Source organism: Cytobacillus horneckiae (genome assembly GCF_002835735.1).
Lineage (GTDB): Bacteria > Bacillota > Bacilli > Bacillales > Cytobacillaceae > Cytobacillus > Cytobacillus horneckiae.
On sequence record NZ_PISD01000030.1, the window covers coordinates 1 to 57,671 of the forward strand.

Below are 57,671 nucleotides of genomic sequence, written 5' to 3' on the forward strand. Positions count from 1 at the left end.
ATTCTTTTCAATATAACAATTATTAGATAATAAAATATTACTATCAATCAACAATAATGATTATACTATTGTTTCTATTGGATTTCCATTACTTTAATAGCCCAAGTAATGGAAATCCAATAGAAACAATGGTTAAGAAGATGTTTATCAAAATTTTATTTTTATGTAAATTTCTAAAAAAATTACTACGGTAGCAAAAGAATTAACACGATTTTAGACTCCTCATGACTTTCCCTTATCTTGTTTAATTTAAACATAATACAGTAAAATATAAAAACCCCAACTTAACGATTATTATGACTATTCTTTGACATTTAAATAGCCAAGGGCGAAATATGCCCTTAGCCATTGCCTTGCAAAAACAATCTGGTCAAATCCTCTTTATTTTTTTAATTGTTTTTTATGCCATTCCCAGGCACTCGCAATAATACTTTGTAAATCCAGTTCTGCCTTCCAGCCCAATTCTTGATAGATTTTATTAGAAGATGCAACGAGACGTGCTGGATCGCCAGCTCTTCGATCAGTATGAATAATATTGGCATTTACTCCAGTAATTTCTTCACATGTTTCAATTACTTCTTTTACAGAATAGCCTGTACCATTGCCAAGATTAAATACAGAAGTATTTATTTTTCCTGTTAAGAGAGCTTGTAGCGCCAAAATATGTGCTGAAGCTAAGTCTGTAACATGTATATAATCTCTAATGCACGTTCCATCAGGTGTATTATAATCAGTTCCGAATACAGAAATTGCATCCCTTTCCCCCAATAAATGTTGAAGAATGATTGGAATTAAATGAGTTTCAGGGTTGTGACTTTCTCCTATTTGGGCAGAGCTATGAGCACCTGCAGCATTAAAATACCTTAATACAATATAATTTAATGAATAAGCATTTGAAAAATCCTCTAATATATGTTCAATCATTAACTTTGAACGTCCATAAGGATTAATTGGATGAGTATTTGTCTCTTCAGTAATAATATCTACGTCAGGAATGCCATACGTTGCTGCTGTTGAAGAGAAAATAAAGTTCTGAACATCATGTTTTAACATCGTATTTAAAAGAGTCAAAGTAGCTGATACATTATTTTGATAATATTTATATGGATCTTGTACTGATTCACCTACTAGGCTATTCGCAGCAAAGTGCATAACAGCATCAATCTTATACTGTGAGAAAATTTTATTAAGAATATTTGGATCGCCTAAATCTCCACGAATAAAAATGGCTTTTTTATCTATTAAGGTTTCAAACCCTGTAGAAAGGTTGTCAAGCACCACTACTTCCTTTGTCTTTACTAGTTCTTTTACTAAGTGGCTTCCTATATACCCTGCACCACCAACAACCAATATCATGTAATCCATCCTTTTCTTCATTTATGTTTTATTTTCTAATAGTTGTCTTGTTTATATACTATTGCCTGTTACTTTCATTCATTTCCAATTCGTCAAATAGCTCAACCCATTTTGACTGTGTTCTTTCTTTGGTGTATTTTTCCATGACTTTCTCATGAGCGTTTATTCCCATTTTTACTGCTTTATCTGGATTTGCTAACAACTGCTCCATTTTTTTCTGCTAGCTCTTTTTCAGAATTAGAATGTACCAGCAGACCATTTTCTCCATCATCGATTATATCCTTTGGTCCAAATGGTGCATCATAACTTATAACTGGCGTAGACTGAAACATTGATTCAAGTATGACCAAACCAAATCCCTCATACTTTGACGTTAATACAGTAAATAAAGACTCTCCATATACCTTTGCCAGGTCAGTTGTATATGAGTTTATAATAACTTTATTATCTAGATTAAGTTTTTTAACTAGATTAATTAGATTCTCTTCCTCAGGGCCAGTTCCATATAACTGAAATTTCACATTAGGGTATTTCAAATGTATGCGATTGAATGCCTGAATTGCTTCATGCATTAATTTATCCTTATGATACCTGCCAACCATTGAGACGGTGTTAAAATCCTTATTACCTTTAAATTTCTTTACATCATCTGTTTCAGTTGAATTCGAAATTACATACGTATTATTTGCATCACCAAATTGCTTCACTACCATACTTCTCTGATTTTCTGTTAACAAAACAAGAGCGTCTAGTTGGTGAAAATTTTCCAAAAGATGGATATGGCTCTTTCTTAACGGAGAACCGTATTTGAAAGGTGTATCAAAATGATTTGTATGAATAGTACATATTCTAAATGCCTTTTCTTTATCTACCTTCATAACCGTATGTGTTAAGAAAATCCCATCATTCACAAGAAAAGGTTTTTGCTCATGTTTTCCACATAATTCATTTAGCCAATGTGCATGGAAAAGCAAATTTGGATTTGAAGTACCAAAAGAAATAACATTTTGTTTTTCTCGGTCAAATAAGAAAATTAAGTAAGGTTTGTTTGTTTCTACATTAATTTGAATGTTAATATAACAGAAACCATCTTCTGTATAATAGAGTTCTTGTTTAGGCACGCCTTTTGCTCTATCAAAATAAGTCACTTTTTGTACATAGCCTTTTTGATGATAAATCTCTCTTTTCACTTTAGCTCTTGTTTCATCAAAAAAGTCAATAAAACTTAAGGTTCCTTCTTTTGTCCATTTCTTATATTTTACATACATGCCTTTTTCATTAAAATATCTTGCTTCTCTGCTGATATAAAACCTATCTTCAATTAAATATGCTGCTTCATGTAATTTATTAGATATTGTATATTGATTTATTTGATCTAAAGTAATATTGCCTGCTGTATTCTTTTGTTTATAATAGTCGAATATGTTTATAATATTTACTTTTTTTGATAATCTACCAGTATCATGCAGTTCTTTCTCTATTTCTTGATACCTTGTAGAATAATCAATCGTTAATAATTTTGAATCAAAACCTTTTTCAGCTAAGAACGAAGACCTTTCAAACATTACTCTTGTCAATCCGCCACGTTTTACATCAATGCTATTTAGGAGATTGTAAATTGTTCTCATTTTGTTAACTCCTTAATTTTTCATTAAAATTATTATCATTCAATACGAAGCCAACTTAAATTTACAGGACCATGCTACTAGTTTGATTTAGCAAGATGATTATTTCATAAAAAGTGTAATTAAGTCAAAAAAAAACACCTGATCAATTGTAAAATTTACCCTCATTCAAAGCATTTATTGCTGTATGGAAAATACTAAAGAAAAACAGCAGGAAAAATCAGATTTTCCTGCTATCTACTATACTCACCTTATCCAACTTTATTTGTTATTTATACCCAAAAAATCTCTCGCAGTTTTTTCTGATGCATGACCATCATCATATTCACAAAATTTATTTCTGAATAGCTGAATTTGCGCATCATAGTCTTTATGATAGTTATGAACTTTTTTGATCGCGTCCAAAAGCTCATCTGTATTTCTAGTCAAAGGTCCCGGTGCATATTCTGTTATATCCAAATACATTCCTCTTAGCTTATCTCTGTAATTTTCCAGGTCATAGGTGAATAGTATTTGAGGTTTATTCAAAATTGCATAGTCAAACATTACGGAAGAGTAATCCGTAATTAAGATATCAGAAATTAAATACAGGTCACGAATATCATCATATCTTGATACATTATGAACAAAATCATTATTTGGTAAATTAATTGAGTTTGAAACAAAATGATGGAATTTGAATAAAATAATGTATTCATCACTCAATTCCCTTTGTAGTTTATCAATATCCATTTCAATATTAAATTTATTTTTTATCCTCCAAGTTGGCGCATACAATATAATCTTTTTGCCCAATGGAATATTTAATTCTCTTTTTATTTTTTCTTTATAAACGTCATTATTATTATGGAAGAGTTTATCATTTCTTGGATATCCAACTCTTAAGATATCTCTATCAAATTCAAAGGCACTTTTTGCAACATCCGCAACATAATTGCTAGGTACTGTTAAGTAATCCCATCTTGAACAACGATTTAAAAACTTTGATTTTTTTGGTTCAGTATCAACATCTCCAGGTACATCTAGCCCTAATGTTTTTAAAGGAGTACCATGCATAGTTTGAAGTTCTTTTGAATTGTTTCTTTTTTTGTAAAAATCAGGGAAGTTTACGTTGTTAACAAAATATTTAGCAGTAGCTAGATAATAATAATACTTAAAAGAATTAATCCTAACCTTTTTACCTGAACCATTTATTTTCGTTCCAGTATTTTTCAAGAACCATACCGTTTCGAAATCTTTATGATTTTCATCAATATATTCATATAATGCTCTTGGATTACAATCAAATGATTTTCCCCAATAGCTTTCAAAAACAACCGTCTTCTTTTTTTGAGGAAGTAATCTCATTAAAGGATATAATAATTTTTTTATTACCTCTTGTCTTCTTGGTCCTCTTTCAATCCAATCCCACTCTTTTTTAACTTTAAGAAATGCCTTATTATTATGTTTCCCTCTATATGAAGTAAATTTGTTTTTACCGTAAGTTTTGGACTGTTTATCGATATTTTCTAGATCATAATAGACCCTATCTTTTCTATCCGCATGATTATTTAATAGATAGACTTCCCACGTACCTTCTTCAATACCGACTTCTTTATCATCTAACGGGTCAATGACACATTCCAAAATTACCTTTTCGTTTTCTTTTTCAATTATCTTAGTATCGTATGAAATCACTTTATTTAACTTGTTATTCTCTAATAATAACTTACATACAGAATCACCGTTCAAATAACCTTTAGCAACCAATAATTCAATTTTTATTTTCTTTTCTTCATAGCTAACTTTGTTAACATTGACAGAAAAATCTCCTACTTTAAGTAACAAATTTCCTGCAGGACTATGTGATACCTTTAACTCATTTTGGCCAAAAGTCCATCTTTCGCCAAATAATTCAATATCTGTTGTCAAAGGAGTATATTCACTGTTGTAGAGTACATGTCCAAACCAATCACCCCTAAGATCGATTTCATTTAAACTTTCCATAGGGATTTTGGCAATGAAGTTCGAGTCATCTTTATTTTCAGGCTCAATAGGGTCCATTTCAACCATTACTTCTTCAGATGCCTTATAGTTTATTAGGCAAAGTTTACCCTCTCTAATTGGTAGCTTTGTCTTGCCTAAAACATGCAATCCTTCTGATATTAACTTTACGTGGTTCACTTTCGTTAATAACTCATCTTTTTGAACAATTAAATCCCAAGAAGCATTATATTTTAAGAAGATAATATTATCCTCTAGGATTCTGTATTTTGGCTTTGACACCCGCCCTTTTACTGGTGCTCCTATAGGAAACTCTCTTTTAATTCCATTAGCATCTATAGATAAAAGAATTTTCATTTTCCCATTGGTCATCTTTAATATTTTTGGATCGGTAAAATCAATATCGATCTCCCAACCAGACCAATCATAATTGTATAACCTCTTTAATGGTAATTTATCAGAAATATCAATACCAAATCTATAGGTTATATCCTTCCTCTTACACTGCTTCAACCCGGATAGAATGTATTTCTCTCCTGAATCCTCATTAACTAATACAGCATTAACTTTCATATTCTTTTGATTTTTAATATCGATATCTTTAACATAGGCATACCCTTTTACATTCAGTGTGCTACCTGTCCATTTCATTGATTCGATTTTTTTCTTAACTACTAATTCATTATTCAATTTTAATAAATCACTAGGGACCTCATTGCTGTATGGATAATTACCAAAATAATCATTACCTTTTCTTTCTATTTTGGAATATCTCAACTCTTGTTTCTGAAATTTAATAATATCCAATACTTTTTCTTTATCTTTTTGTTCTACAAAATGATATTTTAACCTATCAATCGCTTTCAATTTATTAAAGGCTTCTGTTTCAACTGTACTTAAATACAAAGAAACCTCATCTAAATAGGTTTTAATATAAGTTTCGTCCGCATTATCCAATTGGTTTAAATATACTAATAAATCAGTATCTAACGCTTTATAATCCTTCGCTATTTTTAACTGAGAATCATGGACATTATTTTGAAAGTATTGATCGACCATTTTAACTGCTTTTAAACGATCTACTAAATTCCTTAAATCAGTCCTTTGTTGAGTTATTGACTGATCCCCCTCATCTCTAGCCCTCCAGTAATAAATAACGTCAGTAATTACATCAACCGACTTCGCTAGGAAATGAGCAGGGATAGTTACAGGCAAATCTTCATAAAGCATTCCCTCTGGGAAATTCAAATTATGGTTTTCCCAGAACTTCCGTTTAAAAATCTTGTTCCATGCAGTCGTGTCATACATCAACTCAGGGTTTTTACTAATATGTGCATTGAGCTTATCTTCACTAAAAACCTTCTGATGCAATACTGAAGGATATATTTTTGTGGAATTGAAACGCACAACATTCCCTATAGCAATGTCAGAATCCGATTCAACAATCGTATTGTACAGCTTGGAATATGCATCATGGGTTAAGTAGTCATCAGAATCAACAAAGGCAATATAATCACCTGATGCATATTTTGTTCCATAGTTACGGGCTTGTCCTAATCCGCCATTAACTTTATGATAAACTGAGACGTTCTCATAATTATTAGCATATCGATCAGCTATTACACCGCTTGAATCAGTAGAACCATCATTTACTAGTATAATTTCTACGTTATTTAAAGTTTGATTTACTAAAGAATCAATACATTCTTCTAAATATTTCTCAACATTATATATTGGAACTATTATACTTAGAACTGGATTATTCAAAATTACTTCACCTCTGTACTGGCATTAGAAAGTAAATCTTCCATTATTTTCATTACATCTTTTCTTAACTCCTCATGTTGAAGAGCAAATTCTAATGTAGTTTTAACAAATCCCAGTTTTTCACCTACATCATATCTTCTACCTTCAAAATCATAAGCAAACACGCTTTGATTTTCATTTAACTTCTGTATTGCATCAGTTAATTGAATTTCACCGCCAGCTCCTGTTTCAGTTTTCTCTAAAAGGTCAAAAATATCTGCAGTTAATACATACCTACCCATAATCGCTAGGTTTGATGGTGCAGTGCCTTGAACTGGTTTTTCTACAAAATTATTCACTTTATATAAGCGCCCATCTTTTTCAAGAGGATCAATAATACCATATCTATGCGTTTCATTTTCTGGTACTTGCTGAACACCAATAATCGCTGACTTTGTTTCTTCATATTGATTAATCAACTGTTGCACACAAGGCATATCGCTTTGAACTATGTCATCTCCAAGCAAAACTGCAAATGGCTCATTACCAATAAAATTCCTTGCACACCAAACTGCATGTCCTAAACCTTTTGGCTCCTTTTGACGAATATAGTGTATATTGGCAAGGTTAGATGAGTGGCGAACTTTATCTAGGATGTCAAATTTCTCTTTCTCTTCCAACGATCTTTCTAATTCTGGTGCATTATCGAAGTGATCTTCAATCGCCCTTTTACCTTTTCCAGTAACAATAATGATATCTTCTATACCAGAAGCAACTGCTTCTTCAATTATATATTGAATCGTAGGCTTATCTACGATAGGTAGCATCTCCTTAGGCATAGCTTTTGTAGCAGGTAAAAATCTAGTTCCCAATCCAGCTGCGGGAATTATTGCTTTTCTAACTTTATTCATTGTAAATCCTCCTCAAGTACATCAATTAAAACCAACGACCATATAATATTTTTATAATTTGTGTAATTAGCTATTTTAATCCTGTTATTTTTTTGTTTGAATTTTCAGCGCTTAAATAATGACTACTTCTTTTATCCATCAACGAATAATATATTATCACAGATTACATCTTTTTTATATGTTAATATCTTGTACTATTTTTGGGTAAACTTTACTATCAGCTTCTTTTATGAAAGTTTATTTGACGTTTATTTTGGGCTCAAAAATAAGCTGGCTTAACAAGTTCTAAGAAGAAAGAACTGGTAAGACAGCTTATAATTGTATGTTTATTTGTATCTCGGTATATCAAGAATAATCGTATAAGTTTCTAGCATCTCGTATATTTCATACATTTTTGAAGTTTGTTTAAATGCCCAGCCGATATCTGTAGCATATTGATGAGACGCATAATTATATTTTGCTGCAAAATCTGGGTTCCATCTCATTTTGTACAGCGTATCTTGCCCATTATTTACATATCCATTTCCAATAAATGCAGCACCACCTATAATAGCCGACTCAGGGGTAAACCAACCCGAATCATATGCATATGCAGCACCACATTCTAAAGGACATGCATCTCTGGCTCCAATTCCATACATATTATACGTCATTTTTATATTTTTCAAGCTACTTCTATTAGATGCTGTGACCAAGGTAGTTTTTCCATTATTATCAACACCAACCTCGACTCCAGTAGCCAATACAGATTTGCCGTTTCCAGTTTCAAGCAACGCATGTGAAATTAAATAGATCTCATTTACTCCATACTGCTTTCCTGCATCAACAAAAGATTTAGCTTTACCTGATAGAACGCCTTTATCTTTTAATACTTTTGTATTTACTTCAGCTATATCTACATTAGCACTGCTTGAAAGTTTTAAAAATTGAAGGGAGTTCTTAAGGTTTCCAGTAAAATTAGATGCATTGAGGTAATAATTCAAGTCCGCTACATCTGGTGTCACCCATCCCGTCGTATTTCTAACATGATACCATGTAAAACCATCATTTGCCTTGAAGCTTGAGTATAGTGTCAATACGACTCCATTATTTACTGTTCCACCTGAAAGATAAGAAGTACCAGGTCCTCTTCGTAAGTTCCAACCATTCCCTTCTATGGTACCTTTACCATTAGAGATGCTTCCTTTTTTAAATGCATCCTCTCTAATCCATAATTTATAGCTTTTGTCAGTCATTGGCGACACTGCCATTTGAATTTCTGACATTCTGTTTAAACTTAAATCATAATTTGAATAAGTAGAAATTACTTCCTTTAAGGGACGTTCATTGAGATAAGCTTCATGAATCCAAACCGTTTTCCCTGCTAGCACACCTCTATACCAAAGGTTGGTTCCAACTTTTTCAGTCTTGTTTACATTAAACTCATTTCCTTTATACGCAGCCAAGCTTGAATAAACAAGATCCTTAGATCCACCCCATGTTTTGCTGTAGGCACTTCCTGTTCCTTTTACATAAAACTTTTTAGATAGGCTGTCCAATCCTACATGTGGATGACTAACTAAGTCTGCAGATCTTACCCAGCCTATCACTCCGGTCTCACTACTTGGCTGTGTGCTTATTAAATAATACGTTTGCCCATTATATTCTGCCTGTTTCTTCATATAATACACAGCATTTATATATTTATCTCCTGCAGTGAAATACTTGTTATTGACAATGTCAGTGAAGATTCTTACATTTTTATTCGAAATCTGCCCAAGTCTGCTTATTACACTCTCTTTTGTATCGCTGACATAGCTTGAATGAACCCAAACTGTTTTTCCTTCCAGCACCCCTTGATACCATAAATTGCTTCCTACCTTCTCTGTCTTCCTTACAGTAAATTCTTTCCCAATATGTGAGGATAAACTTGTGAAGGTGATATCTTTAGTACCGCCCCATACTTTGCTATACGCACTTCCTGTTCCTTTAATAAAGACAGTTTTTGTTTGAGTGTTGACTTCCTCGTGCGGATGACTCACCATATCTGTCGATTTTACCCAGCCTATTGCACCTGTTGTACTACTCGGAGACGTGCTTATCATATAATAGAGCGAACCGTTAAAATTTGCCTGTTTTTTAATATAGTAGACTGTTTTCGAATAGGTTTCCCCAGCCGTTATATATTCACTTTCGACTAGGTTAGTATAGATTCTAGTATTATTGTTTGTAATTTGTGCCAGTCTACTAACTTCCGTTTCATATTTATCTGTTACATAGCTTGAATGAACCCAAACCGTTTTCCCAGCTAAAACTCCTCTATACCAAAGGTTATTTCCTACTTTTTCAGTCTTGTTTACATTAAACTCGTTTCCTTTATACGTAGCCAAGCTTGAATAAACAAGATCCTTAGATCCACCCCATGTTTTACTGTAGGCACTTCCTGTTCCTTTTATATAAAACTTTTTAGACAGGCTGTCCAATCCTACATGTGGATGACTAACTAAGTCTGCAGATCTTACCCAGCCTATTACTCCGTTCTCACTACTTGGCTGTGTGCTTATCAAATAATACGTTTGCCCATTATATTCTGCCTGTTTCTTCATATAATATACTGCATTTATATATTTATCTCCTGCAGTGAAATACTTGTTATTGACAATGTCAGTGAAGATTCTCACATCTTTATTCGATATCTGCCCAAGCCTGCTTATTACACTTTCATTTGTATCACTAACATAGCTTGAATGCACCCAAACTGTTTTTCCTTCTAGCACTCCTTGATACCATAAATTGCTTCCTACCTTCTCTGTCTTCCTTACAGTAAATTCCTTCCCTTTATGAGAGGATAAACTTGTAAAGACGGCATCTTTGGAGCCCCCCCAAGGTTTGCTATAAGCACTCCCCGTTCCTTTAATAAAGGAAGTCTTCGTTTGATTACTGACTTCTTCATGCGGATGGCTTACCATTTCGGTTGATTTTACCCAGCCTATGACACCTGTCGTGTTACTAGGCGATGTGCTAACCAAATAATAGAGTGAACCATTGTAATTTGCTTGTTTTTTAATATAGTAGACTGTATTTATATAAGTCTCTCCAGCAGTTTTGTAAGTATTTCCAACTAAATTAGTATATATTTTCGTGTTTTTATTTGTAATTTGCCCCAGTCGGCTAGTATTACTTTCTTGTAGCGATTCCAAGAAGTTTGAGTGAATCCAAACTGTTTTTCCAGACAATACCCCTTGATACCAAATGTTATTTCCAATTTTATCCGTTTTAGTTACAGTGATTTTCTCACCCGAAAAGGAGGACAAATTTGAATAAACCAATTCTCTTGATCCACCCCAAGGTTTGCTATAAGCACTTCCCGTTCCTTTAATAACAAAGGTTTTACTTTGAGTGTCGACCTGTTCATGCGGATGGCTCACCAAATCCGTCGATTTAACCCATCCTATTACCCCTTCTGTACTGCTAGGTGATGTACTTATCAAATAATAGATTGAATTATTGTAACTTACCTGTTTTTTAATATAGTAAACAGAGTTTGTATATTTATCACCAGAAAATGTATATACATTTTCTGCTAAATTTGTATATATTTTCGTGTTATTATTTATAATTTGACCAAGCCGACTTGCGTCACTTTCTTGAAGTGGTACTACAAAATTGGAATGAATCCAAATTGTTTTTCCAGACAATTCACCTTGATACCAAGTGTTATTCCCGACCTTATCAGTTTTATTTACAGTAATTTTTTCCCCAGTGTATGAAGCTAAATTAGGATAAATCAATTCCTTAGCTCCACCCCATGCTTTACTATAAGCACTTCCTGTTCCTTTAATAAAGAAAGTCTTCGTTTGATTATCAATTTCCTCATGTGGATGGCTTATCATATCTGTTGACTTGACCCATCCTATTGTACCCTCAGTACCACTTGGTAAAGTGCTTATTAAATAGTAGATTGCCCCATCATAATTTGCCTGTTTTTTAATATAAAAGACTGTATTTGTATAGTCTTTTCCTGATGTGATATGTATGTTGTCTGCTAGATTAGTATAGATTTTTACATTTACATCAGTAATTTGACCTAATCTATTTATTGATTTTTCTTGAATAACTTCTTTAGAGTTAGTTAATATTCTTTCAGTTTTATTTTGTATAGTAGGTTCTGATGAAGTTGTTTTAGAAGTAGATCTCATAGGTTCCTCATTAGGAACAACCTCATCATCTATCGTGTTAATATTTCCATCAGTTCCCGAACTATCCTTATCTTCGGGATTATTTTCTCCCGTTTCTTTTATATCAGTTTGTGAACTTGAGTTTTCTTCATGTAATTCTTTTGAGTTTACGGGATTGATAGATTCCTCATCAGTATTAAGTGATTCCTCTACTATTTCACCGTCCATACTTTCCGCAAAAGAAAAAATGGGTGTTATTGTACTGAACAATAATGTTAAACATAATAATAATGAAACTTTTTTCATTTTTCGACCTCCAAATGAACATCTTAAGTAAGTATTTTGTGCTTTAATTTTAAATTAATAATCCTGCTAATAACAATCACTTGATAAATATTTAGTAGTAGGTCAAAATACACATTTTATATCCAGAGGTTCAAACAGGGTACTAATTAAAATTCAAATATCTCTAAATATCAATTTTACAAATTTTTCAAAAATAAAAATAGCATAAACGCCCCCCTACTTTTTATCGTCATTATTATAAGAATTTATAATAAAAAACTAAATAAAAATGCATCTTCCTCAAATATCAAAAACGATTATTAAAATAAATTACCTCCAAAACTTTCTTTTTTCTTCACCTTGTCTTTCAAAAATCTATTATACTACAAGAAAGTTTATTTGATTTTTATTCTTAAAAACTTCTTTTAATTGAAATGATAGAATTTAGATTATATATATAATTAATATTTTAAAATATTTTTTGTTTAAATATTCTTTATTTTCGGTTAAATACTACTCTTCCTACCTCCTAAATCTGTTGGAGATATGAAGATAACAGCTGTTGAGGATTACTTAACAAGCATAAGAGCAGAAAATGGCGGACAGGAAATACCTATCAATCTCCCTAAGTCGAATGTACTTAAATATTTCTTCGAAGATGGGTCATGGATTTGCTTACGTCCTTCAGGTACTGAACCGAAAATTAAATTTTACTTTGGAGTCAATGGAACATCATTAAATGAAAGTAAAGAAAAGCTTAACAATATAGCTGAAAGCTTTATGCAGCTAGTTGAACAAATACTCTAGCATCTTTAATATAGGAAAAAGAATTAATTTACAAATAATTAATGTTTTATAGGTAACTTTTCCTAAAAAACTTATATTCTTTTTCCTAAATCTTTGGTATTCTAATTTCAGATAGGATTATTTTGTAAACACTTGGAGGATACCATTGATGAGTCGTCATAATAGAAAGAAAAAGGGGAAATGGTTGAAAATAACCGGTATAGTTGTACTTCTATTATTTTTAGGTGCAGGTATATACGCATTTACTGTTTACAAATCTTTAACAAATGCCGTTGAAACAATGCATCAGCCTATTAATAGAGAAAAGTCAGAAAAGCGTCAGGAACAAATAGCCTTGAAAAACAAAGAGCCTTTCTCTGTTCTTATGTTGGGCGTGGATGAACGAGAAGGGGATAAAGGCCGTTCGGATACGATGATTGTCCTTACAGTAAATCCGAATGAGAAATCTATTAAAATGGTAAGTATTCCAAGGGATACTAGAACCGAAATTATAGGCCGCGGTGTTCAAGATAAAATAAATCATGCTTATGCCTTCGGCAATGAAGAGATGTCTATGGCAACGGTAGAAAACTTTTTAGATATTCCCCTTGATTATTATATAAAAGTGAATATGGAAGGTTTTAAAGATATTGTAGATGCCGTTGGCGGCATTACTGTCAATAGCTCGTTGGAATTTTCACAAAACAAGCATCAGTTCGTAAAAGGGCAAAACTCACTTGACGGTGATGCAGCACTTGCATATATAAGAATGAGAAAAGAAGATCCTAATGGGGATTTTGGACGCCAAGATAGACAGAGACAAGTGATACAAGGAATTATTAAAAAAGGCGTGAGCTTTAATTCATTAACCAACTTCGATGATATTTTTGTAGCGCTTGGACAAAACGTCCGTACAAATTTAAGTTATAAAGAGATGGTAGACATCCAAAAGAACTATCGAGATGCAGCAGGAAATATTGAACAAATGACTATTTCCGGAAGCGGTCAAACGATTAATAATGTTTGGTATTTAGTAGTAGATGAAGCAGAACAAGTACGGATTCAAAATCTATTAAAATCTCATTTAGAACTTAAGTAGCTGATGCTATTCTTTATATAACCGACTATAACGTCACAAAAAAGATGATTTCTGGTCCTTAAACAGAAATCATCTTTTTTATTTTATTTGTATTATTAATCATTTTTATGTGCTTTCCATACTTATATCGACAATATACAACCGAAACACGGACCCATCTATTAATCCCCTTCAACTTCCCCCATTTGCCCGCACCCCATCCCCCATATTAAAGTAATCTCACCCGGGAATACAATGGATGGCGCGCTTTCCGAAAGGGAGCAAAGGATGGAAGGTTTTGAGCAGTTGGCAAAACAGTATGAACGAATGATTTATAAGATTATGCGCACGCTTCACATTTATCAACAGGAAGAGGAGTTTTTTCAAATTGGCTTAATTGCGCTTTGGGAGGCTTGGTGCAAATTTGACGGGGACAGAGGCAAGCCTTTTATTAGCTATGCGTATGCATATGTTCGGGGAACGCTGTTAAATGAGCTTACGAGAATGAGTAAGTATGAACAAAGGAATGTTTGTCTGAAGGAGGAATTCTGGAAACAGATTGAAGAAGTTGCTTGTATTTCTTATGATGAAGTCGGTGCTCTCGCCTACTGGCAATCATTCTTAACTGACAAACAGAAAAAGTGGATGCTGTATACTTGTTTATACGGTTTTTCTATTAGAGAAATTTCCGCCTTAGAGAATGTTTCCGTTTCTGCAGTCAAACAATGGCGGGAGGGAGCGCGAAGAAGGCTGAGGGGCAAATTGAATATAATAGACGGTTAAGCAGAAAGAGACGTTCATTCATTACGTGAGTGAACGTCTCTATTTTTTGATTAGATGGGATTCTATTCTTTCCATTGCTTCTTCAACAGTGAGTTTTTCATATGTTTCCGGGTCCATGTAGCGAGGATACAAAATGTAAGCTGCTGCAAACAGTGCTTCGATAGTCAGTTTTCTTTTTCTTCTTGTAATCTTTTGGCGATCATCTGTTAAGCCCCAGTTAGAGTAGAATGGTGCGCCTACTGTTGTGACAGGGATACTCCTGATTAGCGCTTCGAAACCTGATAGCGAAGTGATTGTATATACATGGTCAATGGTTTGTAGCGCATCGTGGAGGCTTAATGGCTGTTCAATGATTTCCGCTAAGTGCGCAACCTCTTTTGGATTGGATTGCTTTGGCCTTCTTCCTGTTAAAACATCCGGATGGGGTTTATAAATAATTTGCGCGTCCCGGTTTTCTTTCCGTGCCAACCTGACAAGATCATTATTTGTCCATTGCTGATTACTGCCGCGTTTTATTGAAGCATCATTTTCGACTTGGCCAATGACCAGTATTCTTTTCTGATTTTTCTCCCCATATATATGAGAGGCTGCTTTGTTTGGCAGGTGATTATATTTACTTAAGCCTGTGTCGATTATTTTTCTCATGATCTTACCTGCACGTATTAATAGCTCCTGATTATTTTGAAAATCATAATGATTTAATAGATTTTCCAAGTCGCTTGGGCGTGTGGAATCAAAGTATATGCCCGTTTTATCTAAGCAAAGAGAGTAAGGCGGCGTATGCATAGCACCCAAACCTACAGACCGAAGAAAGCCGTCCTCTACCCGATGCAGCGGGACTTTATATTGTGCTGCATATTCTCCAATCGCCATTTCTTCGCTGCATCCCCATACAAGGAAAATATAATTGGATTGATTGCGCAGCAATCGATTCAGCCGCTTCAATGAATATTGATTTGGAACAAAAATCATCTGATATTCATCAAAGAAATGAGCAACATAAGGCTGTTTCCATTTAGAAAATTTAAATGCGTATGCAATTGGTTTATCCGTCTTCTTATGATGAACTTTATATTGATTTCTAATAAGAAAGAGTGACGCTGTTATATGTTTATATAGTTTTTTCAAATGCTTTTTTATCATGCTTAATGAAGCACTTTCTCAAAGGTGAATGAATTGATTAAGCCATATTCTCTTTCATCCTGTATAGAATCTATTCCTATAATGTTTTCACTCTGAACAGGTCCTTGAATTTTATAAATCCAATAGATGAGCAGCATTTCATCAGAAGGCTGACGTCCTAAAATTTTTATGAGCTCATGATAATAAGGGTGCGGATAAGATTGAATGCTTGTGCCCCGTTCAATCAGTGAACGTATATAATCAACGCCTTGGCTGTAGCAATGTTCTACATTCGGTACATTCATGACTAAAAGGTCTAGGTCTCTAATATTAGTCTGCTCATGCAGCTGTGGATGCAGCGGGCCAAACAGCACATTCGTCTTCTTGTTTGTGTTTATATCAACCTGTGACCTAGTAAATCCGACAATAAGCTTTTCCTGTTCTGCCATTTCTTTGTCGAATAAGTCAGCCGCAATAACAACACTGAACTTTCCGCGAGCAGATTTGATTAATTCCTCAAACCTTTTTTCCGTTTTAATCATATGATCATAAACAAATTTCTCACTAACTGTGGAGGCGTTCATCCTGTAATAATCGTAGTTTACCGCCAATGATAAATAGGGAATTTCCCGCGGCTTTACTTTCGCCTCACGCAGCATGGCTTGCGCTTTTTTTGTATAGCCTGCCTGATTGTATATGGCCGCTAGCATTATCAAATCTTCTTTAGTCATAGTGATTGCTTCATTTGTTTGCATTTGGTCCACATACTTGAGCAGTCTGCTTGAAGGTCCTTCTATTTTCCAAAGAAGGCTGATCATTGCTGTTAAATTGCTATATCTCTTCTCTTCCTTCAAACTCATTAAGAAAACCTGAACAGCCTCTTCATATTCGCGCAACCCTGTTAATGCTCTCCCTTTTTCAATTAAATACTCAAGATTGCTTTCATTTTTAAGCGTAGCATTAGACAATTCCAGTGCCTCTTCGTAGCGGCGTGTCTCATTTAGTAATTTAATTAATTCAAGCTCACATTCTTTATAGAGCCAATCTTTGTTATCTCCCAATTGCTCCATTGCTTTATGAATCCATTCTTCAGCTTGATCATTATCATTTTCATTTCTGCTTTCAAGCGCTTGTGATAAGGTATTCTTGGCCATCATGTGAATTAATAATTCAATCGCTTCCTCAAGATTGATTCTTGTCCCGGTTTCAGGATTGATATATCTTGGATAGACGAGATATGAAATAGCAAATAATTCCTTAATCGTACGTTTTCTCGTTCTACGCGGACAAGCCTGTCTATCTTGTGTTAAGCCCCAACCAGCATAAAATGGCGCACCATAGCAGGTCACTTCAATACCCCTTATTAAAGCTTCAAATCCGACTAATGAGGTCATTGTATATACGTGATCAATTGTTTGCAATGCGTCAACTATACTTAGCGGCTCAACAACTACCTTGGATATCTGGGCAACATCCTGTGGATTTGAATAGGCTTTTCGGTATCCACCCAGTACGTCAGGGTGCGGCTTATAAATAATTTCACACTCTGGATTTTCATTATACGCCTTCCAGACAAGCTCATTATTGGTCATGCGTTGTGAGCACCCATATTGTATGGACGCATCATCCTCCACCTGGCCAATCACTAATATTCTCTTCTTCGTTTTTTGTCCATATAAATCGTTAATATTCATTCTTGTTGTATGGTTATATTTACTTACACCCATATTTACTAATAAATCGATGCAGCGATCAGCTTGAGCGAGCAATTCCTCACTGACATCGTAGGTTTCCAGCAAAACTTCTAAATCGGATGCTTCGCGGGCATTAAAGTATAGCGTTCTCGAGTCAACAGCAATCGAAATAGGCAAGGTATGTGCTGCCCCGAGTCCAACCGATCTTACAAAGCCATCTTCCACACGGTATATATTAATCTTTTTCTTCGCGGCATATTGCACCAAACCATCTGGCTCCTTAAAGCCCCAAATGATAAAGACCTTGTTTTGATACTTTTTGAAAAACGTTTGTAACCGCTGCATATCTACTTGACCAAATACATAGGCCGTTCGATACTCTTTAAAAAAATGACTCATATGCTCCCGCTTCCACGGGTTAAAACCAAACATGAAAGCAATTGGCAAGTCGTCACTTTCCCAATTTTCTCCCATTTCAATATATGGCTTTTGATGGTTCTTTTCCTTTCCCCCCACTATGCTTCTTATCACTCTTTTCGCACGTTTTTTTATTCCCATCGCCATCAAATACACCACTTTCCATTAAATCAATTGCTTACTAGAAGAATAGATTGTGCATCATGCTTTTGTCATATATAGCGTCAATTGTTGTATCAATTGATTAACAGCTTCTGTATTACTATCTGTTGTTCTCTCTTGTGGGTTCAATGCCCTTTCAATTAAAGGCAGACCCTTCACATTTCCACCTTCTTCACGGGGGATAAGGTGGAGGTGCAAATGCCTAACTGCTTCACTAATCGTCACAACGTATAAACGGTCGATATTTAAGCGATCCTTAAGCATCGCTTCCACTTGTTTGATAATTGGCCCCATGGCAGTTAGTTCAACATCATTTAATTCAGTCCAGTACTCAACATGCCGTTTAGGCTCCAGGTATAGATAGCCTGCAATTTGTGAATTTATAGGCCCGTAAGATAAAATCCAGTTTTCATTTTCAAAAATTATTCGCATTTTACGATTGCTATGTTTCACGCAAATGGAGCAATCCTTCATATCTACTCACCTATTGATTTATTGTTATTTTCATATTTAAGTAATCTTCAAACAAAGACTGGTGATCATAGGCAGCGGATAGTATTTGATCAATGATGTCCCTGACTGCACCTTCGCCGCCTTTATGAGCAGAGACGATATGCGCCTGCTCCTTCACTTGCGGTACCGCATTGTGAGGACAGGCCGGATAGCCTACTATATTTAATAGCGGAAGATCATTAATATCATCACCTATATAGCAGACTTGATTTAAATCAATATTCAAGGCTGATACGATCTGATAAAGCACTTCTGTCTTATTGTTTACACCCTGATAAACATGCTTAATCTTCAGCTCAGCCGCTCTTTTTTCAACAGCCGGTGATTTGCGGCCGGTAATAAGAGCGATTTCGATACCGACATATTGAGCAAGGCTGATTCCCATGCCGTCATGGGTATGAAATGTTTTATATTCCACTCCATTACTGCCAATATATAGTTTTCCATCTGTCAAAACACCATCTACATCCAAGGCAATAAGCTTTATATTTTTCATATCATTCACCTAAAGTCCTAAGTTCATTAAATCATGAATATGAAGCATGCCAATTGGCTGATTTTCACTATTAATTACGGGTAGCACATTAATTTTATGTTTTTCCATTAGACCCATCGCTTCAGCAGCTAATTCCTCCGCCTGGATACATACAGGCTGTTTGTTGCATAATTCATCAACGGCATAGCTCAGCATATCTACAGACATAGCGAAAGCTCTTCTAATGTCTCCATCTGTTAATACGCCAACTAGCCGCTGCCTTTCATCTACAACGCTTATTGCTCCCATCCCCTGGGTGGTCATGAGGAATAAAGCTTCCTTTACAGAGTCGGAATGGAGGACAATAGGGTTTTTCCTCGTTGTTTGCGTTACATCGGCGGCCTTTAATAATAATCTTCTGCCAAGTGACCCAGCAGGATGAAAGACAGCAAAATCCTCTGGTTGAAAATTCCTCGCCTGCAAAAGCGCGATAGCAACAGCATCTCCAAGTGCCAAAGTGACGGTCGTACTTGTGGTGGGTGCCAGGCCTAATGGACAAGCCTCCTCAGCATTGCCGATGCAAAGAACAATATCCGATTTTATCGCTAACGTAGATAGTGGATTTTTAACGATCGCAATCATTTTTGCGCCAATTTTTTTTATCGAAGGGATTAGATTTAACACTTCTTCAGATTCCCCGCTATTTGAAATCGCGATAATCACATCATTTGCCGTTACCATCCCTAAATCTCCATGCAAACCTTCAGAAGGATGAAGAAAAAAAGATGGTGTACCTGTACTTGCCATTGTGGCATTGATTTTCCTGCCGATAATACCGGATTTTCCTATCCCTGTAATGACTACTCTGCCGTGGCATTCTAATATCATTTGAATGGCATCATTCACGGCATGGCCGATTGCACCTTTAAGATCTAAAATGGCCTGGGCTTCTTTTTCTAGAACGGCAATTACATTATTTGTGTAATCCTGTGAGTAAGTTTTCGTGTTCAACAATATGATCTCCCCCTATGGATGATGCTTGTTTAACTAAACGATCAATCTCAACCACTGGCTTCAACACTTCTTCTAATTCGCTTAACTTCACCATATTTGGACCATCTGATAAGGCTTCATCCGGATTTGGATGCACCTCCATAAAGATTGAGTCCACTCCAACCCCCGCTGCTGCTCTTGACAAGTAAGGAACAAATTCCCTGTTTCCTCCTGTACTTGTCCCGTTCCCTCCTGGAATTTGCACACTATGGGTGGCATCGAAAACGACAGGAGCAAACTCCTTCATGATTGCCAAAGACCGCATATCTACAACTAAATTGTTATAGCCAAAAGTGGATCCGCGCTCGGTCAGCAAAATTCGCTCATTTCCTGCCTCCCGTATTTTTGTGACAACATTGCTCATATCATTCGGCGCAAGAAACTGCCCCTTCTTTACATTGATTACCTTTCCCGTTTTTGCTGCTGCAACGAGAAGGTCAGTCTGTCTGCAAAGGAATGCAGGAATTTGAATAATATCTAATACTTGGCCGGCAATCGGCGCCTGTGATGATTCATGAATATCTGATAATACTGGGACATGAAAGGATTCCTTAACCTTGGCTAAAAGATTGATGCCGCTCACCAATCCAGGTCCCCTTTGAGAATGAATAGACGAACGATTCGCTTTATCGAAAGACCCCTTAAAAACGAAGGGGATATTCAGCTTCGTCGTCACCTCTTTTAGCCTTGCAGCTGTTTCCATGACAATTGTTTCATCCTCCAGCATACAAGGGCCTGCTATTAATACGAAGGGGCGATTTTCACCAAATACGATTTTTTCATTTAGAATCACGCTATTAGACATATTGTTTTCCTCCAATTATGCTTTCGACTTTTTCAATATCCTCAGGGGTGTCTACTCCAACTGCATCGTAATCTGTCTTAATCATCTTTATGCGATAGCCATTTTCCAACAGCCTCAGCTGCTCAAGCATTTCTATTTTTTCATATTGGGACGGTGGCAGATCGACAAATCCATGTAAAACCGCTCTTGGAAATCCATATAAGCCAATATGCTTATAATAAGCGGCATCCTTTTCAGTGCGGTTGTATGGAATCCCTTTGCGTGAAAAAAATAAAGCATAGCCAAGCTGATCTGTCACGACTTTTACTATATTTGGATCATCTACTTCTTCCTTATTTACAATTTCAGTCATTGCAGTAATCGCAATGTCATTATTTGTCATCCTCGCCTCTCTCACCAGTTCATCAATGAGCAGCGGACTAATTAATGGCTCGTCCCCTTGGATATTGACAAAAAAATCACCTTCCACTATTTTGGACACTTCCGAGATGCGGTCAGAACCGCTCATATGATCAGATCTCGTCATCACAGCCATTGCCCCAAATTTCTCTGCTGCTTTTTTAATACGCTCATCATCTGTAGCAATCACAACTTGTTCAAGTTCTTCACTCTGCATCACTCTCCTGTACACATGCTCAATCATCGGCTTTCCATTTATCAAAGCCAGCGGCTTTCCTGGAAACCGGGTTGAACCGTATCGAGCTGGTATCACGCCAATCGCTTTCACCTAAATCACCTCTTAATTTTATATATTGAGACAATCTATCTGCTATATTTCTCGCCGTATGTTCATTCGGGCTATTTAAAATACCTTCAATTTGATATTCGAACCTTAAGTAATAGAGAAAGCGTGCGACTTTATCAGTTAATAACGGGGAAGCTAATACTTTTTGTAAACTATTAAATAATCGATTGGGATCATGGCACCTCTCTACGATTCCATCGATATTGTAAAGTGCATCCCCTAGCGTAATTACTTTTTTATGATGAGCAAGCGCCTCTAGCCCAACAGTTGAATTAATCGTAATAACAGCTAAACAGTGCTTTAACAGCTTATCCATCCGGTATTTTTTAATAAAAGTCACTTCATCCTTATATTTTTGTTTTAACTGCTTATAACTATTTCTCGACATATCCTCTGGATGCTCTTTAACAATAATTTTAATATTCCGTTTATTCTCTTCGTTATATCTTTTTACAGCTTCAACGACTTTATCGAGAAGCTCCTCCATCGTTTTTATACGAGGTGAATGGTAAAAAATTTGCGTATCTCTTGATACTTGGAACGGTACAAAGATATATTCCTCATTTATTTTTATCTCATCTTCTTTTTTATAACGATATAGCTTCTTAAAGATAAAATATTTTACTGCCTGCCAAAAGGTAATATGAGCATAATATTTAGGGTGAATGTGTAAAAGTGCGCCTATAAATGAGGCAAGCTTCATGAGAGCGACTTTCACTAGACTTTCCCGCTTTGCCTGCAACAGCGCTTTCTCTTCAGGCTTGAACAAATATTTGCGCAATCTTTTTTTATTGACTGATACTTGATCATAAAAACGGCTATCTGTTGATACCGAGGAACGGGCATTAATCCCTTTCGGATCACAGGTTATCGTGTATGGTCGGAATAGTCCATCTTCGAAATAGAAGACTTTCAATCCTTTTTCTTCAGCCAATCGCTTTGAAATCTGATCAATCCAATGATAGCCATTAAACAAGCAAATCGTATCTATTTTGTATGCATCTATTAATTTATCGATTGCAGACATATAGCGCTTATATGTCCTTAATTCACTCTTATTCACATTTTTATTCAACACATTTTTTGTAAACGTTACGTTATATATTGGCAGACTCATTAGCTCTTCATCAGTAATTGGATATTCCTCTTTCGTTATTTTAAATGGGGCAAAAATAGAAGTGATTGAGCTTTTCATGAATAGCTCACCGAGTTCCAGCTTAATTAGGTATGAGCGATGGCCCCTTTTTTCCAACTGTGCCCCAATATCATGGAAAAGTTTTTTATTTCTATTTCCTCTTATAAACAAGAAGTTAGCCATTGCATCCCTCCATTTTGAGTAAATGCTGATGTACAAGCACGAAATTGTATCAATATGCTAATTTATCCTACCTTGGTTCGTATTTTAGCATGACAAACGTAAAATGAATGCACTATTTACTATTATTTACATAACGTTTAAATATAGTTAATATTGTTTGAATGTTTGAATATTTATTAACAAAAAATTTATAAACTAGCTATTTACATAATAATTCTTAACAAAAACAATAAAAAAAGCGTTCAATCAAACATTTGATTGAACGCTTTTACTTTAATTTGATTGGGCCTCCCACTTGCCGTTTCTTCGTGAATCAGCTCCGCCATCAATAGATAATGTTTCTTTATTATAGGATAGTGCATGTACACTTCCAAAGAAGGACGTGTTGTTATTAATAATAACTTCATAGCCGCGATCCTGCAGTTCAGAATAAGTTTTCCTATCAAATCCTGGTTCCATTTGTATCTCGTCGTTTTCCATATAAAAACGAGGACGTTCTATCGCATCCTGAAGGGAGTCGCCAAATACGGTGTGATACAGAATAGACTGTGCAATCGCTGAAGGTATTCTTCTGCCGCCGGGAGATCCTATACCAATGACTTCTTTATTATTGATTAGTATAGTAGGGGCTATAAAACTGCGCGGACGTTTTCCAGGCTCGAATGTATTTGGACTTTTTTCATTTTGGCTGTAGTTTGTTAAGGCATTGTTTAAGAAAAATCCCTCTTCTACATATTCACCCGTCCCAAAAAAGTTTCCTAATGTATTCGTGGCCGACACCATCATTCCATCCTGATCAACAACTACAAAGTGAGTTGTATGAGCTAAATCTTTTCGTTCTGCTTCAGTATCATTTAACTGATTACTTTTGAATATTTTTTCCCTTCCCTCTAGCAATTCATCGGTATATTCCGTGCTCGTGACCTCATCCATATCAAGATAGGAATAGTCCAAATCGCCGATATTATATAGCCTTTCCTCGTAAGCGATTTTGCTGATTTCTCCTACTGCTTGAACAAAGGCTGGCTCATTTTCAAATTCAGTTTCTTCAAGTACCTTTTCCGCCATTTGCAATGTTTGAACGACAGTCAATCCAGAGAACGGGGGCGCTGCAGACCAGACATCATACCCCATGAATTCACCCTTTACTGCCTCCATTCTCTGTGATGTATACTTACCAAAATCGCTGCGCTTGAAACCGTCGTGCTGATCGGCAAGCGAATCGGTTAGCTCACCATGATAAAACGCCGCCTCGCCTTCATCTCGAATCGCCCTCAATGTATCTGCTAGCTCTTTTTGAACTAAAGTATCGCCTTCCTCAATCGGGCGGCCATCAATGAAAAAAGGCTTCGCTTTATCTTCATCAATTCTGCTTTTCAATGCCGTTTTAAAACGGTATTCCAATTGATCATCTACTTTAAAGCCCTCTTCTGCTAATGGAATCACCTGGTTCATAATCGATTCAAACGATAATTTGCCTTCCTCCTCATGAATATCCGCCATGCCTTTAACGAATCCTGGCACACCTGAATCGGTTTTGCGGCTGTTCGAGGAAAGCGGCGCCATCTCTCTATATTGCTGGATAAAAGGTGCTTTGCCATCCTTATAAACGAGCATTTCACCACCTCCCCCTACCCCTGATGCATAGGGCTCAACGACAGCAAGCGCATAGGAAACAGCTATAGCAGCATCAACTGCATTACCCCCATCCTTCAACACTTTCATGCCAACTTCAACAGCAAGCGGATGGCTTGCACTTACACCGTATTCTCCATTTTCCTTCGCAGGTTTTTTTTGCACGCTTTGATTCCCTTCTTCTTTTAAAAACCAATTTATACAAACACCCAAGACAACAACCAATGATATTAAAATAAGTATTAAATTCCTTTTTTTCATTGGCACTCCTTTACGCTGGAAAAACTCAGTATTAGCCAAGTTCTATCTGCGATACTATCGTTTTTCTTTTGCGATTTTTTACTGGAACCCACATCAATGATGAGTGAACAAGTTATCAATCAATCAGCTTTCTTATTCTTGAACCTTTTCAATATCTACTTTTAAAAGCTGGGTATCAATTTTTTTCTTTTCATCCTCGCTTAGCGTTTCTGTCTGGCCCGCACCAAGGATGATGAAAAAAATTGCTACTACAAACAAATACGGTGCTGCACTTTTAATAAAGTTTTTCATCGTTTCATATCCCCTTCTTCAAAATTAACATTCTGATTTATCGTAAAAGTTAGTTTCTCATTTTCATATTCCCAATCCGCATTTAAGTCTCTCGTCAACTGGCGAATGATGGACCATTCTGCTAGCTTGTCCCAATTATTTATCGGGGCTGGGGTTGCTTCACGAATTTTCATTGGTGTCACTTCAAATCTTGTATCGCCTGAATCCAGTACATGGAACTGAACAAGTGCTGTTTCTCTAGTTCGCGTCCAGCCTTGGTCAAATATAAAATTGCCGAGACTGTAAAAAATGACGGTATCATTATAAACTTCGATTGATTCCAATACATGCGGATGGTGGCCGATGATTATATCAGCACCCGCATCTGATAAGGCACGCGCCAATTCTTTTTGGCGATCGCTCGCACGGCTGTTATACTCATTTCCCCAATGTGCATGGACGAGTACGAGGTCAGCTTTTTTTGCTGCCTCTGCTGTTAAAGGAATAAAAGTTTCTGGTGTAAAGTCAAGAATGCCGCCGCTTTGTTCATCTGCTCGGACATCTCTGTCTGTTAAATCTGAAAAACTTAAGGTTGCGATGGTCATTCCATTTATTTCTTGATAGGAGATGCGATCATGGGCATCTTTCATATTTTTACCTGCACCAACTGCATCAATTTGTTTTTCATCCATTAACGCCAACGTATCATGAAGCGCCGGTTCGCCGTAATCCATCATATGATTATTCGCAACGGCCACCGTATTGAAGCCAGCATTGGCTAATCCTGCTACAGAATGACTATCCGTTTTCAATGCAATCGATTTTCCTTCTTTCTGCTCAACATTCCTGTCAGTTGCCGGATTTTCGAAATTCCCTGTAACATAATCCGATGTATCAAAAAGCGGCTGCGCATATCTGAATAAATATTCATAGCCATGCCTGTCAGTTATGTATTCCACATATCGCCCTGTCATGATATCTCCAACGATTGAACCTGTCAGTACCGCATCTGTTGCAGGTTCCGCCTCCGCTACCTTTCTCGTATCCATCGTATATAAAAGAATAAAGGCAACAAGTAGAATCGGAAATAGAATCAATAGGTGGATATGTATTTTCTTCTTTTGGTTTTTTAAAAATTTGAGGAGTTTTTCATGAAATGTTAACGGACGATCCTCTCTATTTTGATCCATTATTGATCCTCCTCCTTAAAACAGGTAGTACACATACATGATTCCAAAGGTTGCTCCGCTTAATAGAAGCGTGCTTCCTAGTGTCAAAGTAACGCCTTGCTTTTGAATGGTATTAGCTATAAGCCCTGGCACAATAACGCCTAGCCCTCTAAACTCATTGATTTCAAATGGCAAGACAGGATAGAAATAATCCAACACCAGCTTCAAACAAATGCCGGTAATCAGCATCGCAGCAAACTTTCGTCTTCCATATAATATAACTAATTTGGAAATGCCATATTTAACAATGACATAGGTAAGTAAACTCACAAGCAAAATAAGTAAAATAAAAATAGGCTGGTTAAATACAAGTGCGAGATAGCCCGGTACAACAAGACCGGCCGGCATAATGCCGAATTTCTCTGCAAATAATAAACTTAATAACACGCCCAAAATTAATGAAATATATAAATCATCACCAAACATTCACAAACGCTCCCCCTGATTAGCTTACTAATTGCCTGATTTTCATCGTTTTTAATTCTTCGATTAAAGGCTCTGCCGCGCCGTGGATATTGCCGACACCATAAATCGTCGAACCATCCATTTCAGCTTTTAATTCTTTAATGATTTCCTTCGTTGTCCAACCCTCAAAATTTTTGATGTTATTTGCAGGAATGACTTCACTTGCCCGCATAATCGGCTCGGTTGATTCACCGATAAGCACAAGCGTCTCCATTGGAATATACGGCAGAACGTCACGAGCAAACTGCTCTGTACGATCGACGCGGTCAGCTCGGCAATTCATAATCACCACTGGCTGCTCAGTTGGATAGCCCACCTCCTGCACTCGCTTCCAAATATTCAATGTCGATGAAGCATCATTAGCAGCAAATCCATTCACAAAGTAAGATGGATTTGCTGAACTGCCAATCGGTGAAATCCTCATTGCACCTGGATCTGGCGGTGCATTCAACATCCCTTGTCGAGCTGTCTTATCATCGATGCCAATCGCTTCTGCCACACCAAGTGCAAGTGAAGCGTTATCAGGAAAAACCATATAATCAAATTGTTTTAAGTAAGCCTCTGATATTTGGCTATTGTCAGCCACAATCACTTTCGTATTTCTTTCCGCTGCAATTTTTTCATAATAAGGGCGGAACTGATCATTTGTAATAATTAAATGTCCATTATGAGGAATCGTGGCTGTAAAGGCTTCTGCTACCTCATTCAATGTCGGCCCCATCACATCCATATGATCTTCTAGGACGTTGACAATCACGCCAATATTCGCTTGCAGCAGCTCCTCTTGAAACGTGATCTGATAATCAGGATTGACCGCCATACATTCACTTACGAGCGCTTCAGCCCCAAGATCAACCGTCTCAGTAATAACATCCTTCTGTTCGCCAATATTAGGACCTTGAGGCTTTCTTACAATCGGCTTTTCATCGGGCGTATTCCAATAAATCATCCTCGCATCCGTCCCTGTTGTTTTTCCGACGGTCTTGTACCCAGCTTCGAATAAGATGCCCGTTATCAGCCTCGTCACTGTTGACTTCCCGCGAATGCCATTAATATTTACACGTATCTTCAACGAATCCAGTCTTTTTCTATGCTTTCGCTTTTCAAACATACCCGCCGCTAATAATATGAGGCAGGCCCCCACAATGAGCCACATTTGCTCTCCTCCTATTTTTCCAATATTTATCCACTGTCAAAAAGGCACGATTAATATACTAATATATTTATATTTCACCGATATAACATGCGAATGAACTTTCTTTACTAATAAGTAACAGCGGAAATAAATGAGCGGAAGAGATTTTTGGTGACTTTAGGTCCATGTTTAAACATTATTTTCAATATGATTAATCGGTTTCACATAGATTTTCTATGTATTGAATGATTTGTGGAATTGGAGGATTGCTCCCTTCCCGGTATGAGTGTAAAAAATGTATTGGAATTGAAAATGAGGTAATAGGGTAAACAAGAATATTTAATATCATTTCAGTCATATTAAAAAGCAGCCTCTTTATAGAGACTGCTTAATTAGGATTATTTTCTATTTAAAAGGATAAATATTCTTAGTTTATCGAGACGTGTAACCAGCATCTGCATGAATGGTCGTTCCAGTTACATACGAAGATGCATCTGATGCTAGCCAAAGGCTCGCTTGTGCAATTTCCCTTGGCTGGCCAAAACGGTTAAGCAAGCTTAATTGCGGTGCATACTCTTCCTCTGTGAATCCAAATTGATCTAAAGCACCACGAAGCATCGGGGTATCAATTGCACCTGGAGCTACGGAATTCACACGAATATTTTTAGGACCGTACTCCATAGCCGCTACTTTGGTCATGCCGACAACGCCATGTTTTGCTGCAACATAGGCAATATTATTCGGCTGCGGGCGATAGCCGCTTACTGATGAAATATTAATTATCGATCCGCCTTTTCCTTGCTTTTCCATCTGCTGCAATTCATATTTCATGCAAAGTGCAGTTCCAGTCAAGTCAACAGATATTAAGCGATTCCAATAGTCTTCATCAAATTCTGCTGCAGGTTTATCATCCGGTGTTAGCGCCGCATTATTAACCGCAACGTCCAATTGACCATAAGTATCAACTGCGAATTTGACCATTTTTTGTACATCAGCTGATTTTGAAATATCTACTTTAACAAACGCCGCTTCACCGCCAGCAGCATTAATTTCTTCTGTGACAGCTTTCCCTTTTTCTTCATTAAAATCTGCTACAACCACTTTCGCCTTTGCTTCAGCAAATAGCTTTGCAGTTGCTTCCCCCATACCCATTGCAGCACCTGTAATAATTGCTATCTTTCCATCTAATACTGGAAATGTCATGATGATTCCTCCCTATCCTTTTTCAACTCTAAATATAAAGAAAATTCGTAACTGCTTTCAATAAACAAACTTCATCAATCTGTTCAGTAATAGTCATCTTTATTTATTTTGTACAGTAAAATTGCAAATTATCTCAGGATTCAACATAATAAAAATGGGGTGATAATATGGAGCAAGATTACCTAGATAAGAGGGTTCAGCGTTCAAGGTCAGCGATGAAGCAAAAGTTTATTGAACTATTACAGGACAAGCCTTTTGAACAGATCACAATTTCACAAATTGCCCGTGAAACGAACTATAACCGTGGCACCTTCTATGCCAACTTTCATTCAACTGAAGATCTGCTGAAGGAAATAATTACCGAAACGCTCAATGAAATGATTATCCAGATTAAATATCCTTATAAATCCATTAAAAAGGTTAATATAAGGAAATTACCGACTGCAGATATTACATTATTTAAATACTTTAAAGATAATAGCAGTTTATATAAACTGCTATTAAGCGATCATATCCGAGTGGATTTTCGCCACCAAATGTCTAAAGCGATTGAAGACTTGTTTCTAGCCGAATATGAATATGAGTTGCCAGAAGATAGTGAGCTAGAACCTAAATGGCTTTATATTTATCGTGCCAACGGAATTGCCGGTTTCATTATCCGCTGGATTGAGGAGGATTTTCCTACATCCCCTGAATATATGGCCAAGCAAATTGTTGAATTAATGCTCGTCTCAACGGAAACCTTCTTTTTAAAAGAATGATTAGATGTAATGATGACCTATTTGATTGATATACTAAATATGTAAAAAATAGAAAAAGGAGACTGTTAAATGATTAATGTTTTATTCGTTTGCCTTGGAAACATTTGCCGTTCACCGATGGCAGAAGCATTGTTCAGACATCTCGTTCAAGCTGAGAGCTTAAGCGGTCAAATGACTGTCGATTCAGCCGCCACCAGCTCTTGGCATATCGGTGCACCACCGCACAAAGGAACACTTGCCATATTAAAGGAAAACGGGATCTCTGCCGACAGCTTAAAAGGCCGGCAATTGCAAAAAGAGGATTTTGAAGCTTTTGATTATATCGTAGGAATGGACGAAAGCAATATCAGCAACATCTATCAAATTCTCGGACAGCCTGAACATCCGAAAATCTTACGCCTTCTTGATTTAACAGACAACCAAAAGGATGTGCCTGACCCGTATTATACAGGGGATTTTCAGGAAACCTATGATTTGTTGACTGAAGGGTGCAAATTGCTTTTGAAGAAGATTCGTGAGGAGAACGGGATTTAATGCAAAAAAGTGCTTTTTTTAAGCTCAGGCTGTAGAGAAACTCAGCTAAGGAAGGGCTTGGGATTCTCCGAGGCTTTCCGCGAATCGAGCCGCTTCGTCTTTACCCGTGAACTGCACCCCAATTGTTGGACACGTCTATCAATTGGAGGTGCAGTTTCTCTATGGAGAAATTTACTCTAGAAGAGAAAATATTAGCGGTTCAGCTCTATTTATCCGGAGTTTTCTTATCATGAGGTCGCCGCATTTGTGGATATAGACAGAAAATAGGTAATGAAATGGGGAGGATTATACGAAAGGACCATTTTTTGTGGACTTACTCACAATTTCGTTTCCAGTTACGTGGCTTAATAGAGTTTCATTATTTTGAGAGTGACGTGAATCATGCGATTCGCACACAAACTATGACGATTTTCTGTTTGTCTATTGCTAATTTTGTTCCAATTACACAAATAAGGAAGTATATAAAATAAAAGGAATGAGCCCGGTACAATTCCGGACTCATTCTACGGTTGTGTCAAACTTTTTGGGGTCACATCACGCTTCTCCCGCAGGAGTCGAGCGAACACCTCTCCAAATCCAACTAAATTATCTTATTTTCAATATCTACGGCACACTGTTTAAGGCTATTTTTTATTCTAATCATTTATGATACTTTTTTCACTTCTTGCCCTGCCATATTAATAATGGAGACAGGTTCATTTCTCGTTTTAGCGATGAATAAACTGATGGCGAATCCAATGATGCCAGTTGTAATCCAGCCGGCTCCATTTTCAAACAAAGGAATAAAGCCAAATAAATTGTTCAATGCTTCCTGACCGATGCCTGCATCCTTAAGCGCATCGAGTATAGCTACAATGCCGACGCCTATCATTGTTCCAATATATACAGACTGACGGCCTTTGAAAAGGTTGTTTGTAAATATTAATACAATTAATGCGATTGCTAATGGATATAACAATAATAATACGGGCGAGGCCATATTTAAAACCGCATTTAATCCAAAGTTAGTAAAAACAATACTAAAAGCTGAAAAAATTAATAACCATTTTTTATAAGATACAGATGGAACAATTCGTTCAAAATATTCCGATACTGCAGCTAGACAAGCGACATTCGTCGTGATTCCTGTCAAAAAGATGATAAAACCTATTAAGTATATCCCAATGTCACCAAATAAAGCCTTTGCACTTTGGGCAAGCACCGCACCGCCATTCTCCTGATAGCCAATGGCATCTACACTGGATGCCCCAATCCAAGCCATAGATAGCTGCAAAGCGACAAGTCCAATAATTGTAATGACTCCAGCTTTGATAAACAACTTGGACACTTCTTTTTCAGAAGTGACACCCAAAGTGCTGATCGATTTTATAAAGATGCCCCCAAATACAAATGCGGCTAGAACATCCATTGTATAGTATCCTTGTGTAAACCCTTTCATGAACACATCTGATAAATAATTATCTTGAGGCTCGCGAATTGCACCCATAGGTGTAAAGATTGACTTTACCACCAAAACAATTAATAATATTCCGAATATAGGCGTAATGATTTTCCCTAAATGATCAATAAATTTTGTTGTATTCCATGAGAGCCAAACGGTTAATGCAATAAAGGAAATAGAAAACACCAATAGGAACCACTGTATATTTGAACCATTTGTAATAAGCGGGTTTATGCCAATCTCAAAAACAACTGAAGTTGTTCTGGGAATCACATAGATTGGACCTAATGTTAAGAATAGGAGAATAGAAAAGACGACTGCAAAAGTCGGATGAACTCTTCCTGCAAGCTTTTCTACTGTCCCTCCCCCACGGGTCAAAGCGATAATTGCTAATAGCACAAGCCCAACACCGGTTATTAAAAAGCCACCCATAGCAATCCATACATTTGTACCAGCTTCCTGACCGACCATTGGTGCAAAAATGACATTTCCAGCACCTAAAAACATGGCAAACAACATCAAACCAATTGCAAATACCTGTGAAAAAGGCAGTGTCTTACTCATCTTTTTTCTCCCCTTCTATTTTGTTAATCCACTCGTTTTTTAGTTAGCCTTCCTAAAATAAATGCACCCGCTCCAATACCAATAAGTGTATTTGTTTTTTTATTGAACACCTGCTTGCTCACCAGCTGTAAATTTTGCGGACGCTCTGCCAATCTACGCATAAAATAACCATACCAATCATGTCCAAAAGGAACATATGTACAAAAATTAAATCCTTCCTTCGCCAGTTCTAACTGCATTTCTTTTCTAAAACCGTATAGCATTTGAAACTCAAATTTATTTGATGGAATATTATTTTGCTTTACAAACTTTTTTACATGATTGATTACATGATGATCATGTGTCGCTATAGATGTGAATTTGCCATGAAGCAAATGATATTCTATTAGCTTCAAATAATTTTTATCAATATCAGATTTACCCTGCATCGCTAAATGATCGGGTTCTTTATATGCTCCCTTTACAATTCTAAGACGGAAATCCTTATATTTTTTAATATTTTCATCCGACTCAAAAAAGTATGCTTGAATAACCGTTCCGATATTATCGTATTCTTTTGAAAGTTCATCTATCAAATCAAATGATGGATGGAGATGACCGTAATCTTCCATATCAAAGTTAATAAATATATCATATTGATATGCGGCATGAACAATTTCACGAAGATTTTCTAAGCAAAATTGATAGCTTATATCTAAGCCAAGCTGAGTAGGCTTTAATGAAATATGTGCATCAACCTGCTCCTTATGAATTGCCTCAATCACTTCGAGAATTTGCTCCTTTGCTTCAATGGCTTCTTTTTCTTCAAACACAAATTCTCCTAAATTATCGATTGTTGCAGAGATGCCTAATTGATTTAAATCTTTTACACTATTAATCATTTCATCAATATTTGTTCCTGCTACAACGGATTGGGCGCCGAGCTTCAGTCCCCAGCGTTTCGCGCCTTTGTTAAGTAATTTATTTTGTGATAATGCAATAAAAAAATCTTTTGTCATATTCATCTGTTTATATCCTCCTATGCTAATAAAAATCCTTCTTTGTATGGGTCTGTTTCATCTAACAAAAATTTATGAATGCCTGTTATCCATGCTGATCCCGTAATCTTAGGCACAATAGCCTCGTATTCACCAACTGTAGTAAATTCTGCAACTGTCCCTGTAAACTGCGAACCAATAATACTTTCTTGTATAATTGATTCACCTCTATCCAAATTCAATGTAGACAATTTTGCACATGTGCCCGTACCGCATGGTGAACGATCAATTTGGCCGTTCCCAAATACAACAACATTCTTATAATGATACTTGTCCTTCTTTAAACTAAACTCGACTAAATCAACCGTCTTAATTTCTGAGATGGATGGGTGCTGTATTTGTAATTGGCTGTTAGCTGCTTCACGAATTTTCATCCCTAATTCAGTTAATTTATCCTTTTCTTCAATTGATAGCTGAAGATCAAACTGCTCTGCATGAACAATTGCGAAGAAACTGCCACCAAAAGCAATATCGACCTTGACAGTGCCCCATTTCTCTAATTGAAGAGATGCCTCTCTTTTATAAATGAAAGCCGGGACATTTATAAATGAAACATCCTTCACTTTACCTTCCTCGAAAGTCACATGACATTCAACAATGCCAGATGGAGTATCTAACAACACTTTTTCTTTCTTATCAATGATTCCTTGATTAATAGCTATTGTCACTGAAGCAATGGTTCCGTGTCCACACATATTTAAATAACCGCCGCTATCCATAAATAGTAAACCTAAATCACATTCACGATTGCACGGTTCAGTAAAAATGGCGCCAAACATATTCAGATGGCCTCTTGGTTCATGAATAAGAAGCTTTCTAATTGAATCCATATTCGCTTGCAAATATTGCTTCTTTTCCATCATCGTTCTGCCTTTGATTTCTGGAAGACCGTCAACGACGATTCTTGCGGCTTCTCCCATCGTATGAGAATCAATTGTTGATATAAATTGATTACGAGCAATCATTGTATTCCCTCCACTTCCTTCTTCCTTGCCTTTATAAATGCAAGCTTTGTGCCAACCTTTGAAAAGCAGGGATATAAGCGAGTTATTAAACTTTAGTAATCTACCAACTGTTCAAAAGGTTTACAATAGTGTAAATTCTGTATATACAACTTTTTTATTGGAGGCCAATCATGAATTTACCGACAGGAAAAAATGCACTGCTCTATTTAAAAACATTAATAGAAACGAGTTCAGATGGCATTTCAATCATCGACTCCACAGGAAAAGTTCAGTTCTGGAATTCAACAGCCGAAAAAATTTATGGAATTCCTTATTCAGATATTAAAGATCAGCATATAAGTCATTTTTTTAAAGAAGAGGATTTAAAACTATTAGAGATCCTTGAAACAAAGGCGCCTGTTTTCAATGTATATCATCAGCCAAGACCAGATAAACATGTACTAATCAGCTCTTCTCCTATTCTGGATGATGACGATGCGATTATTGGAGCTATTTCAATTGACCAGGATATTACGAATATTGTTAAACTGAACGAAAAACTTACTTTAACATCTGCTCAGCTGCAAAAGCTTAAACAGAACAGTCATGTCACGGAATATACGGGGCCTTTTGCTGAAATCAAAGGGAGTAGTTCCGCCATTCAAAAAGCAAAAGAACTGGCTTTAAAAGTAGCCTCCACGGAAGCAACTGTACTCATTCAAGGAGAAAGCGGCGTCGGAAAAGAGCTATTCTCCCAAGGCATTCATGACGGTAGCACCCGCAATAATAAGCCATTTATTCCTGTTAATTGTGGCGCCATTCCTGAAGCTTTATTTGAAAGCGAGTTTTTCGGTTATGAGAAAGGCTCATTTACAGGAGCTCATAAAGAAGGCAAGCCGGGAAAAATTGAATTAGCTCACCAAGGAACATTATTTTTAGACGAAATTGGCATCCTGCCGCTCGATATGCAGGCAAAATTATTAAGGGTTCTTCAAGAAAGAGAAGTGTATCGAATTGGGGGCAGTTCAGCGAAAAACGTAGATATACGGATTATTGCAGCGACAAATGCAGATTTAAAGAAGATGGTACAAGATGGACAATTTAGGGAGGATTTATATTACCGCTTAAATGTTGTTACATTAAATATCCCTCCTCTCAGAGAGCGAAAAGAAGATATTCCAGTTCTCATTAGTACTTTCATTGACGAATTTGCCGTAAAGTATAAAAAACTTTCGCCATCACTTAACAAAACGGCACTTAATTTATTTATCAGTTATGAATGGCCAGGAAACATAAGAGAATTAAGAAATGTAGTTGAAAGATTAATTATCTTTAATGATAAAAAGGCGATTGAAGCAATCCATTTAGCTGATGTATTTCCAGTAGAAGCAAGGACAGTTATACCAGAAGGGCTAGCGTACGATAAAGCGAAATTAGAGAAAGACAGGATAACAGAAGTGCTCAAAACAACTCATGGAAACAAAAGCGCTGCGGCAAAAAAACTTGGCATTTCACGTGTAAGCCTTTACAAAAAATTAAAAGACTATCAGATTAATCTAGATTTTGTACAAGAGTAATGTTCAAAATAACAAAGGGATATCAATTAGCTGATATCCCCCCTTCTAAATTCCTATCTACATCCCAGCTGTTTGATCCATTTTTGACTCATAGGTTGAGATCTTCCTTGTATCGGGAACAAATATAGATAATACAAATGAAAGAGTTAGAAAGACCATCATAAATCCGCCAAACACGAGCGGGGAAGGCCCATAAGATTCAGCCATAGTTGTCCAAAGCATCGGACCAAACCCAACAATGGCAGCAGCCAATTGGTAGCCAACAGAAAGCCCTGTGTATCGAACATTTGCTGGAAATAGTTCTGAAAATAGCGTTCCTTGTGTGGAAAAAATCGCGCCCCACAAAACACCCAGCATGACCGCCTGCATAACAAATAGCCAAGTTTCTCCATTACCAACGAGTGTGAAGTAAGGAATAGCTAAAATAAACATAAGTGCAAGACCAGTCATATAAATAACTTTTCTCCCAATAAAATCAGACAGATAACCTATTAGCGGTATAGTAATGATCATTGTTGCACATCCAATTGTTAATGCTGTCAATGCCCTTTCATTTCCATAGCCCAAATAACTCGTTGCATATACTAATATGAAGGACATCAGAAAAACATTAAAGAAACCATCGCCAAGCTTAAGACCAATCACATGAAAGACATTCCTGCCGTTATTGCGGAATGTTTCCACAATCGGTACATTAACGATTTCTCCACTTTCCTTCTGTTCTTGGAAAGCAGGTGTTTCATCAATACCGCTTCTAATCCAGAGGGCAAGAACAATGAGTACTGCACTAAAGAGGAAAGGAATTCTCCAGCCCCAAGCCATAAACTGCGCTTCAGTCGTTAAAAAGCTGATGATCGTCAAACTAAATGAACCCGCGACCAACCCGAGGGGAACGCCTAATTGCGGAACTGATCCATATAATCCACGCAATCCTTTTGGCGCATATTCAGTCGCCAAAAGAACAGCTCCGCCCCATTCCCCGCCTAATGCGATTCCTTGAATGAGTCTTAACAACACAAGTAAAATAGGGGCAATGAGACCAACCGCCTCATACGTAGGAAGAAGCCCAATTAAAAACGAGCTCCCCCCCATCCCAACCAGGGTCAGCATTAATGCAGCTTTTCTTCCAATCCTATCTCCGTAATGGCCAAAGATGATGCTTCCGATTGGCCTTGCCGCATACCCTACACCAAAAGTAGCAAAGGCTAGTAGCAAGCCAATTGCAGGATTTTCATTTGGAAAAAATAATGTAGAGAAGACAAGCCCGGTTGCGGTACCGTATAAATAAAAATCATACCATTCAATCACTGACCCTGATAAACTGGCAAACAGCACACGGCCTTTTTTCTTCTTCATATCGCGCCTCTCCCCACTAATTCTAGTATGCTAAATGATTTTTTTCATAGCTCTGTTTTAGCAGATGCTTTTGTATCTTTCCGACAGAGGTCCTCGGAAACTCTTTTAAGAATAGGATTCTATTAGGTACTTTAAAGTTGGCCATTCTTTCCTTACAATAACTGATCAGCTCCTTTTCAGTTACAGCTGCCTCTTGATGACAAATAATAAACGCAATAATCGCTTCATCACGAATGTCATCTGAAACACCTATCACAGCTGACTCATAGACAGAAGGATGACGGTTAAGGACGGATTCGACTTCACTTGCGGCAACATTTTCTCCAGACCTCTTAATCATATCCTTGATGCGGTCAACGAAATAAAAATAGCCTGCTTCATCCACCCTTGCGTTATCACCTGTATAAAGCCACCCGTTTTTTAAAGTTTCCGCTGTCGCTTCATTATTTTTAAAATAACCCTTCATTACTGTTCTGCCAGGCACACCTTTAACAATAATTTGACCTGCTTCTCCTAACGGAGCTTCATGCCCATTCTTATCTATTATCTTCACTTCATATCCAATTGTCGGTTTTCCCATACTGCGGTTCCTGCGGATCCCATCAATTGGATTCATTAATGGGACACCAATCGTTTCTGTCATTCCGTATAATTGCAATAAGGGGACATTAAATCTTTGTTCAAATGTTGATAACTGATCATCTGTTAAACTTTGTGCAAACCATATGACTCTCATCTCATTGTTACGGTCCTCTCTATCATAAGCCTGAGCCAAAATCATCCTCATTGGCGCCGCAAACAAAGAACCGACTGTCGCTCCTAATCGTTTAGCCTGCTTAAAATAGCGGGAGGCACTAAATTTCTCTGTCATCGCAATGCTAGCCCCGGCCGTCAAGGCAGACATTGTAGAATAATATTGCGCATTCCCATGAAAAAGGGGCAAAACGATTATTTGCCTGTCTTCCGGTGATAATCGAATCGATTTTGACATTACCTCACCAGCGAATAAATAATTGGCATGAGTAACTTGAACACCCTTTGGCTTAGATGTCGTTCCCGATGTATAAAGCATTGCGGCAATATCATCTGCTTCAATTAAGCTAGCGGGAAAAGATGTGTTTTCATGTGCCATTAAAAAGGACAGGCTGCGCTCTTTATGCTCACTACCCTCATATCGTGCCAGCCAAATATCATTTAAGTGTGGTAGATGTTGTTTCACTGCTTGAAACTTCTCCAAATACTCCAATTCTGTGATAAGAAGAACCGATTCTGAATGCTCCAATATATATTTCATCTCATCACTAGTTGATAATATATTCGTAGGCACCATCACTGCACCGATGCGTGCCAATGCAAACCAGGCAATCATAAAATCGATACTATTGGGTAAATGCAAAGTCACATGCTGTCCTTTTGTTATTCCATTCGTTAGTAGCGCACGCCCCAGCCGGTTCGTTTGTTCTTGAAATTTTTTATAAGTGAGCTCATACCGTTTCGCCTCTTTATCCTCAAAGATAAGGAAGGTTTTCTCTCCATACATTTTCACCTTTTCATCCAATAAATCTGTTAACGTCCGATTGCCAACAATGTCCATCTATCACTCCCCCTATGAAAGAAAACGCTTGCAATAAAATACAGAAAATTTAAATAATTTTGTATTCATTTTAGTTAAATGTTCGATTTCAGTCAATTTCATTTTAGATAAAGGCTAGAAATTCCTTCAAATGAATGATAAATACAAAATAAAAAGAAGCAAAGTTAGTCCTATTGGCACCCTTGCTTCAAGTTGTTCTATTGTTTATCGCCTAAGTTTAACCGCTAACGGAAACACCGAAAACACAATCTCGCCTCTTACCTGTGCAGATGAAACAAGACCTACTTCTGAGCTTCGGCTATCCAGGCTTTCGCCAGGAGTTCTATTGTCGCCCATGACAAAATAATGATCGTCCACTACTGTAATTTTTTCCATATCATTAGAAACTCCTGTAATATATTCTTCCTCCAGTGGAGTATCATTAATGAGGACAATGCCATCTTTGATTTCAACGGTTTCGTTTGGTGATGCGATAATTCTTTTAATGACGTCATAGCCATGAGGGTCATGGAAAACGATGATATCATCATTCTCCAAGTGATAATAGATTTGATTGAAAAGGAGGATTTGATTGTCCTTAATGGTTGGGTTCATTGAGCTTCCACTTACAATCGTAAAACTGATGGCATAATGGAAAATGCAAAAGAGAATAAGCATGGAGATGATAAAACCTATCCAGCTTTTCCATGAGGAAGTGTCGTTTGATTTTATTCTGGTTTCTTCTATCTTTTCACTGGCTGCTGCCATCTGCCTTCACCCTTACTTCGTTTGTTCGGACTGACCGACTGCTTCCATTTGCTCTTTTGCCGATTGCATAATCGCGTTTAGCTCTGCAATTGTTTCATCAACGTCTTCTCGTTCAGGGTCAAAGCTCTGAATAAGCTCATCTGTATAACTTTGAAGCTCATTTACTCTTTTTTCAATTTCTGATTGTGTCGTTGCTTGTATCTGTTTGTCAGCTTCCGCAATTTTCACTCGCATTTCTTCTTTCAGCCTGGCTGTTTGCTTTTCTTGTTCAGCTGCAACGGCATTCTCAATGGAGGCAATCGAATCGGCCTTTTTGTGTGCAAACCAGCTTGTTAGCATAGACTCCATATCTTCATTGGCAAATACAATACTGAAGCTGCTTCCGACCATTAGTACAACAAAAAGCATCCCTGCTACTAGCTTAATTTGCTTCTTTCCTTTCGACCTATGATTTCGCTCCATTGTCAATCCCCTTTCTTTTGATTAAAATCCTGAGACCTAATAAATATAGGCCCCAGGCAAATTAAACCCCCTTTACTCGTTGCCGATTCCTGCAACTACATCATCCAAGCTCTGTTTTGCATCAGCTTCAAGCTCAGCCGCTTTTGCAGTAATGATTGCTTGCTGCTCAGCAACCATACCAGCTAAAATTCTATCAAGTTCCTCACGAATTTCTTCACCTTTCCAAACCGCTTGATTATTCAAATTGCGAGATACGATTTCAGTATAATCATCCACATCAGCTGTCAGCTCTTCTTTTGCACGGATAATGGCACTTTCTAATTCAGATACTGCGTTTTCTTTAACAGTATTTAGCTGATTAGTCACCTCAGTTACAGCTTCCTGTCCCTTTGCACCAGTATGATTGCCAAAGTCCGCAACTGCTGTACCCTGCATTTCGTTACCTTTAGCTAAGATTTCTAATGAGCCACTAAGGAATAGATTGTAAAATTGATATTCCATTCCCAGCTCAATCGCAGCTTTTTCTGCATCTAATGATTGAATATGGCTTTCCTTAGCGCTGTTTATAGCTAATGTGGAATTTGCGATGGCACTGTCACGCGTTCCATTGATTTGTGATGTTGCCAACTCTTTTAACACTTCATTTTCTGCTCTTAACTGTGCTAGAATTCGTTCAAAATTTGCATTAGACTCTGCTAAAACTTCCTCACTAGTCTGATTGAATAAATTATCATACCAGCTTCTAAGTGCCCCGCCTGCATCTGTATTAGCTAAAGAAAACCCTGCGCCTGAAATAATCCCCACTGCTACTACACCTGCTACCATTTTCTTTTTCAACTTCATCTTCTCTACCCCTTTTTTATAGATTATTGGCCTAGTATTTCTGCTAAATAACGCGCCGCTTCAGCGTCCATCTTTGCGTTTATTTCTTCCTTTTTCTTTTTTTCGTAATCGGAAAGGTCCTGGTTCGACAATTCTTGCTTTACTATTTGTAATCTATTTAGGTAATCATCATGATAGTTTTCAATTGAACTTTTCGTATCATTAGTAGAGGTATGAAGAAATGCATCCATTTCTTCTTTTCTCTCCTTAAGAGACTGGCTGCTTTGCTGTGAAAGCTTATTTGATAAGGCAATAAACTCTCCTCTTAAATCTTGAGTGATTTTATCATTGCTTATCCGTAAATGCTCACTCGCCCAGGCGAGTAGTGTTCCGCCTGTGTAAGCATTAGCCAATATTGCCGTAAATCCTGTCAAAAAACAAAAGGCGACTGTGATGATTAATGCCTTCTTCAACATCACTCGTTCCCTTCATACTTATATTTGGCATTCATAGGGGAGACTCTCATCGGTGTGCACCATTTTCAGGATAAAAAATAAATAATGCCCATTCTATCTCATAATTCTTTTATCCTAGAAAAGCGGCCTCCCCCCTTTCATCAATAGGATTGTTCTTTCTTAAAAACTTATATGTTCTTGATACAAAACACTAAAGGAAGTATAGTTCAATGTATTTTCGTTGAAAAACTTCAAAATATACCAAAAATTCAGAATAAAAACCTTAAATCTCTGTTTTCCTTTATTTTTCTATCGATTCCATTAATTTCTAATAGTGAAATCTTCAAATCATGTGCAAAAACATTGATATATCAACGTTTAAACAGCTTTTCACGGTTTTGAAATTAAAAAATGATACATATCGTCTAGTTTATTTTACTTTTTTATATAGATCATAAGCGCTACCTCTTCTATATTTTTAGGAAAAACGATCTTAACCATAGTAAGCTAAAGGACTGATGAACTTAGCCGCTAAGTTACTCTCGCTCATTTGCATAACGAACTCAATTAAATTAAATAACACCCGCTAAAATACCCAAAAAATAAAAATTCCCCTTCAATTAGAAGGGGAGAACTATTGTGGGAAATCATTCATTAAGTGAGGATGATTTGAGGTCTATCATTTGAAGTTATTGCTTCTGGAGCTGCGCTTTAATTCTGGCAATTTCTTTTTCACTTTGTCCAACCTTATCCCAAATAATATCCTGGTCAATCTGCATAAAATTTAGCTTGTCCATTATTTTTTGATGATTATCTTTAAGGTCGCCTTCAACGGCAGCGAGCTTACCATCAAATTTGTTTTCTAAACCTTTCAGTCCGCTATCAAGTTTTTCGTCAAATTTACAGCCTAAAACCGTTAACTTATCATCGAACTTGTCGCTTAAATCTTCTAGCTTTTTATCAAACTTACTGCTTAAATCCTCAAGCTTTCCATCAAACTTATTACTTAAATCTTCAAGCTTTCCATCAAACTTATTGCTTAAATCCTCAAGCTTTCCATCAAACTTATTGCTTAAATCCTCAAGCTTTCCATCAAACTTATTACTTAAATCTTCAAGCTTATCATCAAAATTTTTGCTTATTTGGACGGTAGTCTTATCAAGCTTTTCATCGAACTTATCGCTTAACTGAGAAATCGAAATGTTCAGCTTCTGATTCATATTTCCGGTCATCTTAATTAAACTAGCAATCATTTCTTCCATTCTGGCTAGTCTTTCTTCTGACATATGATTCACCTCCTTTTTACTATTTTATAAGAAATACTTCCTATTGTCATCTTGATTTTTGTTAAATTATCTCACAGAAAATATGAATTATTACAATATTTATAATAGAATGAACTATAACAAAACGGAACAAGGAAGGAGAAGTGCAGTGGAATCAAATACAGTTATCAATTCTAGCAAAGAAGAGTTTCTATTTGCGGAAATCACTGTCGAGAAATTACTGGATGGCTACGCTGAAAAAGAATATACAGCAGAAGAGGTTGTTCAATCCTACCTTAAACGGATAGAAAAATATCATTCTTCATATAATGCATTTACCTTTATTAACAATAATGCATTAAACAAGGCAAGGGAAATTGATCGCAAAATGGCAGCAGGAGAAAAATTGGGCGTTCTCGCAGGAATACCTATCGTCATTAAAGAAGCTGTTGATGTCGCTGGTTTCCCTTCGACTTTTGGCTGGGCACCACTGGCGAAGGATGCTGGTGGAATCGAACTCATTCCCGCAAAAGATGCAACTGTAGTTACAAGATTAAAAGAAGCGGGAGCAATTATTTTAGGAAAAACGAACATCCCTGCTTTTAGCTGCGCTTATAACGCAAACTCCAGCTGGAAAGGACCTACTTATAATGCAGTAGACCGCAACCTCACACCAGGTGGAAGCAGCAGCGGAACAGCAACCGCTGTATCCGGAAATTTCGCTGTCCTCGGCGTAGCAGAAGAAACAGCCGGATCCATTCAAGTACCAGCCGCAGCCCAAAGTTTGGTTGGCATTAAACCATCATTTGGACTGATTCCCACAACTGGGGTCACTCCGCTAGCCGGAAGTACGAGAGATGTGCTCGGACCACACGCACGTACAATAAAAGATACAGCGATCATGCTCGATGTCATGGCTGGCTATTCATCCGACGACCCCAAAACGGTTTCCAGTACGGTACCAGCAGCAGGCTACACTTCTTTTTTAAAAGAAAATAGCTTAGAAGGAAAACGGCTCGGCCTTTACGGATCAGGCTGGAGGAAGACACAATTGTCGCCGGAAACAAATAAGCTGTATAAAACCGCTGTTGAGCGAATAAAATCTCAAGGTGCCCAAGTCATTGAAGATCCATTTGCAGGGACGGGACTTGCCGATTTTATGAAAACAACTGCTACATTTCTCGGCATGGAATCCTTTTTCTATGACTTGCAAAGCTATTTAAAGAATCTAAATCGCGAATTGACTGTTGAAAAAGTATTTGATAAGGCTGGCAAAATCCCCTGGAAAGAAGATGGTCCACTTCGACCTGTCTTAAACAATATTAACTTAGAGACCGCTCGGCAAAATGCAGAAAGGCTGCCAGATCTAACTGAATTTAATTCAGTCAAAAACGAATTATTGCGCATCATTACACATGTAATGGCCGAAAACGAACTTGATGGCTTCGTCTATCCAACTTTTCTTGAAGCATTACCTGAACTAAAAGCAGAAAATATCGCCACATCCACGATTTCCGAGATTAATATTAGCGGATTGCCATTAGTGACAGTTCCTGCCGGTTACTATGATAGTGGTTCCCCTTTTGCGCTGGCATTCTTCGGTAAAATGTGGAGCGAAGGTGAATTGCTTGGAATGGCATTTGCTTATGAGCAGGTGAGTAAAGGCAGAGTGATGCCCGAATTAATTGGATAAAATTTATAAGTTAGACTGCTAAATAAACCGCGTAAGGCAAATATTTAGCAGTCTTTTTAGTTTTGAGTTCATTTTTTTGTTTTTGCATCGGATTTGGTTTTTTTGCGTTGCATATCCGATTTTTGCGTCTGATTTTGAGTTTTTGCGCCTCTCATTCGATTTTTGCGTCTGATTTTGAGTTTTTGCGCCTCTCATCCGATTTTTGCGTCTGATTTTATTTTTTTGCGCCTCTTTCGGCTTTTGCGTCTGATTTTGAGTTTTTGCGCCTCTCATCCGATTTTTGCGCCGGATTTTATTTTTCCGCGTCACTTTTTACAATAATTTCGCATTCTCTTCATTTTGGATCTACTTTTAATTAACGAAAATATCAATATCCCTGTCAGCGCACCTGAGCTGTCTATCAGCACATCTCTCACTTCTGCAGATCGCCCCGGGATAAAGTATTGATGCAATTCATCAGAAATCGCATATAGAATACAGATAATAAGTGCCATCCCTGCTTTAAAAACTGTCATACGTTTCCCCCTACTTAAAGCGTTCAGGACAAACACACCAAGGATAAAGTAAGCAAAGAAATGAGCATTTTTTCGTACAAAATGTTCCAGGAAATCAAGGTTGAAGTCTGCACTCGGGATGAAGCTTGAAGCAAATTTTATAATGGCATCTGTTACACCAGAACTTAATTCACTAGAGGCTGCTCCGGGCTGATGTGAAAGATAAAATATTAGGAGCATCCAAAGGATAACCGGTAGCCAGAGAATAAATTTTTTCATATGTTGTTACTTCCTTTATTAAGAATATGTATTAACTAATTATACAGTAATCAAATAAAGAGGATGCATAATCACTGCATCCTCCACATTTTCTATTTTACTGTTACCGATGTTGCTTTGCTCACGTTACCTGCGGCATCTTTAGCAGTTACACTCAGTTTTTTGCCTTGTTTTTGTTTTTTAATAGATACAGAGAATTTGCCTTCTTTATTTGCTTTCGCTTCTCCTAGCTTTGTGCTGCCTGCTTTTACTGTAACTGTGCTATTTGCTTCTGTTTTCCCAGTTACTTTTGTTGAGTTTTTGGTTACTTTATCTACTTTTGGTGCCGCTGGCGGCGTTTTGTCTTTAACCTTTACTTTTGTTGTCTTACTGACGTTGCCAGCGGCATCTTTAGAGGTGACGGATAACTCAACACCTGGCTTTTGCTTTTTGATTGAGACACTATACTTGCCGTCTTTATCGGCTTTGGCTTCGCCCAATTTTGTGCTGCCTGCTTTCACAGTAATCACAGCATTTTTTTCTGTTTTTCCTGTAACTTTAGTGGATTCACTCGTTACCTCATTAACTGATGGTGCTGCTGGCGGCGTTTTATCTGTTACTTTTACTTTTGCTGCTGCACTTATATTCCCAGCTGCATCCTTTGCAGTAACTGAAATTTCCACACCAGGCTTTTGCTTTTTAATCGCAACGCTGTACTTACCATCTTTATCGGCTTTGGCCTCACCTAATTTCGTACTGCCAGCTTTGATTGTGACTGTTGAGCTCCCCTCTGCCTTACCGGTTACTTTAGTCGCTTCACTCGTTATCGTATTTACAGTTGGCTTCGCTGGCGGGGTTTGGTCTTTTACAGTTACCTTTACATTTGAACTGATGTTTCCTGCTTTATCTGCTGCTGTCACCGTTAGCTCTATCCCAGCTTTTTGCTTTGCAATTGGAATTGAGAATGCTCCTTTTCCATCCACTGGTGCTTCAGCAAGTACTTTATTATCTTTTTTTACAGTTACTTTTGAGCCCAGCTCTGCATTGCCCTTAATCGCCGTCGCTTGGTCTCCTAATGTATTAACGACTGGTGCATATGGCTTGATTGTATCTTTAATGACTAGATAAGGGTTTCCAAAAATAACAGATTGCGTTCCCTTATTTCCGCTTGAGTAATCTGTCTGCAAGTATAAGCTGGAAGTACCCGCAGGAATATTTACAGATATTTTTTCTGATGGCGCATGATTAGTCAGTGTTTTTTTATATAAAACTTTTTCATCTCCAATGACGTAAACATCAACTGATCCTTTATCACTTAATCGCCATTTATTTTCTAATGAAACATTTGCCTCGAATGTAGTATGCTGATAATCTTTAATATAGAATTGCAGCCATTGTTCTTCTCCATCAAGCGATTCCATGCCATAGCCATAGCCTTCTAAACTTCCGTCCGCCAATTGAAAGGCATCATCCATCCAATGGTATTCAATCGCTTCATCAGCATATTTGGCATATGATCCATCAGTGTACCCAATCGTATGTAGACTGACTTTTGTGCTTGAGGGGCTCTGTGGAAGACTATTAGTTAAAATAGGATCTGCAAAAATTACTGCATGCTTGCCTGTCTTTCCTCCATCAGAAGCTGCCATTAATTTAACTGTTTTCGTACCGGCAGGAATAGCTGCCTTTACTTTTTTTAAGGCTGTATCATTAACAAATGTGGAGCTATATATCTTTTCGTCATCTGCGTAAATGATAAATTGAGTTTTACCTCTATCACCTGTACTCCAATTCTTATCAATGGAAATAGTCGTTTCAAGCGTCGTATATTTATAATCTGAAATATCAAACTCCGCCCAATTGACATTGTCACCATATGCTTGCGGATCAAAGCCAAATCCATTCCCTGCCAAAGTACCATTACTTAGTTTAAAAGGTTTGTCATCCCAGCTTGAAACATATAGATCCCAAAAATATGATTCATCACCCATTAATAAATCTTCGTTTAAACTAATGCTATTAAAAGCACTTGCAGCAGTTAATTTATTTGTTAATGTTGGGTTTCCAAAAATAGCACGGTGCGATCCTTTGGCACCGCGTTCCCAAACTGCCATGATGGTGATTTCTTTTGTCCCTTTTGGAATAGCCAGTTCTAACTTTTGTGACTTTGTTGTATTAGTGAACGTCTTTGTAAATAATTGCTTATTATCTGCATAAACAACAAATTCAGTATTTCCTAAGCTGCCTGTTTTAAAATTCCCATCTATCGAAATTTTTGTTTCAAAAGTTGTATACTTTAAGTTGCTAATATCATAAGTAACATACGCATCTGGGTAGGCGCCTTCCATCAAGCCTATTCCTTTTTTAATTGTTTCATTTTCTGAAGTTTTAAAGGCTTTATCATCCCACCCATCAATGTAAATATCCGCGTAATCGGCATAATCAACAATATAATCATCAGTCAAATTTAATGAATTTGATGAGGCATTTGTTGTATTTGCAAATGGGGATATAATAACAAACAACATACTAAATAATAGAACCCATGACACCTTTTTCATCGATAAACTCCTCTAGTGGTTTTGGATTTTTAATAAAAATAGAAAATTTTTCAATTTATATGAACCTATTATATTAGATATATTTTCCTGTCACAATATATTTATTTTAAAATTTAATATTTTAAAAACCTTATGATAAAATTGTTATAATTTTCTAGTTTAAGAAGGTGAAATAATGAAGAAAATGAAGGAAGCGATTAATTACTTCAAACTGAATGTCCAATCTATAGAGTGTGTCCCAGAATCATATGGATCAGAGGTGTATAAACTAACGCTGATTAATAAGGAATCGCTTTATATAAAAATTCCTTATTCAAAAGTAAAGCTTTATCGAGAATATGCGGTATTAAACCAATTGAAGAAGATTGTCAGAGTCCCGGAAATATTAGGGTTTTGGGAAGGTAATGAGGAAATGACCGGCGCCTTTTTATTAGAGGATCTAAAAGGCGTTCCATGTAATAAAAAAATAAGCGTTGAACTGGCATATGACATCGGCATACACCATGCAAAAATTCATTCTGTCTCAATGGAGAGCTATGGGAATTTCACTGAAGATGGTTTTGAAGCATTAAAACCGCATGACTGGCATGCCTTTGTCCGAGACAAGTTCTTTGATTTTGCACCTTCCGTAAAAGAAGTACTCTCTGCCGATTTATATGAAAAATCTATCCGCCATTTTGAAGAACATATTAAAGCTCTGCCGGCACCAGAGCCACCAGCTATCATACATATGGATTTTCGGCCCGGAAATATCCTTGTCAATAATGATTATGTTGTTGGGATCATTGATTTCGAAAGCTCCCGCTCGGCAGCTACTGAAATGGATTTTACTAAAATTAACCGCGACATTTTCAAAAAATATCCAAACACGAAAGAAGCATACATTGAAGGTTATGAAACAATCAGGCCTTTCATTGATTTAGACAGAATTCTGCCTTTTTATGCGTTTTATGATGCCTTCAATTCTATTGGATGGTCTTACAATCGGGGACTGGAAAAGCATAAGGGATTTTTTGAGGAGAATTTAGTTATATTGAAAAGTTTTATAGAGAAATGAAACCTCCTGAGCGCCTGCCTCAAGAGGTTTTTCTCTTATTCATCAAATGCATTTAAAGCATTAACGCCATGTGCAAGCGCAGAACCTGCTTTTAGCGCGGTCGCTACCATAATGCTTTCTACCAGTTCCTCTTTGGAAACTCCTTCAGATTTTGAACGTTTTGTATGAATGTCGATGCAGTAGGCACAGCCGGTAATGTGGGCTACCGCAACTGCGATAAGCTCCTTTTCCTTTTTGCTTAGCAAGCCAGCTTTCATCGCTTGTTCATCAAAGCCAAAGAATGCATTTACCGCTTCGGGAGCAGTATTTTTCAATTCATTCATCTTCTTTCCATTCGATCTTTTATAAAGTTCATCTTCTTCTGCACCTTCAAAAGCATTTAATGCATTGAACCCGTGGCTAAATGCTGAGCCCGCCTTTAATGCCGTTGCAACCATGGTTGCCTCGACCATCTCTTCTTTTGTTACCCCAAGTTTCTTGCCGTTGCCTACATGAATCTCAATGCAATAAGGACAGCCGGTTACATGTGCACAGGCGATTGCAATCAATTCCTTCGTCTTTTGCGGAATCACTCCATCTGCCAGAGCAGATTGATCAAAAGCAAAAAAGGCTTTTACAGCATCCGGAGCAGACTTGCCTAACTCTCCTATTCTACTAATATAAGATTTTTGATATAAACTATCGTTCGCCATTTAAATTCCTCCTATTTTTGTTTTCTACATAATTGATTCGTTAAATAATCGGATTTTCCCTTTAAAATAATCTTCGGATGCTTTCGACTACACTACAAAACCCCGGACATATCCGGGGCTCATATTTTTAGTTAAAACTCCCAACGCTGAGTCAGCATTTTTCTTCTTGTATAAAACTCGACACCATCTGTTCCATTGGCATGGAGATCTCCGTAAAAGGAGTTTTTCCAGCCTGAGAAGGGGAAAAAGGCCATAGGTGCCGGGACGCCGATATTGACGCCAAGCATGCCAACTTGGATTCTCTCTCTGAATTGGCGAACATCGCTTCCATTTTTAGTGAAGAGGCAGGCACCGTTGCCGAAATCGGATTTGTTTGTTAAGTCAATTGCTTCCTGTAATGTATTTACGCGGACAATTGATAGCACTGGAGCGAAGATTTCTTCTTTCCAGATCTTCATTTCAGGGGTTACTTTATCAAAGATTGTTGGTCCAATAAAATAGCCATTCTCATAATAAGCTTCATCTTTTCGCCCATCACGGACAAGGACAGCCCCCTCCTGCTCTCCGCTTTCAATATAGCCGGCTGTTCTTTCTTTGTGCTCCTGGCGGATGACTGGTCCTAAAAATACATTCTCATCCATTCCATTGCCAATCGAAATATGATTTGCAGCTTCACTTAACTTTTCCAGCAATGGTTCGACGACATCACCGACAGCGACAACAACGGCACAAGCCATGCACCTTTCACCTGCTGAACCATATGCAGCACCAATAATTTCTTTAACTGCACCATCCAAATCCGCACCTGGCATAACAATGGAGTGATTTTTCGCACCTGCCAAAGCCTGGACACGCTTTCCGTTTGCCGTTCCTGTTTTATATACATACTCAGCAACTGGCTGAGACCCAACAAACGAAATGGCTGGAACATCTTTATGCTCAAGCAAGCCATTTACGACGTCATGCGCCCCATGGACTATGTTCAATACGCCATCTGGCAAACCTGCTTCTTTAAAAAGCTCAGCTAGTCGATTGGCTAATAGCGGAGTTCTTTCCGACGGTTTAAGAACAAAGGTATTGCCGCAAGCTATTGCCAGCGGGAACATCCAGCAAGGAACCATCATCGGAAAATTGAAGGGCGTAATTCCACCAATTACACCCACTGGATAGCGATAGACCCCAGATTCAATATTCGTTGCAATATCAGGAAGCTGTTTTCCCATCATTAAAGATGGCGCACCTGCTGCAAATTCGACACATTCAATCCCTCTCTGCACCTCACCATATGCCTCTTTATAGCTTTTACCATTCTCCTGCGTGATCAGCTTCGCCAGCTCATCCCAAGCATCGACTAATAATTGCTGATATTTAAATAAAATGCGCGCTCGTTTTGGAACAGGCGTCTGACTCCAAGCTGCAAATGCTTCACTTGCCGATTGCACAGCAGCATTTACATCTTCCAGTGTAGAAATCGGCACTTTTGCCAGCTCTTCTCCTGTTGCTGGGTTTGGTACAGGCTGATATTGTTCCGTTTTGGCATTAACCCATTTGCCATTAATAAAATTTTTTAAAGTAGTAGTCGTTATTGTAGTCATTTAAATTTCTCCTCTCTCTATTAAAAAATTGAATATAATACAACTGCTAGAAGCATAACGATAGTTGGTACAACTACACTTAGCCAAAAAATCGACCAATAGGCGAGGCGATGTGTTTCTCCGCAGATAGATCTAATTGTTGTGACGACGTAGCCATTATGAGGCAGAGATCGATCCAAAAACCAAAGCGGCTGGAATAAACCTGTGCGGTAAATTTGCTGCTCTAAATAATGATACCGCAATCGGATAGACAGCAAATCCAACAACAAAAAGGCTGACTCGCCATACATCCTAATCGCAGCTGCGGCAACAACAGCAAACGCTGCTCTTTTTGCACCTAGCGACCGCTAATCCAATGAGCAATACTATCTGCTGCACCGGTTAATGCATAATTTTCCCAAAAATTACTCCGAACAAAAAGATTAAAAACCATAAAGCAAAATATCCGGTAAACCCTGTCATATAATGATCTGCCAATGCCATTTCCAGGTTAAGCCCTCCGGTTATAGCCACAACCACCGAACTTAAAATTACCGCAAAAATGATATTTTAAATACATTAGAAGAAGCAGCCCGGCAATCATACCCACCATCAATCATTTCTCCTTTCCAGATCTACTGCACTTCTTCCTTTTCAGCAAATTGATAATGAAAGCAAGTATGATAGAGAGTTTCCAGTTCTTCTCTGTTAGGGACTCTCGGGTTATTTGCCGGGCTGCCGCTTGCTAATGCATCTTCAGTCATTTTACTTACAGCTTGATTGAAGGCGCTTTCTTCTATTCCCCAGCCTTTTAGATTCGGAATATTCATGTTTAAACAGAGCCTTTTCACCGCTTTGACTGCCAGTTCTGCTGCTGCTTCATTAGAAAGATTTGTTTTCTCAGGTGAAAAAATACGGCCGAGATCAGCAAGACGGTCTATACATGCAGCCTTGCTAAATTCCAGTACAGCAGGTAAAAGCATTGCATTTGAATATCCATGGGGCACATGGAAGAGTGCGCCAATTGGTCTGGACATCCCGTGAACTAAGCAAACAGATGCATTAGAAAACGCCATTCCAGCTTGCAGCGAACCTAAAGACATCGCCTCTCTTGCTGTCAGATTCTCTCCATCCTCATAAGCTGCTTCAATATTTTGCACGATAAGCTCCATAGCCGAAAGTGCAATCATATCAGTCATTGGATGCGACTTTCTTGAGAGATAGGCTTCGACTGCATGACTTAGTGCATCGATACCAGTCGCTGCCGTTACATGCTTAGGCGAAGATATCGTTAATACAGGGTCCACTATTGCCACAGAAGGCATAAATGCGGGCTGCTTAATCATCATTTTCACATCGTTTGAAGTATTCGTGATCACTGTGACATCTGTTGCCTCTGAACCTGTTCCTGCTGTGGTCGGGATGACAATGTGCGGAACCGGCTCTTGTTCGGCTAGTTTTTTGCCGCCCATAAAATCGCCAATATAGCCTCCATTTGCAGCCAAAACAGCTACCGCTTTCGCAGTATCAATACAACTTCCTCCACCGATAGAAATGACAAGATCACATTGTCTCTTTTGAAACATTTCTAGTGCTTCTTGTACATATTGGTCAGTCGGCTCAGAGTCGACACCGAGATAAAGTTCGCTAGCTAAGTTTGCAGCTATCAACATTTCATTGCACTGTTTCGTATAGCCCAGTCCATCCATCACTTTATCACTAATAATAAGCGCCTTTGTTCCCTTTAATTTAGCTTGTTCACCTAATTTTCCAAATGAATCCCGTCCATATATGATGGTTTGTGGTGTTCTAAATATCGCTGCATCCATCACTTAGTTCCCTCCTTTTTTCTGACTATAAGAAAATTGCAAGAAGTGTGCCAAATTAAAAGCGCTGTTTTTTCAGCTTTCATGTGATGGCATGTGTTGTGTTCATCCTACAGATGTAGCGTCTATGTAGTGGACCCACTACACATTTTGTCAATAATTTATATGATGTCTTTTTAGTTTTTGGTAAAGTGTTGTTCGATGAATACCGAGGATTTCAGCAGCCTTTTTTTTATTTCCAGCCGCTTCTTTCAAAACATCAATAATAATCTCCTTTTCCCTCTTTCTCCCAATATCCTTCGCCTCCTCTATCAACGAGTGAGAATGAAAAGTCACTTGTTGGTTCTGGGTTTCTTCACCAATAAATTGCTTCAAGTGATGAACCTCGATGGTACGACTGTCAACAAGCGTAACAAGCCGTTCAACAGAATTAACAAGCTCCCGAATGTTCCCATGCCAGTCGTGTTGGCAAAGAAAAGAAATGGCATCTGAGGTAAAGGATTTTTTCGGCAAATGATATTTAGTGCTTACTTTTTCCAAATAAAAGGACAGCAAATCCGGAATATCCTGTCTGCGTTCCCGCAATGCAGGTATTTGAAGCTCAATAATATTGAGACGATAGTATAAATCCTCGCGAAAAGTGCCTTCTTTAATGCTCTCCTTTAAATTTCGGTTCGTTGCGGCAATAATTCTTGCATTCATGCGATATTTCTCACATCCCCCCACCCTTTCAGCCTCTTTCTCCTGCAGGACACGCAGCAGCTTTGTCTGCATCATTAATGGCATTTCGCCAATTTCATCTAAAAAAATCGTACCGTTATGTGCAAGCTCAAACTTCCCTGGCTTTCCGCCCTTTCTTGCACCAGTAAAGGCGCCTTCCTCATATCCGAATAATTCCGATTCAAACAGCGCCTCAGGAATAGCTCCACAGTTCACACTCATAAACGGCCCATTGGAGAACGGGCTTAAATGATGAATGCTCTTTGCGAACATTTCCTTGCCTGTACCGCTTTCCCCGGTAATCAACACCGTCGCCAATGTCCGGGCTGACCTCCTCGCAAGCCGTTTCACTTCAGAAATTTCAGGACTATTTCCGATTATTCGATCCAGCGTCATTCTACTATCCTCTTTTAGCTCAACCGATAGCGGCTGGTGTTTCTTTTCTTCCTGCACATAAGTCGCCTGCAGCGATTCATAGATTTTATATACCTCTGATACCCCTTCAAAAATTAGCATCCCGATGGCACCAACCACTTCATTTTTATTCCAAATCGGTATGCGGTGAACGACCATATCCTGCCCTTGAATTCTTTGTATCACACCGCGCTCTGGTGTTGCAGTTTGAACCGTCTGATGAAGATTCGTATTATCGATGACTTCTGTTACATGGCGTCCAATTGCATCCTCGCGGCGTACACCGGTAAACCGGCTATAAGCCTCATTAAATTCCATCAATACTCCATATTTATCGACAACCGCGATGCCTTCATAGGCTCTTTCTAATATAATTCTCAGCACCTCAGCAGAGTTTTCGGTTTGTTTTAGTTTAAGAATAAGCTTCGTATAACCGTCAATAATATCCCTTGATGTGAGTATTCCGATCACCTTTTCTTCCTCATCTACAACCGGAAGCTCCATACATGGCAGTGAAGCCGCACTAAATATCGAATCCTTCGCTCTCATATATGCAAAATTCCTTTTCGGAATGCGACTGATTGGCAGCTGCCGGTCATTCCCATTTATAAAATAGGAGAATAGTTTTCTTAAAGTAATCATCCCTACTAATCTATCCTGTTCATCGATAATTGGAAGACTGTCCACATTTAAGTGGTTCATCATCTCCCCCGCCTCCTGCAAAGTTTGCCCGTGACGAATGCAATACGGACTGGGCGTCATCCAATACTTCACTTGAAGAAACTCCTCGTGCCCGAGACCTAACTCTTCATTACCAATTAATCCTTCTATCAACATTGCAATGGCCTCCTTTAAAAAATAAATTCTATTTAAATAAGGAGAACCCTCTTTTCATGATGTATATAGGAGCGTAGACTCTACAAATGGTAAATTATTTTATAAAAACTAAAAATAAACATATGAAGTATTTAAATTCCTGGAATAAGAGCACTGCTGAAAAAATGGATGATTATCACAATAAAGAGGAGTCATGTTACAGCAACATAGGTAATTTAGTTTTATATATAGATATGTTTAGGGAGATCGATGCTATACCAATAGCAGTAACTAAATCGTTTAGGTGGAAGGTTGCTTTCCCTTTTCTCCATGTTGAAGCAGGAGGGAGGTGAACGCAATGGACATATTTTTGGACCTGTTAACAACTCTTGCTAAGGTAGTGAAAAAACCAAAAAGAAAACCACCCGTAAAAAGACTCGCCAGTTGGGGTGGTTCCATTAATTAAGTAACCTCCCGCTCAGCGGAAAATTACTAACTTTATAAAAATTATAAGTTTTTTCTTTAAATACTTACCTTTTCATCTCTAAAAATTTCTATGCCAACAAAGTAAAACAGACACCGCAAAAATCAGTATTTTAACTTACTTGTAGAAGCGATACATCTGATTGAATATAACCTTACTCAATCTATGACCATTTTTCGCCTACACACACCCGATTTTGGTTCCAGTTACTCAATCTGTGACCATTTTTTACTTACATACACCTAATTTCTGTTCCAGTTATACAATCTATCACCATTTTCTTCTTACCTACGTCCAATTTCGGTTCCAGTAAAGAAATTCATAATTAATTTATTCTCACGATCGCCTCGCCTAATTGGGTACTATATAAGAAGGCGAGTCTTTTGGCCATTTCTTCGGGCGTACTCTTAAAGCCTTCTTTAATCCAGTAGATGAAAAAACCTAATAAGGCATATGTTTGATACGAATTTATCGCTTCTACATCAAACCAAATATCATTATTCTCTATCATTAAATCGTTTCTGCTGATGTTTAAAATAGTATCGCAAAATTTATTTTGCGAACCTGGAATAACTTCACCCATTAGCATTAATGAAAACACGAACTTATTTCTGGAAACAAATTCAAAAATAGGAACGTTTCTTGTCGAATCAGATATAGAAAATGTTTTTTTTCCTTTAAAGCTATCTCTATAGTACTTCGCAAGTTCATTTAAATAGTCCTGAAAAATATCTGCTAATAATAGCGTACTATTCTCATAATGAGAATAAAAGGTTACTCGATTACAATGTGCAACTTTAGTAATTTCTGTAATGGAAATATCCTGAAAATCTTTGTTATTAATCAGCTCTAACATCGCCTTTTTTAGATTATTACGTGTTCTTAAAATACGCTTATCCTCATTTACCACTTAGTCTTCATGCCACCTTTTTTCATTTTTCTCAAAAGTATATCATGAAACTTTAACTATTATGATAGCCATTGGCTGTTCTCGTTTTCAAACGAGCTTATATACAGATTGGTTTCCTATGTCCCTAATAAAATTAACAGCTCGATACTTTAATAATTGTGCGCAGTCATTGACATTTAAATAGAATTCTGTTAATTTACACTTGTAGTATAAATATTTAGATGTGAAATTATTTGTTTTAACAATTATAAATAGGAGGGAATATATATATATGTCTCGATTAGAAGGGAAAGTCGCAGTCATTACAGGTGCCGCACAAGGAATGGGTGAAGCCCATGCTCGCCGCTTCGTTGAAGAAGGGGCTAAAGTTGTTATAACTGATTTAAATGAAGATAAGGGACTTGCAGTAGCCAATGATCTAGGAGAAAATGCAATATTCGTTAAACAAAATGTTACGAATGAAGAAGATTGGGCAGCTGTTGTCGCTACTGCAGAAAAGAAATTTGGACATGTGGATATATTAGTGAATAACGCTGGAATCACGATGGCTAAATCCATCCTGCAAACAACAGTGGAAGAATATCGCCGCATTGTAGAAATCAATCAGGTCTCTGTTTTCTTAGGGATGAAATCGATTATTCCATCTATGCAAAAAGCAGGTGGTGGGTCCATCATTAATATTTCTTCTATGAATGGAATTGTTGCCGGTGCAGTCGGTTATACAGATACAAAATTTGCTGTCCGCGGAATGACTAAAGCAGCTGCAATGGAATGTTCAAACTATGGCATTCGTGTAAATTCCGTTCATCCAGGTGTTATTGCTACTCCTATGGTTGTACAAGAAGATACTAAAGCAGCAGTGGAAGAGTTCTCTAAACAAATTCCTTTAAAACGAACAGCTCAACCTGAAGAAGTAACAAACATTGTTCTATATCTTGCATCAGATGAATCAAGCTATTCAACAGGGTCAGAATTCATCGTCGATGGCGGATTAACCGCTATGTAAATATTAAATAAATAACGCCATTTTGTTGTTTCTATCAAAATGGCGTTATTTCATATACTCCTCTGAAATATGCCATGCATAAATGAACAAAAATAAAAGCACTCTATTCAGACATTATTTCTTAATCTCATTTGATTCATCAGTAATAATAATTTACAAGCCTGCTAAGAAAAGACTCTTCTCCTTTCTTAACAAGCTTTTTCCTTACTTTTTCGTTTTATGATTAGCTGATGACATACTAATAGAACCTGTTTCGGTGTTAGTCGTCCCTTGCCCTTTTATTTCAGGAGAACTTAGTCCAGCCTTCGAAGCATCTTTTTTCCGTTTGCTCATTTTGACACCTCCTTCATATATTTTGTGTAACTACAAGGAATAAAATCCCCTTAAATTTGGAA

At 37.4% G+C, this 57,671-nt stretch carries 48 protein-coding genes and 1 pseudogene; 10 read left to right on the plus strand and 39 right to left on the minus strand.

What is annotated here, in order from left to right; all coding sequences use genetic code 11:
* Nucleotides 1-381 precede the first annotated feature (381 nt).
* From galE to CWS20_RS13470, 6 genes are all read right to left on the minus strand, one after another.
* Complete coding sequence (gene galE, locus CWS20_RS13450; RefSeq protein WP_066189718.1) at nucleotides 382-1,356, minus strand: UDP-glucose 4-epimerase GalE; 975 nt, start codon at nucleotides 1,354-1,356, stop codon at nucleotides 382-384.
* Between the two features lie 58 nt (nucleotides 1,357-1,414).
* A complete protein-coding gene (locus CWS20_RS27745) occupies nucleotides 1,415-1,567 on the minus strand; it encodes a glycosyltransferase (protein WP_142385385.1) in 153 nt (50 codons plus the stop codon).
* Nucleotides 1,539-2,984 carry a glycosyltransferase gene (locus CWS20_RS13455; protein ID WP_101226324.1) on the minus strand — a complete coding sequence of 482 codons (1,446 nt, stop codon included), beginning with the start codon at nucleotides 2,982-2,984 and terminating at the stop codon, nucleotides 1,539-1,541. The genes CWS20_RS27745 and CWS20_RS13455 overlap by 29 nt, the downstream gene beginning before the upstream one ends.
* A 258-nt stretch (nucleotides 2,985-3,242) precedes the next feature.
* A complete protein-coding gene (locus CWS20_RS13460) occupies nucleotides 3,243-6,731 on the minus strand; it encodes a bifunctional glycosyltransferase/CDP-glycerol:glycerophosphate glycerophosphotransferase (protein ID WP_066189713.1) in 3,489 nt (1,162 codons plus the stop codon).
* Between the two features lie 2 nt (nucleotides 6,732-6,733).
* On the minus strand, nucleotides 6,734-7,621 hold the full coding sequence (gene galU / locus CWS20_RS13465; protein ID WP_066189710.1) for a UTP--glucose-1-phosphate uridylyltransferase GalU: 888 nt from the start codon (nucleotides 7,619-7,621) through the stop codon (nucleotides 6,734-6,736).
* A gap of 326 nt (nucleotides 7,622-7,947) precedes the next feature.
* Complete coding sequence (locus CWS20_RS13470) at nucleotides 7,948-12,084, minus strand: GW dipeptide domain-containing protein (protein WP_066189708.1); 4,137 nt, start codon at nucleotides 12,082-12,084, stop codon at nucleotides 7,948-7,950.
* A 525-nt stretch (nucleotides 12,085-12,609) separates the two neighbouring features.
* Here CWS20_RS13470 and CWS20_RS13475 point away from each other — a divergent pair.
* The 3 genes from CWS20_RS13475 to CWS20_RS13485 all read left to right on the plus strand — a co-directional run bounded on the left by CWS20_RS13475 (nucleotide 12,610) and on the right by CWS20_RS13485 (nucleotide 14,710).
* Complete coding sequence (locus CWS20_RS13475) at nucleotides 12,610-12,870, plus strand: hypothetical protein (protein ID WP_066189703.1); 261 nt, start codon at nucleotides 12,610-12,612, stop codon at nucleotides 12,868-12,870.
* A 148-nt stretch (nucleotides 12,871-13,018) separates the two neighbouring features.
* On the plus strand, nucleotides 13,019-13,948 hold the full coding sequence (gene tagU, locus CWS20_RS13480; protein WP_066189700.1) for a polyisoprenyl-teichoic acid--peptidoglycan teichoic acid transferase TagU: 930 nt from the start codon (nucleotides 13,019-13,021) through the stop codon (nucleotides 13,946-13,948).
* Nucleotides 13,949-14,215: 267 nt separating this feature from the next.
* Nucleotides 14,216-14,710 (plus strand): sigma-70 family RNA polymerase sigma factor, encoded by a 495-nt coding sequence (locus CWS20_RS13485; RefSeq protein WP_066189696.1) that lies wholly within the window; start codon nucleotides 14,216-14,218, stop codon nucleotides 14,708-14,710.
* 39 nt (nucleotides 14,711-14,749) lie between these two features.
* Here CWS20_RS13485 and CWS20_RS13490 read toward each other — a convergent pair whose 3' ends face one another.
* From CWS20_RS13490 to CWS20_RS13550, 14 genes are all read right to left on the minus strand, one after another.
* Nucleotides 14,750-15,838, minus strand: a complete 1,089-nt coding sequence (locus tag CWS20_RS13490; RefSeq protein WP_206391579.1) for a capsular polysaccharide export protein, LipB/KpsS family — start codon at nucleotides 15,836-15,838, stop codon at nucleotides 14,750-14,752.
* A gap of 17 nt (nucleotides 15,839-15,855) precedes the next feature.
* Nucleotides 15,856-18,090: a capsular polysaccharide export protein, LipB/KpsS family gene (locus CWS20_RS13495; RefSeq protein ID WP_066189694.1), complete on the minus strand. Its 2,235-nt coding sequence runs from the start codon at nucleotides 18,088-18,090 to the stop codon at nucleotides 15,856-15,858.
* Between the two features lie 54 nt (nucleotides 18,091-18,144).
* Nucleotides 18,145-18,579 carry an HIT family protein gene (locus CWS20_RS13500; protein WP_066189692.1) on the minus strand — a complete coding sequence of 145 codons (435 nt, stop codon included), beginning with the start codon at nucleotides 18,577-18,579 and terminating at the stop codon, nucleotides 18,145-18,147.
* Nucleotides 18,580-18,589: 10 nt separating this feature from the next.
* Nucleotides 18,590-19,114: a KdsC family phosphatase gene (locus CWS20_RS13505; RefSeq protein WP_066189689.1), complete on the minus strand. Its 525-nt coding sequence runs from the start codon at nucleotides 19,112-19,114 to the stop codon at nucleotides 18,590-18,592.
* Between the two features lie 9 nt (nucleotides 19,115-19,123).
* On the minus strand, nucleotides 19,124-20,107 hold the full coding sequence (locus CWS20_RS13510; RefSeq protein WP_241198586.1) for a KpsF/GutQ family sugar-phosphate isomerase: 984 nt from the start codon (nucleotides 20,105-20,107) through the stop codon (nucleotides 19,124-19,126).
* Nucleotides 20,067-20,951 (minus strand): 3-deoxy-8-phosphooctulonate synthase, encoded by an 885-nt coding sequence (gene kdsA, locus CWS20_RS13515; RefSeq protein ID WP_083957131.1) that lies wholly within the window; start codon nucleotides 20,949-20,951, stop codon nucleotides 20,067-20,069. The genes CWS20_RS13510 and kdsA overlap by 41 nt, the downstream gene beginning before the upstream one ends.
* On the minus strand, nucleotides 20,944-21,678 hold the full coding sequence (gene kdsB / locus CWS20_RS13520) for a 3-deoxy-manno-octulosonate cytidylyltransferase (protein WP_066189683.1): 735 nt from the start codon (nucleotides 21,676-21,678) through the stop codon (nucleotides 20,944-20,946). Before kdsB ends, kdsA begins: the two co-directional genes overlap by 8 nt.
* Nucleotides 21,587-23,014 (minus strand): capsular polysaccharide export protein, LipB/KpsS family, encoded by a 1,428-nt coding sequence (locus CWS20_RS13525; protein WP_066189681.1) that lies wholly within the window; start codon nucleotides 23,012-23,014, stop codon nucleotides 21,587-21,589. Before CWS20_RS13525 ends, kdsB begins: the two co-directional genes overlap by 92 nt.
* A 273-nt stretch (nucleotides 23,015-23,287) precedes the next feature.
* Nucleotides 23,288-24,910 carry a gamma-glutamyltransferase family protein gene (locus tag CWS20_RS13530; RefSeq protein WP_066189678.1) on the minus strand — a complete coding sequence of 541 codons (1,623 nt, stop codon included), beginning with the start codon at nucleotides 24,908-24,910 and terminating at the stop codon, nucleotides 23,288-23,290.
* Nucleotides 24,911-25,042: 132 nt separating this feature from the next.
* Nucleotides 25,043-25,201 carry a hypothetical protein gene (locus CWS20_RS28020; RefSeq protein WP_157090477.1) on the minus strand — a complete coding sequence of 53 codons (159 nt, stop codon included), beginning with the start codon at nucleotides 25,199-25,201 and terminating at the stop codon, nucleotides 25,043-25,045.
* The gene (locus CWS20_RS13535) at nucleotides 25,198-26,370 is read right to left on the minus strand and encodes a CapA family protein (protein ID WP_066189676.1); all 1,173 of its coding nucleotides are present in this window, start codon (nucleotides 26,368-26,370) and stop codon (nucleotides 25,198-25,200) included. The genes CWS20_RS28020 and CWS20_RS13535 overlap by 4 nt, the downstream gene beginning before the upstream one ends.
* Before the next feature lie 15 nt (nucleotides 26,371-26,385).
* Nucleotides 26,386-26,835 carry a poly-gamma-glutamate biosynthesis protein PgsC gene (gene pgsC, locus CWS20_RS13540; RefSeq protein ID WP_066189672.1) on the minus strand — a complete coding sequence of 150 codons (450 nt, stop codon included), beginning with the start codon at nucleotides 26,833-26,835 and terminating at the stop codon, nucleotides 26,386-26,388.
* 19 nt (nucleotides 26,836-26,854) lie between these two features.
* On the minus strand, nucleotides 26,855-28,030 hold the full coding sequence (gene pgsB, locus CWS20_RS13545) for a poly-gamma-glutamate synthase PgsB (RefSeq protein ID WP_066189671.1): 1,176 nt from the start codon (nucleotides 28,028-28,030) through the stop codon (nucleotides 26,855-26,857).
* Between the two features lie 411 nt (nucleotides 28,031-28,441).
* A complete protein-coding gene (locus CWS20_RS13550; protein WP_066189668.1) occupies nucleotides 28,442-29,212 on the minus strand; it encodes an SDR family NAD(P)-dependent oxidoreductase in 771 nt (256 codons plus the stop codon).
* A 167-nt stretch (nucleotides 29,213-29,379) separates the two neighbouring features.
* On the opposite strand from CWS20_RS13550, the gene CWS20_RS13555 reads away from it, so the two are divergent.
* Together CWS20_RS13555 and CWS20_RS13560 are read left to right on the plus strand one after the other, a co-directional pair.
* Nucleotides 29,380-29,973 carry a TetR/AcrR family transcriptional regulator gene (locus CWS20_RS13555; RefSeq protein WP_066189666.1) on the plus strand — a complete coding sequence of 198 codons (594 nt, stop codon included), beginning with the start codon at nucleotides 29,380-29,382 and terminating at the stop codon, nucleotides 29,971-29,973.
* 69 nt (nucleotides 29,974-30,042) lie between these two features.
* On the plus strand, nucleotides 30,043-30,507 hold the full coding sequence (locus CWS20_RS13560; RefSeq protein ID WP_066189663.1) for a low molecular weight protein-tyrosine-phosphatase: 465 nt from the start codon (nucleotides 30,043-30,045) through the stop codon (nucleotides 30,505-30,507).
* A 643-nt stretch (nucleotides 30,508-31,150) separates the two neighbouring features.
* Here the strand turns inward: CWS20_RS13560 and brnQ are convergent.
* The 3 genes from brnQ to CWS20_RS13575 are packed head-to-tail and all read right to left on the minus strand — an operon-like array spanning nucleotide 31,151 to nucleotide 34,514.
* Nucleotides 31,151-32,512 (minus strand): branched-chain amino acid transport system II carrier protein, encoded by a 1,362-nt coding sequence (brnQ, locus tag CWS20_RS13565; protein WP_066189661.1) that lies wholly within the window; start codon nucleotides 32,510-32,512, stop codon nucleotides 31,151-31,153.
* A gap of 23 nt (nucleotides 32,513-32,535) precedes the next feature.
* On the minus strand, nucleotides 32,536-33,510 hold the full coding sequence (locus CWS20_RS13570) for a proline dehydrogenase family protein (RefSeq protein ID WP_066191997.1): 975 nt from the start codon (nucleotides 33,508-33,510) through the stop codon (nucleotides 32,536-32,538).
* 20 nt (nucleotides 33,511-33,530) lie between these two features.
* Nucleotides 33,531-34,514, minus strand: coding sequence for a proline racemase family protein (locus CWS20_RS13575; RefSeq protein ID WP_066189659.1), 984 nt, complete (start codon nucleotides 34,512-34,514; stop codon nucleotides 33,531-33,533).
* A 170-nt stretch (nucleotides 34,515-34,684) separates the two neighbouring features.
* Here CWS20_RS13575 and CWS20_RS13580 point away from each other — a divergent pair, with 170 nt between their 5' ends.
* The gene (locus CWS20_RS13580) at nucleotides 34,685-36,070 is read left to right on the plus strand and encodes a sigma-54 interaction domain-containing protein (protein WP_066189656.1); all 1,386 of its coding nucleotides are present in this window, start codon (nucleotides 34,685-34,687) and stop codon (nucleotides 36,068-36,070) included.
* Between the two features lie 57 nt (nucleotides 36,071-36,127).
* Here the strand turns inward: CWS20_RS13580 and CWS20_RS13585 are convergent, their stop codons facing one another.
* The 7 genes from CWS20_RS13585 to CWS20_RS13615 form a co-directional block, all read right to left on the minus strand.
* Nucleotides 36,128-37,426 (minus strand): MFS transporter, encoded by a 1,299-nt coding sequence (locus CWS20_RS13585; protein WP_066189654.1) that lies wholly within the window; start codon nucleotides 37,424-37,426, stop codon nucleotides 36,128-36,130.
* A gap of 22 nt (nucleotides 37,427-37,448) precedes the next feature.
* A complete protein-coding gene (locus CWS20_RS13590) occupies nucleotides 37,449-39,020 on the minus strand; it encodes an AMP-binding protein (RefSeq protein ID WP_066189651.1) in 1,572 nt (523 codons plus the stop codon).
* A gap of 204 nt (nucleotides 39,021-39,224) precedes the next feature.
* Nucleotides 39,225-39,767 carry a signal peptidase I gene (gene lepB / locus CWS20_RS13595; RefSeq protein ID WP_066189649.1) on the minus strand — a complete coding sequence of 181 codons (543 nt, stop codon included), beginning with the start codon at nucleotides 39,765-39,767 and terminating at the stop codon, nucleotides 39,225-39,227.
* A 12-nt stretch (nucleotides 39,768-39,779) separates the two neighbouring features.
* Complete coding sequence (locus CWS20_RS13600) at nucleotides 39,780-40,229, minus strand: hypothetical protein (RefSeq protein ID WP_066189645.1); 450 nt, start codon at nucleotides 40,227-40,229, stop codon at nucleotides 39,780-39,782.
* A gap of 72 nt (nucleotides 40,230-40,301) precedes the next feature.
* Nucleotides 40,302-41,072, minus strand: a complete 771-nt coding sequence (locus CWS20_RS13605; protein ID WP_066189637.1) for a hypothetical protein — start codon at nucleotides 41,070-41,072, stop codon at nucleotides 40,302-40,304.
* 23 nt (nucleotides 41,073-41,095) lie between these two features.
* Nucleotides 41,096-41,527, minus strand: coding sequence for a hypothetical protein (locus CWS20_RS13610; protein ID WP_066189634.1), 432 nt, complete (start codon nucleotides 41,525-41,527; stop codon nucleotides 41,096-41,098).
* A gap of 668 nt (nucleotides 41,528-42,195) precedes the next feature.
* Nucleotides 42,196-42,792 carry a hypothetical protein gene (locus CWS20_RS13615; protein WP_066189630.1) on the minus strand — a complete coding sequence of 199 codons (597 nt, stop codon included), beginning with the start codon at nucleotides 42,790-42,792 and terminating at the stop codon, nucleotides 42,196-42,198.
* A 148-nt stretch (nucleotides 42,793-42,940) separates the two neighbouring features.
* On the opposite strand from CWS20_RS13615, the gene CWS20_RS13620 reads away from it, so the two are divergent.
* A complete protein-coding gene (locus CWS20_RS13620) occupies nucleotides 42,941-44,464 on the plus strand; it encodes an amidase (protein ID WP_066189628.1) in 1,524 nt (507 codons plus the stop codon).
* A 305-nt stretch (nucleotides 44,465-44,769) separates the two neighbouring features.
* Here the strand turns inward: CWS20_RS13620 and CWS20_RS13630 are convergent, their stop codons facing one another.
* Both CWS20_RS13630 and CWS20_RS13635 read right to left on the minus strand, forming a co-directional pair.
* Nucleotides 44,770-45,237 (minus strand): VanZ family protein, encoded by a 468-nt coding sequence (locus CWS20_RS13630; RefSeq protein ID WP_066189622.1) that lies wholly within the window; start codon nucleotides 45,235-45,237, stop codon nucleotides 44,770-44,772.
* Nucleotides 45,238-45,329: 92 nt separating this feature from the next.
* Entirely contained in the window at nucleotides 45,330-47,777 is a 2,448-nt protein-coding gene (locus CWS20_RS13635; protein WP_066189619.1) for an Ig-like domain-containing protein, read from the minus strand.
* A gap of 175 nt (nucleotides 47,778-47,952) precedes the next feature.
* On the opposite strand from CWS20_RS13635, the gene CWS20_RS13640 reads away from it, so the two are divergent.
* A complete protein-coding gene (locus tag CWS20_RS13640; protein WP_066189616.1) occupies nucleotides 47,953-48,834 on the plus strand; it encodes a phosphotransferase family protein in 882 nt (293 codons plus the stop codon).
* Between the two features lie 35 nt (nucleotides 48,835-48,869).
* Here the strand turns inward: CWS20_RS13640 and CWS20_RS13645 are convergent, their stop codons facing one another.
* The 5 genes and pseudogenes from CWS20_RS13645 to CWS20_RS13665 form a co-directional block, all read right to left on the minus strand.
* Nucleotides 48,870-49,526, minus strand: a complete 657-nt coding sequence (locus CWS20_RS13645) for a carboxymuconolactone decarboxylase family protein (protein ID WP_066189612.1) — start codon at nucleotides 49,524-49,526, stop codon at nucleotides 48,870-48,872.
* Nucleotides 49,527-49,657: 131 nt separating this feature from the next.
* Nucleotides 49,658-51,121: a CoA-acylating methylmalonate-semialdehyde dehydrogenase gene (locus CWS20_RS13650; RefSeq protein ID WP_066189610.1), complete on the minus strand. Its 1,464-nt coding sequence runs from the start codon at nucleotides 51,119-51,121 to the stop codon at nucleotides 49,658-49,660.
* A 165-nt stretch (nucleotides 51,122-51,286) separates the two neighbouring features.
* Nucleotides 51,287-51,713, minus strand: a pseudogene (locus CWS20_RS13655) (GntT/GntP/DsdX family permease); the annotation flags it as partial.
* Nucleotides 51,714-51,735: 22 nt separating this feature from the next.
* Complete coding sequence (locus CWS20_RS13660; RefSeq protein WP_066191995.1) at nucleotides 51,736-52,929, minus strand: iron-containing alcohol dehydrogenase; 1,194 nt, start codon at nucleotides 52,927-52,929, stop codon at nucleotides 51,736-51,738.
* A 150-nt stretch (nucleotides 52,930-53,079) separates the two neighbouring features.
* On the minus strand, nucleotides 53,080-54,897 hold the full coding sequence (locus CWS20_RS13665; protein ID WP_083957130.1) for a sigma-54-dependent Fis family transcriptional regulator: 1,818 nt from the start codon (nucleotides 54,895-54,897) through the stop codon (nucleotides 53,080-53,082).
* Between the two features lie 86 nt (nucleotides 54,898-54,983).
* On the opposite strand from CWS20_RS13665, the gene CWS20_RS13670 reads away from it, so the two are divergent.
* Complete coding sequence (locus CWS20_RS13670) at nucleotides 54,984-55,229, plus strand: hypothetical protein (protein WP_066189605.1); 246 nt, start codon at nucleotides 54,984-54,986, stop codon at nucleotides 55,227-55,229.
* Between the two features lie 456 nt (nucleotides 55,230-55,685).
* Here the strand turns inward: CWS20_RS13670 and CWS20_RS13675 are convergent, their stop codons facing one another.
* Complete coding sequence (locus CWS20_RS13675) at nucleotides 55,686-56,270, minus strand: TetR/AcrR family transcriptional regulator (protein WP_083957129.1); 585 nt, start codon at nucleotides 56,268-56,270, stop codon at nucleotides 55,686-55,688.
* Nucleotides 56,271-56,541: 271 nt separating this feature from the next.
* Between CWS20_RS13675 and CWS20_RS13680 the strand changes: the two genes are divergently transcribed.
* Nucleotides 56,542-57,276: a glucose 1-dehydrogenase gene (locus CWS20_RS13680; protein WP_066189602.1), complete on the plus strand. Its 735-nt coding sequence runs from the start codon at nucleotides 56,542-56,544 to the stop codon at nucleotides 57,274-57,276.
* 204 nt (nucleotides 57,277-57,480) lie between these two features.
* On the opposite strand, the gene CWS20_RS13685 is transcribed toward CWS20_RS13680, so the two are convergent.
* A complete protein-coding gene (locus tag CWS20_RS13685; RefSeq protein ID WP_083957128.1) occupies nucleotides 57,481-57,609 on the minus strand; it encodes a YuzL family protein in 129 nt (42 codons plus the stop codon).
* Nucleotides 57,610-57,671 lie beyond the last annotated feature (62 nt).

What these genes read in the sequence shown, in the direction of transcription:
- galE (WP_066189718.1), bottom strand. Translation starts at nt 1,356, where the DNA reads ATGATATTGGTTGTTGGTGGTGCAGGGTATATAGGAAGCCACTTAGTA.
- CWS20_RS27745 (WP_142385385.1), bottom strand. Translation starts at nt 1,567, where the DNA reads ATGGAGCAGTTGTTAGCAAATCCAGATAAAGCAGTAAAAATGGGAATA.
- CWS20_RS13455 (WP_101226324.1), bottom strand. Translation starts at nt 2,984, where the DNA reads ATGAGAACAATTTACAATCTCCTAAATAGCATTGATGTAAAACGTGGC.
- galU (WP_066189710.1), bottom strand. Translation starts at nt 7,621, where the DNA reads ATGAATAAAGTTAGAAAAGCAATAATTCCCGCAGCTGGATTGGGAACT.
- CWS20_RS13470 (WP_066189708.1), bottom strand. Translation starts at nt 12,084, where the DNA reads ATGAAAAAAGTTTCATTATTATTATGTTTAACATTATTGTTCAGTACA.
- CWS20_RS13475 (WP_066189703.1), top strand. Translation starts at nt 12,610, where the DNA reads ATGAAGATAACAGCTGTTGAGGATTACTTAACAAGCATAAGAGCAGAA.
- tagU (WP_066189700.1), top strand. Translation starts at nt 13,019, where the DNA reads ATGAGTCGTCATAATAGAAAGAAAAAGGGGAAATGGTTGAAAATAACC.
- CWS20_RS13485 (WP_066189696.1), top strand. Translation starts at nt 14,216, where the DNA reads ATGGAAGGTTTTGAGCAGTTGGCAAAACAGTATGAACGAATGATTTAT.
- CWS20_RS13495 (WP_066189694.1), bottom strand. Translation starts at nt 18,090, where the DNA reads ATGGCGATGGGAATAAAAAAACGTGCGAAAAGAGTGATAAGAAGCATA.
- CWS20_RS13500 (WP_066189692.1), bottom strand. Translation starts at nt 18,579, where the DNA reads ATGAAGGATTGCTCCATTTGCGTGAAACATAGCAATCGTAAAATGCGA.
- CWS20_RS13505 (WP_066189689.1), bottom strand. Translation starts at nt 19,114, where the DNA reads ATGAAAAATATAAAGCTTATTGCCTTGGATGTAGATGGTGTTTTGACA.
- kdsA (WP_083957131.1), bottom strand. Translation starts at nt 20,951, where the DNA reads ATGTCTAATAGCGTGATTCTAAATGAAAAAATCGTATTTGGTGAAAAT.
- CWS20_RS13525 (WP_066189681.1), bottom strand. Translation starts at nt 23,014, where the DNA reads ATGGCTAACTTCTTGTTTATAAGAGGAAATAGAAATAAAAAACTTTTC.
- CWS20_RS13530 (WP_066189678.1), bottom strand. Translation starts at nt 24,910, where the DNA reads ATGAAAAAAAGGAATTTAATACTTATTTTAATATCATTGGTTGTTGTC.
- CWS20_RS28020 (WP_157090477.1), bottom strand. Translation starts at nt 25,201, where the DNA reads ATGAAAAACTTTATTAAAAGTGCAGCACCGTATTTGTTTGTAGTAGCA.
- CWS20_RS13535 (WP_066189676.1), bottom strand. Translation starts at nt 26,370, where the DNA reads ATGGATCAAAATAGAGAGGATCGTCCGTTAACATTTCATGAAAAACTC.
- pgsC (WP_066189672.1), bottom strand. Translation starts at nt 26,835, where the DNA reads ATGTTTGGTGATGATTTATATATTTCATTAATTTTGGGCGTGTTATTA.
- pgsB (WP_066189671.1), bottom strand. Translation starts at nt 28,030, where the DNA reads ATGTGGCTCATTGTGGGGGCCTGCCTCATATTATTAGCGGCGGGTATG.
- CWS20_RS13550 (WP_066189668.1), bottom strand. Translation starts at nt 29,212, where the DNA reads ATGACATTTCCAGTATTAGATGGAAAGATAGCAATTATTACAGGTGCT.
- CWS20_RS13555 (WP_066189666.1), top strand. Translation starts at nt 29,380, where the DNA reads ATGGAGCAAGATTACCTAGATAAGAGGGTTCAGCGTTCAAGGTCAGCG.
- CWS20_RS13560 (WP_066189663.1), top strand. Translation starts at nt 30,043, where the DNA reads ATGATTAATGTTTTATTCGTTTGCCTTGGAAACATTTGCCGTTCACCG.
- brnQ (WP_066189661.1), bottom strand. Translation starts at nt 32,512, where the DNA reads ATGAGTAAGACACTGCCTTTTTCACAGGTATTTGCAATTGGTTTGATG.
- CWS20_RS13570 (WP_066191997.1), bottom strand. Translation starts at nt 33,510, where the DNA reads ATGACAAAAGATTTTTTTATTGCATTATCACAAAATAAATTACTTAAC.
- CWS20_RS13575 (WP_066189659.1), bottom strand. Translation starts at nt 34,514, where the DNA reads ATGATTGCTCGTAATCAATTTATATCAACAATTGATTCTCATACGATG.
- CWS20_RS13580 (WP_066189656.1), top strand. Translation starts at nt 34,685, where the DNA reads ATGAATTTACCGACAGGAAAAAATGCACTGCTCTATTTAAAAACATTA.
- CWS20_RS13585 (WP_066189654.1), bottom strand. Translation starts at nt 37,426, where the DNA reads ATGAAGAAGAAAAAAGGCCGTGTGCTGTTTGCCAGTTTATCAGGGTCA.
- CWS20_RS13590 (WP_066189651.1), bottom strand. Translation starts at nt 39,020, where the DNA reads ATGGACATTGTTGGCAATCGGACGTTAACAGATTTATTGGATGAAAAG.
- lepB (WP_066189649.1), bottom strand. Translation starts at nt 39,767, where the DNA reads ATGGCAGCAGCCAGTGAAAAGATAGAAGAAACCAGAATAAAATCAAAC.
- CWS20_RS13600 (WP_066189645.1), bottom strand. Translation starts at nt 40,229, where the DNA reads ATGGAGCGAAATCATAGGTCGAAAGGAAAGAAGCAAATTAAGCTAGTA.
- CWS20_RS13605 (WP_066189637.1), bottom strand. Translation starts at nt 41,072, where the DNA reads ATGAAGTTGAAAAAGAAAATGGTAGCAGGTGTAGTAGCAGTGGGGATT.
- CWS20_RS13610 (WP_066189634.1), bottom strand. Translation starts at nt 41,527, where the DNA reads ATGTTGAAGAAGGCATTAATCATCACAGTCGCCTTTTGTTTTTTGACA.
- CWS20_RS13615 (WP_066189630.1), bottom strand. Translation starts at nt 42,792, where the DNA reads ATGTCAGAAGAAAGACTAGCCAGAATGGAAGAAATGATTGCTAGTTTA.
- CWS20_RS13630 (WP_066189622.1), bottom strand. Translation starts at nt 45,237, where the DNA reads ATGAAAAAATTTATTCTCTGGCTACCGGTTATCCTTTGGATGCTCCTA.
- CWS20_RS13635 (WP_066189619.1), bottom strand. Translation starts at nt 47,777, where the DNA reads ATGAAAAAGGTGTCATGGGTTCTATTATTTAGTATGTTGTTTGTTATT.
- CWS20_RS13640 (WP_066189616.1), top strand. Translation starts at nt 47,953, where the DNA reads ATGAAGAAAATGAAGGAAGCGATTAATTACTTCAAACTGAATGTCCAA.
- CWS20_RS13645 (WP_066189612.1), bottom strand. Translation starts at nt 49,526, where the DNA reads ATGGCGAACGATAGTTTATATCAAAAATCTTATATTAGTAGAATAGGA.
- CWS20_RS13650 (WP_066189610.1), bottom strand. Translation starts at nt 51,121, where the DNA reads ATGACTACAATAACGACTACTACTTTAAAAAATTTTATTAATGGCAAA.
- CWS20_RS13660 (WP_066191995.1), bottom strand. Translation starts at nt 52,929, where the DNA reads ATGGATGCAGCGATATTTAGAACACCACAAACCATCATATATGGACGG.
- CWS20_RS13665 (WP_083957130.1), bottom strand. Translation starts at nt 54,897, where the DNA reads ATGTTGATAGAAGGATTAATTGGTAATGAAGAGTTAGGTCTCGGGCAC.
- CWS20_RS13670 (WP_066189605.1), top strand. Translation starts at nt 54,984, where the DNA reads ATGGTAAATTATTTTATAAAAACTAAAAATAAACATATGAAGTATTTA.
- CWS20_RS13680 (WP_066189602.1), top strand. Translation starts at nt 56,542, where the DNA reads ATGTCTCGATTAGAAGGGAAAGTCGCAGTCATTACAGGTGCCGCACAA.
- CWS20_RS13685 (WP_083957128.1), bottom strand. Translation starts at nt 57,609, where the DNA reads ATGAGCAAACGGAAAAAAGATGCTTCGAAGGCTGGACTAAGTTCTCCT.